Origin of the sequence: Cupriavidus oxalaticus (genome assembly GCF_016894385.1) — a bacterium.
Taxonomy (GTDB): Bacteria; Pseudomonadota; Gammaproteobacteria; order Burkholderiales; family Burkholderiaceae; genus Cupriavidus; species Cupriavidus oxalaticus.
Genome location: NZ_CP069812.1, coordinates 1,969,946 through 2,026,357 on the forward strand (window position 1 = coordinate 1,969,946; position 56,412 = coordinate 2,026,357).

Below are 56,412 nucleotides of genomic sequence, written 5' to 3' on the forward strand. Positions count from 1 at the left end.
TCCGGCGCTTTCTGGGCCCTGAGCGACTTCATATTCTTTCCGTTCGCCCTGCTCGATGCCTTCGCCCGTTGGCTCGTGCTGGCTACCTGCAGCGACCCCGTGTGGCCGCCCGAAATCGAAGCCGCTTGCAAGCCCACCCCTTACGATCCGTATGCGCGTCCCTACGCTGATGACTACATCGGCGTGCCAAGTGGGCCTGATGCGAAGCCATCGCGCGAAGATCTGAAAAGGATGTGGGAGCAGGAGCCGCGGCGCAGGCGCGAAGGCGCATTGATCCGCGCCGAGGCAGAGGCCCTATTACATCAGGACAGCATTGGAGCTTAATATGACTGTCAAGAACGCTCGCTTTCGAAGCAGGCTGCGCGGTACGTCATCGCAAAGACCTGATTCGGCAGCAAACGGAGGCTACGGTATGACGACCATACTGACGCCGCCTCGCCTTTATTGCGTGCGTCTCACGGACCGGTTGCCCAACGGCAAGTGAAGTGCGCGCCTACCGGCGATGCAATGGGAAGGTGAAATCATGCAGACGGGCTACCTTTCACCGCTCGATGCCATGCTGCACTCGTCGCGGCGCGGCAAAGCGTCGTCAAGCACGCACATGCATGTTCCCCTCGACCAGCTTGCCCCCGGGTTGGCTTAGGCTAGCCGCGCGGATGGTTTTGCTCGTGTCAAGGTCATCTGCGGCTTCTGCGCGAAAGATGAACATCTGGTTATGGGGCCGCACTGCCAGATCCGCTTATTCGACACCGGAATAAGGTGCAGCGTTTTCATAACCAAAACGCTTATGATAGGAAATGGGCCTTATCTTGGCAGACCCCATCAAGGCGGGATCACGCACGAATGCGGCCTGCACCCCGAACGGGGGATGTGCAGCCGCTGCCAGGCAATTAGGATAAATACCGAGCGGTCCTCTAGCGGATCCTCAGGCCTTTGCGGCCCGCGTCCGCGCGGGCCTTTTTCTATTTGGGCCGGCAGCCGCACGCGGCGCAGGTAAGAAGCGCCCGCGGTTGTAAATCTGCCTGCCAGGCTGCCTGCCGCCGGCACTCAGCGAGCGTGGCGGCGCCAATGCCACAGCGCGAGGCCCGCCAGCCCGGCCGCCACCGCCACGCCGGCAATCCGAAACTGACGCATCCGTTCCGGCGAAGTCCAGCCGCCCTGGACATCCATGTGCCCCAGCGAGGCATGGAACAGGTTGCCGTCGGAGACCGGTATCTCGTGCGCACCGCTGAAATGCCGATGCAGGATACGGCCGTACGCCTGCTGCAGCAGGCCCGGCGCCAGCAGGTTGGCAATCCGCGCCAGCCTTGCGACAACGCCTACCGTCACGGCCTGCGAGGTGGGCGCCGCCACCGCACGCAGCACCGCACGCGCGACCGCGCCGGCATCGACCAGCGGCCGCGGCGGGCGCAGTGCCTTGCCGGTGTAGTTGGCACTGTGGCGCATCCCAGGCGTGTCGGCGGTGGCCGGGAAGATGTCGCAGATGCGGATCTGCGGATAGTCGACCAGCTCGGCACGCAACGCCTCCGAAAAGCCGCGCAGCCCGAACTTGCTCGCCGTATACGACACGCCATATGGCGACGGCGCCCATGCGCCCAGCGACACGATATTGACCAGCACGCCCTTGCGCGCCGCCTTGAAGAACGGCAGCACCGCGTGCGCGCCGTGCAGGTAGCCCAGCAGGTTGATGCGGACCACCTGCTCGTGCGCGGCCACCGGCGTTTCGTCGAACAGGCCCACGGCGCCGACACCGGCATTGTTGACCCAGACATCGATGCCACCATCGCCGAACTCCGCCGCACGCTCGGCCAGCCGGTGCATGGCCGCCGGCTGCGTGACGTCGCCCGGCACGGCCAGTGCCCGCGCGCCCAGCTCGCGGCACGCCGCGGCGGCGCGCGCCAGCGGTGCCTCGCCGCGCGCGCACAGCACCACGCGCGCCCGGGCGCGTGCGAAGGCCAGCGCGGTGGCCAGTCCGATGCCGCTCGAAGCGCCGGTGATGACAACGGTAAGCGGTCGGGTCGGGGGCATGGTGGACCTCTTGCAGTGTTAACGGCTTATTCCTGACGGGCCAGCAGGTTCCGTTCCAGCGCCGCGCCGCTGGAATGCAACTTGCCTGTCTGCCATCCAGACGGACCGTGCGGCCGGCATGCCGCCCCGCCCTGCCTGGAACCTGCACAAGGAGCCCTGCCATGACCTCGACTGAACAGGAAATCCTGGTGTGCGGCCCGGAAAACGGCCGCTGGCACCTCGAAATGCGCATCGGTAACGGCGCACCGGAGCGGCTCGCCGGCGAGTTCGATTCGCCCGACATGGCCATCGCGGGCGCCCAACAGGTCTATCCGTCGATTCCGGTACACGTGACCGATATCTCCGGCGCGCCGGCACCCTCGGCCCCCGCGCATGAAGGATCGCTGACCGACTACCACTACGGCGGCCACAGCGTGACCCGGGACGAGAAGCTGACCGGCCGCGCGCATCCGTCGAGCGACACCTCGCAGCCTCCGCCGGGCCCGCATCCCTACCAGGCCACCGATCTCGGCAACCTGCCGGCGGGCACGCCGCGCCACGGCATGTACGGGGTCGCTTCCACCCCGGCCGAGGCCGCCAAGGCCGATGAGGCCGACCGCAAGGACGAGGCGGCGCGGCGCCATACCGGTTCGCGCGACGCGGAAGACTAGGCGCGGCGGCGCCACGGCAGGCGGCAGCACGTACAATCCTGGTTTTCCCTTCGCCCCGCCGCCTTGCCGCCATGACCACCCTCGGAACGCCCCTTTCCCCTTCTGCCACCAAAGTGATGCTGCTCGGCTCCGGCGAGCTGGGCAAGGAAGTGCTGATCGCACTGCAGCGCCTGGGCGTCGAGACCATCGCCGTCGACCGCTATGACAATGCGCCGGGCCAGCAGGTGGCCCACCACGCGCGCACCATTGCCATGAGCGACCCGGACCAGCTCAGGGCGCTGATCGAGGCCGAGAAGCCTCACCTGGTGGTGCCCGAGATCGAAGCCATCGCCACCCCCATGCTGGAAACGCTGGAAGCCGCCGGCACCGTGCGCGTGATCCCCACCGCCCGCGCCGCGCGCCTGACCATGGACCGCGAAGGCATCCGCCGCCTGGCGGCGGAATCGCTGGGCGTGCCGACCAGCCCGTACAAGTTCTGCGATTCGCTGGCAGAACTGCAGGCCGCCATCGATGGCGGCATCGGCTATCCGTGCGTGGTCAAGCCGGTGATGAGCAGTTCCGGCAAGGGCCAGAGCAAGATCGACGGCCCCGAAGGCGTCCAGGCCGCCTGGGACTACGCCATGGCCGGCGGCCGCGTCAGCCACGGCCGCGTGATCGTGGAAGGCTTTATCGATTTCGACTATGAAATCACGCTGCTGACCGTGCGCGCCATCGGCGCCAGCGGCCAGGTCGAGACGCAGTTCTGCGCACCGATCGGCCACGTGCAGGTCAGCGGCGACTATGTCGAAAGCTGGCAGCCGCAGCCGATGCACCCGGCCGCGCTGCAGAAGGCCCAGCAGATTGCGCAGGCGGTCACCGCCGACCTGGGCGGCACGGGCCTCTTCGGCGTGGAACTGTTCGTCAAGGGCGAGCAGGTCTGGTTCAGCGAAGTCAGCCCGCGCCCGCACGACACCGGCATGGTGACCATGGCCACGCAGCACCAGAACGAGTTCGAGCTGCATGCGCGCGCCATCCTCGGGCTGCCGGTCGACACCTCGCTGCGCAGCCCCGGCGCCAGCGCGGTGATCTACGGCGGCGTGGACGCGCAGGGCGTGGTGTTCGACGGTGTCGAACAGGCGCTGGGCGTGCCGCAGACCGAGGTGCGGCTGTTCGGCAAGCCCGAGAGCTTCGTCAAGCGCCGCATGGGCGTGGCGCTCGCCTATGCGGACGATATCGACACCGCACGCACCCGCGCCAAGGAAGCCGCCAGCCGCGTGCGTCCGCGCGCGGTGGGCTGATAGCTGAAGGAGCGGCAGGCCTCAGAGCACGTGGCTGCCCGCCGCGGCGTGGCCGTGCGGGTGTGGCGCGGCAACCTGTGCCGCAGCCTGCGCCGCGGCCAGCACCGGCGCCATGCGCACGCCGCTCAGGTCGGCGCCGGACGGGGCCTGGTACAGCCGCAGGCCCAGTTCGGGCAGGATCGCCAGCAGGTGGTCGAATACATCGCCCTGGATGCGCTCGTAGTCCATCCACGCCGTCAGCGCGGTGAAGCAATAGATCTCCACCGGGATGCCCTGCGAATCGGGCTCCATCATGCGCACGTTCAGCAGCAGGTCGTGGTGGATCTCGGGATGCGCCTTCAGGTAGGCAATGCCATAGGCGCGGAAGGTGCCGATATTGGTCAGCCGGCGGCGGTTCACCGGGTCATTGCCCGCGGCGATCAGCATCCGGTTGGCCTCGTCGACCTTGGCCTGCTTCTCCGCCAGATAATCGTGCAGCAGCTGGAAGCGCATCAGCGCATGCACCTCGTCGTCTTCGAGGAAGCGCACGCTGCTCGCATCGAGGCGCAGCGTCCGCTTGATGCGGCGCGCGCCTGATTCGAACATCTGCCGGTAGTTGCGGTAGCTCTCCGAGAACAGCTTGTAGGTCGGCACCGTGGTCACGGTGTTGTCCCAGTTCTGCACCTTGACCGTATGCAGCGCGATGTCCTTGACATAGCCATCGGCGTTGCATTGCGGCATCTCGATCCAGTCGCCGATGCGCAGCATGTCGTTCGAGGTCAGCTGTGTGCTGGCCACCAGCGACAGCAGCGTGTCCTTGAACACCAGCAGCAGCACCGCCGACAACGCGCCCAGGCCGGACAGCATCCACAGCGGCGAGCGGTCGATCAGGATCGACAGCACCAGCACCGCGCACACCAGCCCCAGCCCGAGCCGCCCCACCTGGATATAGCCCTTGATCGAGCGGGTCTGCGCGCGCCGGCTGCTGGCATAAACGTCCTGCCACGCGCCCAGCACGCCGCCCAGCATCAGGAAGAAGCAGACCCACAGGCTGGAATGGGCCAGGCGCTCCACCAGCAGGGCGTAGCGGCCCATGTGCGGCACCTCGCCGATGCCGACGGTGATCACCGCGAAGCCCACCGCGTAGCCGAAACGCCGGTATGCGCGATGGCGCGTGAGCGCCTTGCTCCAGGGCGCCTTGCCCCAGACCGTCAGCACGCGATGGGCAATGCGCGACATCACATGGCCGAACAGCCATTGCGCGAGCACCGCGATCAGCACCAGCACCACCAGGTACAGCGTGATCTGCGCCCAGGGATGGGCCGGAATACGTTGCTGGAACAGCTCCAGCAGGGCATCGAAACTCATAAGGGGGCGACGTCAAGCCAGTGATTCGGCCAGATAGTGTACAAAAGGTGCGCGCTCCCTTCGTAAATTTGCGGCCTTTGCCTCGCATGCTGCCGCAAGGCCGCACTGAGCAGGAAGATGCTCGCCAGTGCGGCCCCGATCCCCAGCACCGTCGGCCCCGGCGAAGCTCAGCGCATCGCCGTGGTTGAAGCCGGCACCGCCACTATGAAGCATTTGTATTCGTGTACATCGCCATCAACTGCTCATCCGTGTAGCCCCAGTCAGCGGCATTCTCAAATGCCACCACCGTTTCCTCGCTGTGCCGCAGGTCAACCAGCTCGGTCGGCAACGGTTTCGACTGCGACACCGAAAAGAACACCATCACCAGCGGCCGCAGCGGATCGGCGTCGTTTTGCCCGCAGACCACTGCCAGCCGGTTCGAACGCAGCCGCAGCACGGTGCCGAGCGGATAGATGCCAACCGTTCCGGTGAAAGCCTTGAACACACGCCGGTCGAACAGCGTGTCGACGCGTACGGCCATGTACTCCATGGCGCGGGCGGGAGACCATTGCTGGTGGCCGGGACGCGCCGAGGTCAGCGAATCATAGGCATCGCAGATCGCCGCAATCCTGGCGTGGATGCTGAGCTCGCGGCCGACCAGGCCGAAGGGATAGCCGCGCCCGTCCACGCGCTCGTGGTGGTGAACGCAGACATCGAGCGGGATGTTGGAAACCAGCCGCGCCTCGTTGAGGATGCGGTAGCCCGCCGACGGATGGCGGCGGTAGCTTTCCTCTTCTTCGGGGGTGCGCGCGGTGGCCTTGTGCTGCACGGACTCGGGCAGCGTCAGCTTGCCGATGTCGTGCACCAGGCCGGCGAGGCCGAGTTCGCGCACCTCGTCGTCCGGCAGGCCCAGCGTGCGCCCGACCGCGATCATCAGCGCGCAGACGGCGAAGGCATGCAGGTAGTTGTAGTCGTCACGCGCCTTGAGCCGCGCCAGCGCCAGCAGCGCCTGCCCGTGGCGGGACAGGGAGCGCGAGGCGGCGTCGACCAGCGGCAGCGCGCGCTCGACCTCCAGCGCGCGGCCCATGCGGATGTCGGCGAACATGGAACCGACCACGGCCTTGCCGGACTGGAGCAACTCGCGAGCGCGGCCGAGCTCGGCTTCGAGCGACGCGACCGGCTGCGAGCCCGCAGGCTCATGCGGCTGTGGCGCGGGCTCCGCCACGGGCGCCGGCGGCGCCTCGGGCACGCCTGCTGGCGGCAGGTTGCGGCCCTTGAGAATATCGATCCAGACTTCGCGGACGCCCGCGGACTGGATCTGCCGGATCTGGTCTTCGTGGCTGACCAGAAACTTTGCCCGCCAGAACGGGTGGCTGATCCACGGCCCGCCCAGCCTGGCGACAAACATCCCGACCTGCAATTGTTCCGACCCGATTCGTCTCAGCATGAGATGTCCCCCGGACGTTGGTTTTCTTCTTGCCGGAATGACTATCGGCAAGCCGGCGCCAGACTTGAGGGCTGGTTTTGCCTGCCGGAGCCGCGCCGGCCGCCCTTGTCAAGGGGCGGCCAAATGCCCGGACGGCGTCGTCAGGCATTCCGGGCGGGCCCGGCGGCGGCGCTACAATGGCGCGCCCAGTGCTTACCAGACGCCAGCCAGTCGCACCCGTTCAACCATGTCCGGAACGTACACGCTAGTCGGCATCGCCCGTGCCAAGTCCCATCGCCGCGAGGCGCTGGTGTCCCAGCTCACCACCCTGCAAACGCGCGGGCTGAAGGAGCCCGGCTGCCTGGACTACCACGTCGGGCAGGATGCCGAGGATGCGCGGGTCTTCGTGATCTACATGGTCTGGGACTCGAAAGGCGCGCTGGAATCGCACCTGAACCGGCCGTACATGCGCGATTTCCATGCGTCGCGGCAGGAATTCGTCGAGGGCGATTTCAGTTTCCGCTGGCTGAACGCCGCCTGACGGCGCCTCATACCCCCTGTCGCGTCTTGCGCCCAGGGCGCCAGGCGTCAGGCACGCCACTTCCACGCGGCCCGTGCGGCCACCTCCCCCGCTTGTCATTCCCGCTGCCCCGGTCTATCAATCAGATTGACCCTCATCCAGGGCCGCGGCCCGGCAGGAGTGCATCATGGAAGTCAGGGACGGATTTGCCGGCACCATTGGCCACACCCCGCTGATCCGGCTGGCGGGGCTGAGCGCCGAGACCGGCTGCGATATCTACGGCAAGGCTGAATTCCTGAACCCGGGCGGCTCGGTCAAGGACCGCGCCGCGCTCTACATCATCCGCGACGCCGAGCGCCGCGGGCTGCTGAAGCCCGGCGGGACCGTGATCGAAGGCACTGCGGGCAACACCGGCATTGGCCTGGCCCACCTGTGCGCGGCGCGCGGCTACCGCTGCATCGTGGTGATCCCGGATACGCAGTCGCCGGAGAAGATGGAACGGCTGCGCATGCTGGGCGCGGAGGTGCGCCCCGTTCCCGCCAAGCCCTATGCCGATCCCGGCAACTACCAGAAGATCGCCGGCCGCCTGGCCGAGGAAACCGACAATGCAATCTGGGCCAACCAGTTCGACAACCTCGCCAACCGGCAGGCCCACTACGAAACCACCGGCCCGGAGATCTGGCACGCCACGGCGGGCCGCATCGATGCCTTCACCTGCGCCACCGGCACCGGCGGGTCGCTGGCGGGCATCGCGCGCTGCCTGAAGGAGCACAAGCCGGCCGTGCGCATCGTGCTGGCCGATCCGCACGGCAGCGGGCTGTACCACTACGTGAAGCACCGCGAGGTGAAGGCCGAGGGCAGCTCGATCACCGAGGGCATCGGCTCGAGCCGCGTCACCGCCAACCTGCAGGACACGCCGATCGACGATGCGGTGCGGATCGACGACCAGACCTGCGTCGACATGGTCTACCGGATGCTGCGCGAAGAAGGGCTGTTCCTGGGCGGCTCGTCAGGCATCAATGTCGGCGCCGCCGTGGCGCTGGCCCGCGAGATGGGGCCGGGCCATACCATCGTGACACTGCTGTGCGATCGCGGCGACCTGTACATGGGCCGGCTGTTCAACGAGGCGTGGCTCGCCGGCAAGGGCTTGCAGCCGATTCCGTTCCGGCGCGTCGGGCCGGGGGTATAGGAACGACCAGCGGGCACGGCCGGCGGCTACGCCGCCTTCAGCCGCCGCCACAGCGTGGTCGGGCTGATGCCCAGCACATGGCACGCGGCGGTCCGGTCGCCGCCGCATTCGGCCAGCACGCGGCGGATATGCTCGACTTCGCTCGATTGCTTGACGCGCGCCAGCGAGTGGCCGGGCTTGCCCGCCTGCGCGGTGCGTGCGGCGGCTGCGGCGGCGGGTTGAGCCGGCGCCTGCGCCATGGCCATCGCACCGTCGCTAGCGAACAGCTCCGGCACGGCAGCCTGCAGCTCGCGCAGCAGCGCATCGGCCTCCAGCTTGCGGCCGGCCACCAGCACCGCGATGCGCTCGGTGACATTCTCCAGCTCGCGGATATTGCCCGGCCACGCATAGCGCGCCAGCCGCGAGCGCGCCGCTGCCGGCAGCCGCTGCGGGCGCTCGGTGCCCAGGCGTTCCTGCGCGCGGCGGTACAGCAGCTCGGCGAGTTCGGACAGGTCTTCGGCGCGCTCGCGCAGCGGCGGCATTTCAATGCGCAGGATATTGAGGCGGTAGTACAGGTCCTGGCGGAAGGAGCCGTCGCGCACCATCGCGGGCAGGTCGCGGTGGGTGGCGGCGATCACGCGCACGTTGACGGGCACGGCGTCGAGGCCGCCGATCGGCAGCACCTGTTTTTCCTGCAGCACGCGCAGCAGGCGGGTCTGCAGCGTCGGCGGCATGTCGCCCACCTCGTCAAGGAACAGCGTGCCGTTGTGCGCCGACTCGAACAGGCCGGCCTTGCCGCCGCGGCGCGCGCCGGTGAAGGCGCCCTCTTCGTAGCCAAACAGCTCGCTTTCCAGCAGCGCTTCCGGAAACGCGGCGCAGTTGACCGCCACGAACGGGAAGGCGCGGCGCGGGCTGGCGTCGTGCATGCCCTGTGCCAGCACTTCCTTGCCGGTGCCGCTCTCGCCGCCGATCAGCACGGTGGAATCGACCACGGCGTAGCGCCGCGCCAGCGTGCGCAGTTCGGTCATCACCGCGGAGGTGCCGGCCAGGTCGTCGAGGCTGTAGCGCACGCCCGCGGGCCGGGCGCGGCTGCGCGAGCGCAGGTTGCGGTCGACGCGCTGGATCGCGCTGGCGTCCTGGATGGTCAGCACCGCGCCGGTGGTGCCCGCGTCGCTGGCGATCGGGATGCGGTTGACCACCACCATCTTGTCGCCGAGCTTGTGGATCGCCTCCAGTTCCTTGTCGCCGCTCTGCATCACGCCTTCGAGCGACAGGTTGGGCGCCAGCGTCTGCAGCTTGCGGCCCACCGCGGCCGCGGCGGAGGTGCCGAGGAAACGCTCCATGGCAGGGTTGAACGACTGGATCCGCCCTTCCGCGTCGACGGCCGCCACGCCCTCGTTCAGGTGCGCCAGGATGGCGTTGACATAGTCGCGCCGGGTGGATTCGATGCGGCGCAGCCGTGCGGCCTCGATCGCGTCTTCCAGCGCCATGCGCACCGAATTGCCCGAATACAGGAACACGCCGGTCAAACCGTAGCGATCGGCCAGGTCCGTGACCAGCCCGGGGCCGACCACGACCTGGATGCCCTCCTGCTTGAGCGCCTTGACCCGCGCCACGGCATCGTCCTCGGTCAGGTAGGTATAGGCCGGGACCGCCAGCGAGAATGCCCGCACGAATTCATCGACCTCGGCATACGTGGAGGCATGCGTGACCAGCGCAACCTTGGGCGAGATGCGGCGCGCGGTGGCGAGCGCGCTCATGACGTCGAAGCCCGTCACCTTGACCAGCACGACCGGCACGTCGACGTGCTGCCGCAGGTAGGCGCCGTTGGAGCCGCCGGCGACCACCACGTCGAGCCGGCCTTCGCGCACTTCACGCGATACGGCGCTGGCGGCCGCTTCGAAGCCCTTGCCGACGATACGGAATTCCGCGCGTGCGGCATAGGACGGAATCAGGTCGGCAAAGGCACGCGCCAGGCGGCTGATACCGATGGCCCAGATGCGCGGGCGCGCGGGCGTGGAGGCGGGAGGACTCATGGTGCGGTGCGGTGTGGGGAACGGGTGAAACCCCGCCGGAACAGGCGTACAGTGCTGGCACATTGTCCGTCATGCCAGCCCCGATTTCAACTTTGAATTCACGATTTGCGAAGGTGAAATTCAAATGTGCTGAAATGATGACATCTGGCATCGGGGAAAATTTACCCTGGTGCCCGCCAGCCCAGCTATGACAAGGCTTTCCGGGTTTTTGCCGACGCCCGCACAAGGGCTGGCACGGCCCTTGCGCTTATGGCTCCGTCTTGTTCACCTCAACGCAAACGCCAAGCAAACGCCATGACCTACTCCGCTTCCGACCTCGCGCGCTCCGCAGGCGCCCGTTTCCGCCAGGCGCTTGCCGAAGAGCATCCGCTTCAGGTGGTCGGCGCCATCAACGCCAACCACGCCCTGCTGGCCAAGCGCGCCGGCTACCGGGCCATCTACTTGTCCGGCGGCGGTGTCGCGGCCGGCTCGCTGGGCCTGCCCGACCTGGGCATCTCCAACCTGGACGACGTCCTGACCGATGTCCGCCGCATCACCGACGTGTGCGACACGCCGCTGCTGGTGGACGTCGACACCGGCTTCGGCGCCTCGGCCTTCAACGTGGCCCGCACCACCAAGTCGCTGATCAAGTTCGGCGCCGCGGCCATGCATATCGAGGACCAGGTCGGCGCCAAGCGCTGCGGCCATCGTCCCAACAAGGAAATCGTCACCCAGGGTGAAATGGTCGACCGCATCAAGGCCGCCGTCGACGCCCGCACCGACGAGAACTTCGTCATCATGGCCCGCACCGACGCGCTGGCCGTGGAAGGCCTGGACAGCGCCATCGAGCGCGCCGTGGCCTGCGTGGAAGCCGGCGCCGACGCCATCTTCCCGGAAGCCATGACCGACCTGGCCATGTATCGCAAGTTCGTCGACGCGGTGAAGGTGCCGGTGCTGGCCAACATCACCGAATTCGGCGCCACGCCGCTGTTCACCACGGAAGAACTGGGCAGCGCCGGCGTATCGATGGTGCTGTACCCGCTGTCCGCCTTCCGCGCCATGAACAAGGCCGCGGAGAATGTCTACGCAGCCATCCGCCGCGACGGCACGCAGAAGAACGTGGTCGATACCATGCAGACCCGCTCGGAGCTCTACGAGAGCATCGGCTACCATGACTTCGAGCAGAAGCTCGACGCCCTGTTCGCACAAGGCAAGGGCAAGTAAGACACCATAGAGGCAGGCGCGGCCGGGCCGGGTATATTCCCTCCCGGCCGTTCGCCTGACAAAGACAGGCAACACCAGGCATCACACCAAGGAGACCCAGATGTCCGAAGCGCAACCGCTCGTCACTCCCAAGCCCAAGAAATCCGTCGCGCTGTCCGGCGTCACCGCCGGCAATACCGCACTGTGCACCGTCGGCCGTACCGGCAACGACCTGCACTACCGCGGCTATGACATCCTCGATATCGCCGAGACCTGCGAGTTCGAAGAAATCGCCCACCTGCTGGTGCACGGCAAGCTGCCGACCAAGTCCGAACTGGCCGCCTACAAGGCCAAGCTGAAGTCGCTGCGCGGCCTGCCCGCCAACGTCAAGGCCGCGCTGGAATGGGTCCCCGCCAGCGCCCACCCGATGGACGTGATGCGCACCGGCGTATCGGTGCTGGGCACCGTGCTGCCGGAAAAGGACGACCACAACACCCCGGGCGCGCGCGACATTGCCGACCGCCTGATGGCCAGCCTGGGTTCGATGCTGCTGTACTGGTACCACTACAGCCACAATGGCAAGCGTATCGAGGTGGAAACCGACGATGACTCCATCGGCGGCCACTTCCTGCACCTGCTGCACGGCGAGAAGCCGTCGGCACTGTGGGAAAGCGCCATGAACACGTCGCTCAACCTGTACGCCGAGCACGAGTTCAACGCCTCGACCTTCACCGCCCGCGTGATCGCCGGCACGGGTTCGGACATGTACTCGTCGATCGCCGGCGCGATCGGTGCGCTGCGCGGCCCGAAGCACGGCGGTGCCAACGAAGTCGCGTTCGAGATCCAGAAGCGCTACGACAACGCGGACGAGGCCCAGGCCGACATCACCCGCCGCGTCGAGAACAAGGAAGTCGTGATCGGCTTTGGCCACCCGGTGTACACCATCAGCGACCCGCGCAACCAGGTGATCAAGGAAGTGGCGAAGAAGCTGTCGAAGGATGCCGGCTCGATGAAGATGTTCGACATCGCCGAGCGCCTGGAAACCGTGATGTGGGACATCAAGAAGATGTTCCCGAACCTGGACTGGTTCAGCGCGGTGAGCTACCACATGATGGGTGTGCCGACGGCGATGTTCACGCCGCTGTTCGTGATCGCGCGCACTTCCGGCTGGGCCGCGCACATCATCGAGCAACGCATCGACAACAAGATCATCCGCCCGAGCGCCAACTACACCGGCCCGGAGAACCTGGAGTTCGTGCCGATCAAGGATCGCAAGTAAGACCGGCTGCCGGTTTGCCCTGGGTCGGGATGCATTGATCCGGGCCTGAGGGCAAAGGGGGTAGTTGGTCGCCATCATCGAACGATGGGGGACCACTACCCCTTTTTCATACCTATATAGATTTCCCTACACCATGAATTCTGCAAACCGCAAACCGCTACCGGGCACCAAGCTGGATTACTTCGACGCGCGCGCCGCGGTTGAGGCCATCCAGCCGGGTGCCTACGACAAGCTGCCGTACACGTCGCGCGTGCTGGCAGAAAACCTGGTGCGCCGCTGCGAGCCCGCCACGCTGGCGGATTCGCTCAAGCAGCTGATCGAGCGCAAGCGCGATCTCGATTTCCCGTGGTTCCCCGCGCGCGTGGTCTGCCACGACATCCTGGGCCAGACCGCGCTGGTGGACCTGGCCGGCCTGCGCGACGCCATTGCCGACCAGGGCGGTGACCCCGCCAAGGTCAACCCGGTGGTGCCCGTGCAGTTGATCGTCGACCACTCGCTGGCGGTGGAATGCGGTGGTTTCGACCCGCAGGCGTTCGAGAAGAACCGCGCCATCGAAGACCGCCGCAACGAAGACCGTTTCCATTTCATCGACTGGACCAAGAAGGCGTTCAAGAACGTCGACGTGATCCCGCCGGGCAACGGCATCATGCACCAGATCAACCTGGAGAAGATGTCGCCGGTGATCCACGCTGACAATGGCGTGGCCTACCCCGATACCTGCGTCGGCACCGACAGCCACACCCCGCACGTGGATGCGCTGGGCGTGATCGCCATCGGCGTGGGCGGCCTGGAAGCCGAGAACGTGATGCTCGGCCGCGCCTCGTGGATGCGCCTGCCGGACATCGTCGGCGTCGAGCTGACCGGCAAGCGCCAGCCCGGCATCACCGCCACCGACATCGTGCTGGCCCTGACCGAATTCCTGCGCAAGGAAAAAGTGGTCGGCGCCTACCTGGAGTTCCGCGGCGAAGGTGCGTCGAGCCTGACGCTCGGCGACCGCGCCACCATCTCCAACATGGCACCGGAATACGGCGCCACCGCGGCGATGTTCTTTATCGACGAGCAGACCATCGAATACCTGCGCCTGACCGGCCGCACGGATGAGCAGCTCAAGCTGGTCGAGACCTATGCCAAGGCCGCTGGCCTGTGGGCAGACTCGCTGCAGAATGCCGAATACGAGCGCGTGCTGAAGTTCGATCTGTCGAGCGTGGTGCGCAACATGGCCGGCCCGTCCAACCCGCACAAGCGCCTGCCAACCTCCGCGCTGGCCGAGCGCGGCATCGCCGTGGACCTGGACAAGGCCCGCGCGCAGGAAGCCGAAGGCCTGATGCCCGATGGCGCCGTGATCATCGCCGCCATCACCAGCTGCACCAACACCAGCAACCCGCGCAACGTGATCGCCGCCGCGCTGCTGGCACGCAACGCCAACGCGCGCGGCCTGACGCGCAAGCCGTGGGTCAAGTCGTCGCTGGCGCCTGGCTCCAAGGCGGTCGAGCTGTACCTGGAAGAAGCCAACCTGCTGCCTGACCTGGAGAAGCTCGGCTTCGGCATCGTCGCCTTTGCCTGCACCACCTGCAACGGCATGTCCGGCGCGCTCGACCCGAAGATCCAGCAGGAAATCATCGACCGCGACCTGTATGCCACCGCGGTGCTGTCCGGCAACCGCAACTTCGACGGCCGCATCCACCCGTACGCCAAGCAGGCCTTCCTGGCCTCGCCGCCGCTGGTGGTCGCCTACGCCATCGCCGGCACCATCCGCTTCGATATCGAGAAGGATGTGCTGGGCACCGACCCCGACGGCAAGCCGGTCTACCTGAAGGACATCTGGCCGACCGACGAAGAGATCGACGCGATCGTCAGGCAGAGCGTGAAGCCGGAGCAGTTCCGCAAGGTCTACGAGCCGATGTTCGCGCTGACCGCGGAAACCGGCGAAAGCGCGGAGCCGCTGTACGACTGGCGCCCGCAGAGCACCTATATCCGCCGCCCGCCATACTGGGAAGGCGCGCTGGCCGGCGAGCGCACGCTGCAGGGCCTGCGTCCGCTGGCGGTGCTGGGCGACAATATCACCACCGACCACCTGTCGCCGTCCAACGCGATCCTGCTGAACAGCGCGGCTGGCGAGTACCTGGCCAAGATGGGCCTGCCGGAAGAGGACTTCAACTCGTACGCCACCCACCGCGGCGACCACCTGACCGCGCAGCGCGCCACCTTCGCCAACCCGACGCTGATCAATGAGATGGCCGTGGTCGATGGCCAGGTCAAGAAGGGTTCGCTGGCGCGCATCGAGCCGGAAGGCAAGGTCGTGCGCATGTGGGAAGCGATCGAGACCTACATGGACCGCAAGCAGCCGCTGATCATCGTCGCCGGCGCGGACTATGGCCAGGGCTCGTCGCGCGACTGGGCCGCCAAGGGTGTGCGCCTGGCCGGCGTGGAAGTGATCGTTGCCGAGGGCTTCGAGCGCATCCACCGCACCAACCTGATCGGCATGGGCGTGCTGCCGCTGGAGTTCAAGCCGGGCGTGAACCGCCTGACGCTGGGGCTGGACGGCACCGAGACCTATGACGTGATCGGCGAGCGCCAGCCGCGTGCGACGCTGACGCTGGTGGTGCATCGCAAGAATGGCGAGCGCGTGGAAGTGCCGGTGACTTGCCGTCTCGACAGCGACGAGGAAGTGTCGATCTACGAGGCCGGCGGCGTGCTGCAGCGGTTTGCGCAGGACTTTCTGGAGTCGAACAAGGCGGCGGCTTAGGACCGCAGCGTAACTGGTTGCCGAGTGTTTGCTCCCCTCTCCCGCGCGCGGGAGAGGGGCCGGGGGTGAGGGGCAGCGCGTGCAGTACCCAGGCGCATCACTTCGTGGGGGCTCCCACCCTCACCCCCACCCCTCTCCCACTTCGCGGGAGAGGGGAGCCTCCGCCAAGGGTGTCGGCTCAATCGGCTTCTTTCGCATACCTAACCACGACATTCATTCCCATGGCCCACGTACCCCAGATCAAGATCCCCGCCACCTACATCCGTGGCGGCACCAGCAAGGGCGTGTTCTTCCGCCTGCAAGACCTGCCCGAGACCGCCCAAGTCCCCGGCCCCGCCCGCGACGCGCTGCTGATGCGCGTGATCGGCAGCCCCGACCCGTACGGCAAGCAGATCGACGGCATGGGCGGCGCCACCTCCAGCACCAGCAAGACCGTGATCGTGTCCAAGAGCACGCGCCCGGACCACGACGTCGACTACCTGTTCGGCCAGGTCTCGATCGACCAGTCCTTTGTCGACTGGAGCGGCAACTGCGGCAACCTGTCCGCCGCGGTCGGCCCGTTCGCCATCAGCGCCGGCCTGGTCGACCCGAGCCGCGTGCCGCAGAACGGCGTCGCCATCGTGCGCATCTGGCAGGCCAATATCGGCAAGACCATCATCGGCCACGTGCCCGTCACCAACGGTGAAGTGCAGGAAACCGGTGACTTCGAGCTCGACGGCGTGACCTTCCCCGCCGCCGAGGTGCAGCTCGAGTTCATGGACCCGGCCGCCGAGGAAGAAGGCGCCGGCGGCGCGATGTTCCCGACCGGCAATGTGGTCGACGATCTGGAAGTGCCGGGCGTCGGCACGCTCAAGGCGACCATGATCAACGCCGGCATCCCGACCATCTTCGTCAATGCGGACAGCATCGGCTATACCGGCACCGAGCTGCAGGACGCCATCAACAGCGACACCAAGGCGCTGGCGATGTTCGAGACCATCCGTGCCTATGGCGCGCTGCGCATGGGGCTGATCAAGGACGTGGACGAGGCCGCCAAGCGCCAGCACACGCCCAAGGTTGCATTCGTGGCCAGCCCGGTGGACTACACCGCCTCCAGCGGCAAGAAGGTAGCCGCGGCCGACGTAGACCTGCTGGTGCGCGCGCTTTCCATGGGCAAGCTGCACCACGCGATGATGGGCACGGCAGCCGTTGCCATCGGCACCGCGGCGGCCATCCCCGGCACGCTGGTCAACCTGGCTGCCGGTGGCGGCGAGCGCAACGCGGTGCGTTTCGGGCACCCGTCCGGCACGCTGCGCGTGGGCGCCGAAGCTGCGCTGGTCGACGGCGAATGGGTGGTCAGGAAGGCCATCATGAGCCGCAGCGCGCGTGTGCTGATGGAAGGCTGGGTGCGCGTGCCGGGCGACGCGTTCTGAGCTGAGCCCCTCCCGCGAGGCCGTTCATGTCCACCGACACGCCGTCCGCGCAACGCCCCGATCCGGATCAGGTGCTGGTCGACATCGCCGACTATGTCACCCGCTACGAGATCAAGAGCGGCCTCGCCTACGATACTGCCCGCAACTGCCTGATCGATACGCTCGGTTGCGGGCTCGAAGCCCTGTCCTACCCGGCCTGCACCAAGCTGCTCGGCCCCATCGTCCCGGGCACGATCGTGCCCAACGGCGCGCGCGTGCCGGGCACCCAGTTCCAGCTCGACCCGGTCCAGGCCGCGTTCAACCTCGGCACGATGATCCGCTGGCTGGATTTCAACGACACCTGGCTGGCGGCCGAATGGGGCCATCCGTCCGACAACCTCGGCGGCATCCTGGCCACCGCCGACTGGATCTCGCGCAATCACCTCGCCGCCGGCCGCAAGCCGCTGACGATGAAGGCCGTGCTCACGGCCATGATCAAGGCGCATGAGATCCAGGGCTGCATCGCGCTGGAGAACTCGTTCAACAAGGTGGGCCTGGACCACGTGGTGCTGGTCAAGGTGGCCTCCACTGCCGTGGTCGCGCAGATGCTGGGGCTGGCGCGCGACGAGATCATCAATGCGGTCTCGCTGGCCTGGGTCGATGGCCAGAGCCTGCGCACCTATCGCCATGCGCCCAATACCGGCAGCCGCAAGAGCTGGGCCGCGGGCGATGCCACCAGCCGCGCGGTGCGTCTGGCGCTGATCGCGCGCACCGGCGAAATGGGCTACCCGTCGGCGCTGACGGCAAAGACCTGGGGCTTCTATGACGTGCTGTTCAAGGGCCAGCCGTTCAGGTTCCAGCGGCCCTACGGCTCGTACGTGATGGAGAACGTGCTGTTCAAGATCTCCTTCCCCGCCGAGTTTCATGCACAGACGGCGGTGGAAGCGGCCATGCAGCTGCACGGGGCGCTCGCGCGCGCAGGGCGCTCGGCGGCGGATATTGCAGCCATCACCATCCGCACCCATGAGGCGTGCCTGCGCATCATCGACAAGAAGGGCCCGCTCAGCAATCCCGCCGACCGCGACCATTGCATCCAGTACATGGTGGCGGTGCCATTGCTGTTCGGCCGCCTGACCGCCGCGGACTATGAGGATGACGTCGCGGCCGATCCGCGCATCGACGCGCTGCGCGGCAGGATCGCCTGCCTGGAAGACCCCGCGCTGACGCACGACTACCACGACCCGGACAAGCGCTCGATCGCCAATGCACTGACCGTCACGCTGAACGACGGCACCGTGCTGGACGAAGTGCTGGTCGAATATCCCCTCGGGCACAAGCGCCGGCGCGCCGAAGGCATCCCGCTGCTGGTGGAGAAATTCCGCACCAACCTGGCGCGGCGTTTTCCGCCGAAACAGCAGCAGGCGATCCTGTCGGTATCGCTGGACCAGGCTCGCCTGGAGGCGATCGCCGTTAACGACTACCTCGATATGTATGCGATTTAGGTTATCGGGTGCGGATTTTCATGCCGAATCGGCATAACCCCTGAAGATTCTCCTAACGTATAGTCTCAGCCGCTGCCCGGCCGGCGCCCTCGCGCGCGCGGCGGCAAGCCGTTGAAGGAAGACGGACCGCATCGCACCACCCACAAGGTCTGCCGTGCCGTTCCGATCGTGCCTGTACGTGCCTACACGTCCGTATAACATCCGAGGAGAACCATGAAGAACTTTGCCCGCGCCACTACGCTGGTCGCCGCCCTGCTTTCCGCCAGCCTGATCAGCGCCACTGCCCACGCACAGCCGGCAACGGTCGCCCCGCCCGCCGCTGCGCCCGCCGCGCCGGCCACGGCCCAGCCCGAAGCCCGCAAGGCCAATATCGTCATCATCGGCACCGGCGGCACCATTGCCGGCGCCGGCGCATCGGCCATCAATACCGCGGCCTACCAGTCCGCCGTGGTGCCGGTCGACAAGATCATCGCCTCGGTCCCGGAAATCTCCAAGGTCGCCAACGTCAAGGGCGAGCAGATCTTCCAGATCGGCTCGGAGAGCTTCAACAACGAACGCCTGCTGAAGCTGGCCAAGCGCGTGTCGGAACTGCTCAAGCAGCCGGATGTCGACGGCATCGTCATCACCCACGGCACCGACACCATCGAGGAAACCGCGTACTTCCTCAACCTGACGCTGAAGAGCGACAAGCCGGTGGTGGTGGTCGGCTCGATGCGCCCGGGCACGGCGCTTGGCGCGGACGGCGCGCTCAACCTCTATGACGCGGTGCTGGTGGCCTCCAATCCCGCATCGAAGGGCAAGGGCACGCTGGTGGTGCTGAACGACGAGATCCACACCGGCCGCGACGTGACCAAGAGCAATACCTTCAAGACCGAGACCTTCCGTTCGCCGTTCGGCCCGCTGGGCTACGTGGTGGAAGGCCGCTCGCTGTATTACCGCCTGCCGGCGCGCCCGCACACGCTGCAGACCGAGTGGGACATCGACAAGATCGACAAGCTGCCTGAAGTGGCCGTGGTCTACGCCTACGGCAACGTCAACCCGGCCAGCATCGACGCGGCGGTAAGGAACGGCGCCAAGGCCATCGTCTACGCCGCCACCGGCAACGGCAGCGTCGGCGACTACATGGTCGAGCCGCTCAAGGCCGCGCGCGCCAAGGGCGTGCAGATCGTGCGTGCCTCGCGCACGGGCAGCGGCGTGGTGATCCGCAATGCGGAGCAGCCGGACGACAAGTACGACTGGATCGTCACCGACGACCAGCTGCCGCAGAAGGCGCGCATCCTGATGGCGCTGGCGCTGACCAGGACCAACGACCCGAAGGCGCTGCAGCAGGTTTTCTGGAAATATTGATGGCGGCGTGAGGCGGGCGGTCTTGCCGCTAGACGCTCCCGCCCTCTCCCCCGACCCCTCTCCCGTGCGCGGGAGAGGGGAGCAAACCGGCGGTTTTCCCAACCGGCGATGGCTGCCCGGCCTGCGCCGCTTCTCTCTCCGCCTCTTTCTCCGCTTCTCCCCCACCTTCCGCCCGCTCAAGCCATTGCCGCGGCGACTCTCCCAGCCGCGCCGAGAATGCGCGGGACAGCGCCGATGCATTGGCATAGCCCAGTTCCACCGCCACAGATTTCACCGGACGGCCCAGCCTGAGTTGCGCCTGCGCCAGCGACAGCCGCCAGTCGGTCAGGTAGTCGGCCGGCGGCTGGCCCACGATGCGCCGGAACGCGGCGGCAAACGCGCTGCGCGACATGCCCGCGCGCTCCGCCATGCGCGGCAGGTCCCACGCCGCGCCGGGATCCTCGTGCAGCGCCACCAGCGCGCGCGCCAGGCGCGGGTCAGACAGCCCGGCGATCAGTCCGGCCTGGATGCCGGCCTGCTGGTGATGGTCGATCAGCCAGCGCAGCAGCTGGATCAGCACGACTTCGAACAGCCGGTCCGCCAGCAGCCGGTGGCCGCAGCGCACCTGCCCGGCCTCGGCGAACAGCAGCGCCAGGGCCTGTTCCAGCCCGGCTACGCGCGCCAGCGGCAGGGCAATCAGCGGCGGCAACGCGCGCACTACCGGGTTGCGCGCGCCGCCGTCGAAATCCAGCGCCGCGCAGGTGAAATCCGATCCTTCCACTGGCGGGTTGTGGAACATGTGGTGAATCGGGCGCGGATAGAACAGCAGCGTCGGTTCCTCGAAGCGCAATGTCGGCGGCAGCCCGGCGCCCGGCGGATGCCGCAGTTCCAGGTCGCCCCGCCGCAGCACATGCAGGAAGCCGCGGCCGGGCTGCGCCGCGAATTGCGTCAGCCCGCACAGCGGACCCTGGTGGAACAGGTGGGCGCGGGCGCGGAAACGCTCCAGCAGCGCGGACAGGCGGTCGACCGGGGCATTCATGGCAAGCGTGGACGAATTGGTATGCATGAAGGACGTTGCGTATCTCATAGTACGCGATGGCCGACCATAATGGGTTCCAGGGCGATCGCAACGCCTGTTCTCTCAAACCAGTACCAAGGAGTCCGTCATGTCCCGCGTTCCTCTCGTCACCGCCGCAACCGCGTCCGGCGACGCCAAGGCCCTCCTGAACGAAATCCACGGTGCCTTTGGCGCCACGCCTAACATGTTCCGCGCCGTTGCCAACTCCCCGGCTGCGCTGCGCAGCATGTGGGGCGCGTTTGGCGCGCTGGGCAGCGGCGCCCTGGGCGCTGCGCTCGGCGAAAAGATCGCCGTCGCCGTTGCTGACCGCAACCAGTGCGAATACTGCCTGGCAGCCCACACCGCACTTGGCCGCAAGGCCGGCGCGACCGCGCAGGAAATGTCCGAAGCGCAGGCCGGACGCGCGCAGGACCCGCAGACCGCCGCCGCGCTGTCGTTCGCGCTCAAGCTGGTCAACGACCGCGGCCAGGTCACGGATGCCGATATTGCGCAACTTCGCGAAGCCGGCTTCAACGATGAACAGATTGTCGAGATCCTGGCCCACGTGGCGCTGAACCTGTTCACCAACTACGTGAACGTCGCCTTCGCCGTGCCGGTGGATTTCCCGAAGATCAGCCTGCGCGCCGCCGCGTGAACGGGCTCAGTCCTCGCGCGCCGGCATGCCCAACGCCGGGTCGCGCGGGGCGCCCGTCATCGGACGGGCTTTGCTGAAGGTCCGGCCCGACCGCCCTTCCCTTGGAAGCAGATCCGCGCCAGTTCACTGGCGCGCAATAGTGTGGGGGAAATATTTTCGGCGGTTAATTGCATTTTTAAGCAACCAGCGCGTCTACGCTGGTCCATGCGACTCAGAACATGGCGCTGCTCATCAGCGCTTTTGCCACCAGCACGCCTTCGTTGGCAGTCTCGGCATAGACAGACACCTCGGTGGCCACCTGCCGCCGGCCCCGCCGCACCACTGCCGCGACGGCGCGCAATGCCGCGCCCTGCGCGGGCGCCAGGTACTGGATCGACAGCGAACTGGTCGCCCCGCCCTTCACTTCGTCGGCATTGGCGCCCGACGCTGCCGCCGCGGCGCCGGCAATATCGATCAGCGTGGCAATGACCCCGCCATGCACGGTGCTGCCATGGGTCACATTGGTCGGCAGGAACGGCATTTCGAGTTCGATGTGTTCGGGCGCCAGGCCGGCCAGCCGCACGCCCAGCGCCCGCGCGACCGGCGAGCCCAGCAGGATGTTGTCGATCATCGCGTGCATGCGGGGGTCGACGGCGGCATCGCGGCGCGATGGGACGAGGCTGGCAATGGCTTGCGGCATGGTGCGGCTCCTACAGGTTGTCAGGTATCGAGGCTCTGCCAGGCAGCGTAGTGGCATGCCGCGAGCGGCTCAATTACGTCGGACATAGTTGAGCGGCAATTGCGCCGGCCGTGCGCGGCATGGCTCATATCGAGCACATCGCCGGCAGGGAGGTCCGGGCATTTCCGCTTGCCCGCCGGGCCGCCAACGCTGCGGCGGTGAATTCACCTACACGGGGACAGGCCCCTATTCCCTTGCCAGGGCACGAATGCTATCGTGCAGCGGCTTGCCGGTGCCACCGCACCCCGCCTGCCGGCAAGGCATCTACAGGATTGCGTACCACCGCTATGTCGAGACAGATTCCCCCACTCAACCCGCTCAGGGCGTTCGAAGTGGCTGCCCGGCATCTGAGCTTCACGCGCGCCGCCGAGGAACTGTTCGTCACGCCCTCGGCGGTCAGCCACCAGATCAAGGCGCTGGAAGAAAGCCTTGGCGTGCAGCTGTTTATCCGCGAGGCCAAGGCCCTGGTGCTGACACCGGCCGGCAACGCCTACCTGCCCAGCGTGCAACTGGCCTTCAAGCAGCTCGCCGATGCCACGCACCGCCTGCACAGCAAGGACCGCCCGGCGCTGAAGGTCAACATGCCGCCCACGTTCGCGGTCAAATGGCTGATCCCGCGCATGGACCGCTTCATGAAGGCGCACCCGGATATCGACCTGAAGGTGTCGACCTCGAACCATCGCATCGACTTCGAGCGCGACGATTTCGACATGGCGATCCGCTATGGCCGCGGCGATTACCCCGGCCTGCACTGCGAGCTGTGCATGGCGGTCGAGGTCATTCCCGTGTGCAGTCCGGCGCTGCTGCAAGGTCCGCAGCCGCTCGAGACACCGTCCGACCTGAAGCACCATACGCTGCTGCACGACGACAGCACCTATACGGATGTGAGCAACCCCGACTGGGCGATGTGGCTGGAGCACGCCGGCGTGACCGATGTCGACGCCAGCCGCGGGCCGTCGTTCTGGCCGAGCCACCTGGTCATCAACGCCGCGCTCAATGGCCTGGGCGTGGCGCTGGTGAAGAAGAACTGGATCGAACAGGACCTGGCCGAAGGCCGGCTGGTGCGGCTGTTCGAATCGATCCGGCTGCCGGTCGAATTCTCTTACTTCGTGGTGTTCCCGAAGGAACGGCTGGAGGATCGCCGCATCCGCTGCTTCACTGACTGGATCCGCGCGGAAGTGTTGGAGGACCAGCAGCAGCCGGCCCCCGTCTGAGCGCAGCTTCAGGCCGCGGCGGGCATCGATGCCGTCTTCTTCTGCACGCGTGCGCGCAAGCGCTCGACATCGACCACGAAGCGGCGATGCGTGCCGCTGCAAACCCGCTCGACCGCATCGTCGGCAGTCACGCTGAACGTGACACTGCGGCCATCGATGGCCGTGACCTCGGCGTGTATGCGCACCTCGCCGCCCAGCGGCGTGGCCCCGGTGTGCTGCACCGAGACCTCCGCACCCACCGAGCTTTCGCCGTCATCCAGAAAGCCTTGCAGGAAGTCGAGGCAGGTCTGTTCGATATCGCGTACCAGCTCGGGCGTGGCGTAGATGCGCAGGCTTTCGCCGAGAAAATCGATGGTGCGCTGGCGGTCGACCGTCAGCGTGCGCGCGCAGTTCGCGCCGAGTTGCAATCCGTTCTTCATCAGGGGTTCCTTTCAGGTCTGGGGACGAAGCCGCCCGGCCCGCCACGGCGCGAGCCGGGCGGGTGGCGGATCCTTGTGTTGCCTTGCGCTGCGTTGCTACAGGCGATAGAAGCGCACGGCGTTGTCGTGCCACAGCGCGCGCTGCTGTGCGGGCGAATAGATCGCGATGGCGGCGCGGAAACCCGCCACGATGGTGCCATAGCTGGCCACCAGGCTGTCCACCGGGTAGTTGCTGGCGAACATGCAGCGCTCCGTGCCGAAGATGGTGATGGCGTCGCGGATCACGGGCACATTGTCGGCCTGCGTCCATGGCTTGCCCGGCAATCCCAGGCCCGAGATCTTCACGGCGACATTGGGCTGCCCGGCCAGCCCGGCCATCGCGGCACGCCAGCCGGCCAGGCCGGCTTCACTGCGATCGGCCGGCAGCCCGGTATGGTTCAGGATCAGCTGCGTGCCCGGAAAATCCCGCGCCAGCGCAGCCGCCTGGTCCAGGTTCCACCACGGTGCCTGCAGGTCGAAGGACATGCCGTGCCGGGCCAGCAACGCATAGCCACGCCGCCAGCGCTCGTCGTCCATCGAGCCCGGCACGCCGCGCCGCGCATCCTCGCGCCGCGCCGCGGTCACCGGCTTGTTGCGGATGCCGCGCATCATCGCGCAGGCGGCATGGCCTGCCAGCACTTCCCCAACATCGCCGCGGTCAAGCTGGGCATGGCCGACGATCACCGTTGGCCGTCCCGTCTGCGCGGCGAGCTGCGTCAGCCAGTCGGTCTCGTCGACGGGATTGGCGCGCGCCCATTCGGCTTCGACATGCACCGTCTTCACCGGCGCGCAGCCAGCCGTATCGCGAGCGAGATCCTCGGGAAGATAGCTCCTGCGCAGCGCCGAATAGTCGCCATAGCGGAAGTTGGGCACCGTTTCGCCCTGCAGCCAGGGGTACGGGTTGATCGCCAGGTTCCAGAAATGCTGGTGCGCGTCGATAAAGGGCTCGACGGACGCCGCGCCCTCCGCGGGTGTGTCGCGCATGGCTACTCCTTGACGCTGATGCGGCTGGCGAGCTGCTTGAACTGCGCCGACTCCTTCACCATGGCCGCCTGCAGCGTCACGTCATCGGCATAGGTATCGGTGCTGAAGTGCAGCTTCTCCAGCGTCTGGCGCATCACCGGCTCATGCACGGATTTCGCAATCGCGGTCTTCAGTACCGCGATCACCTCGGGCGGCGTGCCCTTCGGTGCCGAGATGCCGCGCCAGATCCCCATCGACAGGTCGATATTGCGCTCCTTCAGCGTTGGCACGTTCTCGAAGCCGCTGACCCGCTTGTCGGCCATCACCGCCAGTACCTTGAGCTTGCCCGCGGCCACATGCGTGAAGACCTCCGCCGTACTGACCGTGACCGCGTCGATATGCCCGCCCAGCAGCGCGAGCGTGGCGGGAGCGCCGCCGGCATAGGGAATATGGTTGAACTTCGCGCCGGTCTTGTCAGCCAGCGCGGCGGCTGCCATGTGCCACGCTGAGCCCTGCCCGGCATTACCCACGCGGATATTGGCGTCCGGCTTGCGCGCATCGGCGACAAACTGCTCGATCGTGCTCCACGGCGCATCGGCCCGGACCGCCACGGCGGCCGGGTCCGCGTTCAGGCGGGCGATGGGGATCAGGTCCTGGTAGGTAAACTTGGCCAGCCCGAGGTAGTTCAGGAAGGTCAGCTCGCTGGACGACAGCACCAGCTTGTAGCCGTCCGGCTTCGCGTGGACCACTTCGCCCAGGCCGACCGCACCGGTGGCACCCGGCTTGTTGATCACCACGATCGGCTGCGGCAGGTGTCTGGCTGCCGCGGCGGACAGCGCGCGCGCCACCACGTCGGCCCCGCCGCCTGCCTGCCACGGCACGATCAGTTCGATGCGCCGGCTCGGGTAGGTTTCCGCACTTGCCGTGGCCGTACCACCCAGCAGCCCCAGCACCACGGCCGCCGGCATCGCCCAGCGCCGCATCAGCGAACGTGACATCGTCATGGTTGTCTCCTGTCTTTTTGTCGGTATAGATAATCGGTATAGATGATGGCCGCGGTGCGCTCAGGCGGCGCCGCGTTCCAGTTCCTGTGCCCGGGCCGGTGCGCCGAACGCCCCCTGCGCACGCAGCCGCGTGACGGTGGCCGCGTCCAGGCCGAACTCGCCCAGCACCTCATCGGTATGCTGGCCCAGCAACGGCGCCGGATAGCGCACCCGCTGCGGCGTGCCGCTCAGCTTGACCGGAAAGCCCAGCGCCTTGACCCGCCCTTCGACCGGGTGATCGATCTCCAGCACCATGTCCCGCGCCACCGCCTGTTCGCTGGCCAGCGCCTCGTCGTAGGTGAAGATCGGCGCCGCCGGCACACCGGCCGCCAGCAGCGCATCGACCCACTCCGCCGCCGGCTTGCGCGCGAATTCTGCCTCAATTTCAGGGATCAGCGCGGCGCGGTTGCGGATGCGGGCGGCGTTGTCGGTAAAGCGCGGGTCGGCAAGCAGGTCGGGCCGCTCGATCACCTCGCACAGCGCGGCCCACAGCTTGGGATTGGCCGCGCCGATGACAAAATGCCGGTCGGCGGCGCGCACCGCCTGGTACGGCGCGCTCATGCGGTTGGCGCTGCCGATCGGCACCGGCACCTCGCCGGTGCCCCAGAACTCGGCCGACTCCCATACCGACAGCCCCAGCGCCGTCTCGAACAGCGACGCATCCACGTATTGCCCCTGCCCGGTATGCTCGCGCCCCATCAGCGCGCTGAGCACGCCATAGGCGGTGAACAGCCCGGCCCCCAGGTCGGCGATCGGCACGCTGGACTTGACCGGCGGCGCGTCCGGGTGGCCCATCACGCTCATCACGCCGGACATGGCCTGCGCGATCAGGTCCAGCCCCGGGCGCCGCGACCACGGCCCGGTCTGGCCGAAGCCGGAGATGCTGGCATAGACCAGGCGCGGATTGATCTCGCGCAGCACCGCATAGTCGATCTTCAGGCGCGCGGCCACGCCCGGACGGTTGTTCTCCACCAGCACGTCGGCGCCGCGCACCAGTTCATAGAAGGCCTCGAGGCCGGCCGGGTTCTTCAGGTCGATCTCGACACTGCGCTTGTTGCGGTTCAGCGCCAGGAAGCCGCCGCTGTCGTCGCCCTTGAGCCGGAAGCCCATCGACTTGCGGGTCTGGTCGCCGGCACCCGGCGCCTCGACCTTGATGACGTCGGCGCCCATGTCGCCCAGCAGCATGCAGCAGAACGGACCCGCCATGATCTGGCTGACGTCCAGGACCTTGATTTTCGATAACGGCAAATTCATGGATACCACCTGTGGTTGGGGCGGCCGCATGGGAATGGCGGCGCCGCGGTGCTTGGAACAGAATGAGGTGCTTTCAACGGCCCACGAACTGCGGCCGGGTCTTGTCGATAAAGGCGCGGTGGCCGATGCGGAAATCCTCGGTATCGAAGCAGGCATAGGACTCGGCATGCTCTTCCGCACGCAGCGGCGTGGGATCGAGCAGCCTGCGCACGAACTGCTTGTGCCAGCGCGCCACCAGCGGCGCGCCGGCGGCGATGCGCCGTGCCGCCGCATAGGCTTCGTCGGGCACGGCCTCGTCCGCCACCACGCGGTTGACCAGGCGCTTGTGCAGGGCCTCGTCCGCATCGAACACGCGGCCTTCCAGGACGATCTCGAGCGCGGTCGCCGGCCCCGCCAGCGCCACCAGCCCACCCAGTTCGCCATACGACATCACCAGCCCGAGCCGGTTGACCGGCACGCCGAAGCGGCTCGACCTGCCGCAGATGCGCAGGTCGCACATCGAGGCGATCTCCAGCCCGCCGCCGACGCAGGCGCCCTGGATCAGCGCGATGGTCGGGTGCCGGCATTCGGCGATGGCGCGCATGGTGGCATTGGTGATCTCGCCGTATTGCTGCGCCTGCGCGGCGTTGGCGCGCATGGTGTCGAACTCGGCGATGTCGGCGCCGGCGGCGAAGGCCTTGTCCCCGGCGCCGCGCAACACCACGCAGCGCAGCGTGTCGTCGGCCGACAGGTCCTGGATGGCTTCGGTCAGGCCCTGCCACATGGACAGGTCCATGGCATTGAGCTTGTCCGGGTTGTTCAGCGTGATGGTGGCGACCTGTGCGTCGCGCTCGATCAGGATCGGTTGTCTCATGGTTGTCGTTGGTGTGGAGGAGGCCCGGCTGGTGCGGGCGGTGGTCCGGAGTCCGGCTGGTCTGCGCCAGTCTAGGGCCCGCGCCGCGCGCCGCAAAACGAGAAAATCTCAGCGCCGCTTCAAGAAAAACTAGGCGTCCGGTGCTGTGAGTTTTTCTTGGGCAGCCTTCAAGTAATTCCACGTTGTGACCCGCGGGCCTTGTTCCTAGACTTCGTCACCAATGCAGCCGGCCCGCCCCACGGCGCCCTGCTCACCCCACACAGCATGGAGACAAGATGGCTCTCATTAATTACATCACCCAGATCCAGATCGACTTCGGCGCGATCGGACTGCTGGCCCAGGAATGCGAACGCATCGGCATCACGCGCCCGCTGGTGGTCACCGACGCCGGCGTCAAGGCCGCCGGCATCGTGCAGCGCGTGCTGGAGCAGCTGCGCCCGGGCTGCGAGGCGGTGATCTACGACGGCACGCCGTCCAACCCGACCGAAGCCGCCATGCGCGAGGCCATGCGCCTCTATGGCGAGTACCGTTGCGACGGCATCATCGCGGTGGGCGGCGGCTCGCCGATCGACCTGGCCAAGGGGGTCGCGGTCTGCGCCACGCACGACGGCCCGCTGCGCCAGTTCGCCGCGATCGAGGGCGGCGTGGCGCGGATTACGGCGGCCACCGCACCGGTGATCGCGATCCCCACCACGGCGGGGACCGGCAGCGAAGTCGGCCGCGGCGCCGTGCTGATCCTCGACGACGGCCGCAAGGTCGGCGTGCTGTCGCCCTACCTGGTGCCGCGCGTGGCGATCTGCGATCCGGAGCTGACGCTGGGCCTGCCGCCGATGCTGACGGCGGCTACCGGTATGGACGCCATCGCGCATTGCCTGGAAACCTTCATGACCCCGGCCTTCAACCCGCCCGCCGACGGCATCGCGCTCGATGGCCTGCGCCGCGCCTGGCTGCATATCGAGCGCGCGCGCCGCGATCCGCAGGACCGTGCCGCGCGCCTGGCCATGATGAGCGCATCGATGCAGGGCGCGCTCGCTTTCCAGAAGGGGCTGGGCTGCGTGCACAGCCTGAGCCATGCGCTGGGCGGGCTGATGCCGACCCTGCACCACGGCACCCTGAACGCCGTGCTGCTGCCGGCGGTGATCCGCTTCAACGCGGACGCGCCGTCGATGCAGGCCGACGACAAGCTGGCCCGCATCGCGCAGGCCATGGGACTGCCGGATTCCGGCGCCGTCGGCCCGGCCATCACCGACATGAACCGGCGCCTGGGCCTGCCCGCGGGCCTGCGCGAGATGGGCGTCGATCCGGCCCTGTTCCCGCGCGTCATCGACTACGCGCTGGCCGACCACTGCCACAAGACCAACCCGCGCGAGGCCAGCGCCCAGGACTACCTGGCGCTGCTGCAGGCTTCGCTGTAAGGCCACCCCTTCCCTACACCAACAACAACATCAGGAGACAACACATGCGACGTCGCACATTCCTGTGCGCGGGCGCGGCCGCCTTGGCCACGCCGCTGGCAGCCTGGTCCCAGGCACTGCCGACCGGCCCGATCCGCATCATCGTGGGATTCCCGCCCGGCGGCGGCACCGACGTGATGGCGCGCGTGATCGCGCAGCAGCTCTCGGCGCTGTGGCGGGTGTCGGTCATCGTCGAGAACCGGCCTGGCGCCGCCGGCGTGGTCGCCGCCGAGTACACCGCGCGCCAGGCGCCGGACGGTGCCACGCTGCTGATGACCAATATCAGCAACCACGCCATCGCGCCCAGCCTGTACCCGAAGCTGGGCTACTCGGTGGAAAAGGACTTCACGCCGGTCATGCTGGTCGGTGTCACGCCCAACCTGCTGATCTGCCACACCGGCGGGCGCGCGCGCTCGGTGGCCGACGTGGTCGCGCTGTGCCGCAGCCAGCCGGGCAAGATCACCTTCGGCTCGTCCGGCGCCGGCGCGGCGCAGCACCTGGCGCTGGAGATGTTCAAGCTGCGTGCCGGCGTGGAGGCGCTGCACGTGCCGTATCGCGGCTCGGCGCCGATGCTGACCGACCTGATCGGCGGCCAGATCGACTTCAGCTTCGAGACCATGACCTCCGCCACGCCGCAGATCCAGGGCGGCAAGGTGGTGGCGATCGCGCAGACGCGCCCGCGCCGCGCGGCCAGTTATCCCAATGTGCCGACGCTGGCCGAATCCGGCTTTCCGGGCTTCGATGCCGGCACCTGGTACGGGCTGGTCGGCCCCGCCGGGCTGCCCGCGCCCATGGTCCAGCGCATGAACGCGGACCTGAACAAGGTGCTGGCGCTGCCAGACGTGGCGGGCAAGCTCGCCGGCTTCGGTGCCGAGGACGGCGGCGGCAGCGCGGCGCGCTTCGCGCAGTTCATCGCCACGGAGCGCGCCAAGTGGGCGCGCGTGGTCAAGGACGCCAACGTCAAGGTGTGACATGACACGACGCATCTCGGTTGAGGAAACCCTGCCGCGCGACGCGGATCGCGCCTTGCTGGTGGGACGCGCATGGCTGCCCGGCCCGCATGGCGGCCCCGTGACGGTGGTGGTGCGCGGCGCGGAACTGTTCGATATCACGGCCACCGCGCCAACCATTGCCGGCCTGCTGGCGCTGCCTGACTGCGCCGAGCGCGTGCGGCAGGCCACCGGGCCTTCGCTGGGGCCGCTGCAGGACTGGCTCGACGCGACCTGCGCGCACGGGCCGGATTCGGAGCATCGCCACCTGCTGGCGCCGAACGACCTGCAGGTGGTCAAGGCCGCCGGCGTGACCTTTGCCGCCAGCCTGGTCGAGCGCGTGATCGAGGAACGCGCGCGCGGCGACGCGGCCAGCGCCGCCGCGGTGCGCGAGAGCGTCGGCGCCATCGTCGGCACGGGCTTTGCGTCCATCCGCCCGGGTTCGCCCGAAGCCATGCGCATCAAGGATGTGCTGGTCGCGCAGGGGTTGTGGTCGCAGTACCTGGAAGTCGGCATCGGCCCGGACGCGGAGATCTTCACCAAGGCCGCGCCGCTGTCATCGGTGGGCACCGGCGTGGATGTCGGCCTGCATCCGGCATCGACCTGGAACAACCCCGAGCCGGAAGTAGTGCTGGCGGTATCGCCGCGCGGCCAGATCGTCGGCGCGGCGCTGGGCAACGACGTCAACCTGCGCGACTTCGAAGGCCGCAGCGCGCTGCTGCTGGGCAAGGCCAAGGACAACAACGCGTCCTGCGGCATCGGCCCGTGGATCCGGCTGTGCGATGCGCATTTCGGCATCGACGAGATCGCGCGTACCGAGATCGGCCTGACCATCGAAGGCGAGGACGGCTTCGTGCTGCATGGCGCCAGCGCGATGACGCAGATCAGCCGTTCGCCGCAGGAACTGGTGGCGCATGCGATGGGCGCGCACCACCAATACCCCGACGGCATGATGCTGTTCTGCGGCACGCTGTTCGCACCGGTGCAGGACCGCGACGCGCCCGGCGCCGGCTTTACTCATCACCTCGGCGACCGCGTCAGCATCTGCGCGCCGCGCCTCGGCGGCCTGGTGAACTGGGTCGGCACCAGCGACGCGCTGCCGCCGTGGACCTTCGGCATCGGCGCGCTGATGGCCAGCCTGGCCCGGCGCGGCCTGCTCGATCCGCCGCCCTGACCGTATGCGCCCCGCACGGGGCACCCCGAGCCCGGCACACATCGACCGGGCCGCATCACAAACCCAGGAGACACCATGAAACACGTTATCCCGCATATCGTGCTGGCAGCGCTATTGTCCGTTGCCGGCGTGGCACAGGCACAGGCACAGGCTCCGGTGAAGCTGCGCTTCGCCCATACCGTTCCGGAATCCGATTCGCAGCACCTGGCCGCGCTCGCCTTCAGCAAGAAGGTCAAGGAGCGCACCCAGGGCGGCGTCGAGATCCAGGTTTTCGCCAACAGCCAGCTCGGCAACGACACCACGCTGGTCACCGGCGTGCGCAGCGGCACCATCGATATCGGCGCCACCGGCAATCCCTTTGTCACGGGCCTGGCGCCACGCCTGAACGTGCTCGACCTGCCCTACCAGTTCGAGGACGGCCCGTCGGCGTACAAGGTGCTGGACGGCGCGATCGGCCGCTCGCTGCTCGACGAGCTGGGCGCGCACCGCATCAAGGGCCTGGCCTTCTGGGAGATCGGCTTCCGCAGCCTGGGCAACAACAAGCGCCCGGTCAACAAGGCCGAGGACATCCGCGGCCTGAAGATCCGCACCACGCCCAACCCTTCGCATATCAAGGCCTTCCAGCTGCTGGGCGCGAGCCCGCAGCCGATGCCGTTCGCCGAGGTCTTCGGCGCGCTGGAATCCGGCGCGGTCGACGGCCAGGAGAATCCGCCCACGCTGATGGTGTCGGCCAAGATGTACGAGGTGCAGAAGTACGTGTCGATGACGCGGCACGCCTATACCGCGCTGGTGGTGCTGATGAACAAGGCGAAGTTCGACGCGCTCAAGCCCGAATACCAGAAGGTGCTGCTGGATGAGGCCGCTGCCGCCGCCACCTACCAGCGCAAGCTCAATGCCGACAACGAGGCCGCGGCGATCGCCACGCTGCGCGCCCGGGGCGTACAGGTCAACGAGCATCCCGACAACGCCGGCATCCGCAAGGTGGTGCGCGAGGAGACGCGCCAGCTGTTCGTGCAGAAGAACGGCGACGCCGTGCTGCGCGCCATGGATGCCCAGCGCTAGGAGCACGCGATGCCTGCCATGCCCGCCGCCATCGTCGATGCCCACCACCACCTGTGGCGGCTCGGCTGCGCGCGCCATCCCTGGCTGCAGGAAGGGTACGACCCTGCCGCCTTCTTCCTCGGCGACTATGCCGCGCTGCGGCAGGACTTCGATCCCGCCGACTACCTGCGCCAGTGGGACGGCCTGCCGCTCGCCGCCAGCGTCCACGTGGAAGCCGAACGGCATGCCGACGAGTCGGTGGCCGAGACCGCGTGGCTGCATCAGGTCCACGCGCGCCACGGCTTTCCCAACGCGGTGGTGGCGCATGCCGACTTCAACAGCGACACGCTGGCGGCACAGTTGCGCGCACACCAGGCCTTCCCGCTGGTGCGGGGCGTGCGGTGCAAGCCGCGCACCAGCCGGACGGCGGATGGCAGCGTGCGTGGCCAGCCCGGCACGCTGCAGGACCCGCGCTGGCTGTCCGGGCTGCGGCAGCTGGCCGAGCATGGCCTGGCGTGGGACCTGCGGGTGCCGTGGTGGCATCTGGAGGAAGCCGCCGAGGCGATCGCGGCGGTGCCCGGCCTGGCCGTGGTGGTGGAACACACCGGCCTGCCGTGGGATCGCACGGAAGCGGGCTTGTCCGGCTGGCGCCGCGGGGTGGCGGCGCTGGCCAGCCTGCCGGGCGTGCACCTGAAGCTGTCCGAGTTCGGCTTGCCGGGTGCGGCATGGGATCGCGCCGGCAATGTCGCCGTCATCCGCCAGGCCCTGGAGATCTTCGGCTGGCAGCGCTGCCTGTTCGCCAGCAACCTGCCCGTGTCGGGGCTGCGCGCATCGCTGCATGAAATCGTCAATACCGTCGCCGCCGCGCTCGAAGGCCTGCCCGACGCCGCCGCGCAGGCGGTGTGGCACGACAACGCCATGCGCATTTACCGGATCGGGGCCGCCGCGCCACGCCTGCGCTGATCCCCGATCCCTCCAGGAGTTCCGAATCATGAACCGAATTACGCTGCGCCTGGTCCAGGGCGCGATGGTCGCCATGATGGCCGCCATGATCGTGCTGGTCTTTGGCAACGTGGTCCTGCGCTACGTCTTCAATTCCGGCATTGCCTTCTCCGAGGAAGCCTCGCGCTTCATCTTCATGTGGCTGACGCTGACCGGCGCCCTGCTGGTGATGCATGACAAGGCCCACCTTGGGATGTCCACCGTGGTATCGCGCCTCGGCGAGAACGGGCAGCGTGCCTGCCGCCTGCTCGCCGACGCGGGCGCGCTGGGCTGCTGCCTGCTGCTGGCCCATGGCGCCTGGCAGCTGGTGGCGATCGGCATGGACGACCGCGCCCCCGTCACCGGCGTGCCGCTGGGCGTGGTCTATGCCTGCCTGCTGGTTTGCAGCGTCGGCATGGCGGCGATGCTGCTGCACGGGCTGTGGCGCCTCGCCAGCGGCCGCATGGCGCAGCATGAACTGGTGCCGCAGTCCGGCGCCTCCGGCGAATAAGCGCAAGGAGCCTGTCATGACCATCTTTGTCTTTGTCGGCTCGCTGCTGGGCGCGATGTCGCTCGGCATGCCCATCGCCTTTGCGCTGCTGGCGTCCGGGGTCGCGCTGATGCTGCACCTGGGCAACTTCGATACGCAGATCCTCGCGCAGAACATGCTCGAGGGCGTCAACAACTATCCGCTGATGGCGGTGCCGTTCTTCATGCTGGCGGGCGAGCTGATGAACGCCGGCGGGCTGTCGCGGCGCATCGTGCGCGTCGCCGGCGCGGCGGTCGGGCACGTCCGCGGCGGGCTGGGCTACGTGGCGATCATCGCGGCGACGGTGGTGGCCAGCATCTCCGGCTCGGCCGTGGCCGATACCGCCGCGGTCGCCGCGCTGCTGATCCCGATGATGCGCAACGCCGGCTACAACGTGCCGCGCGCGGCGGGACTGATCGCGGCGGGCGGCATCATCGCGCCGGTGATCCCGCCGTCGATCGCCATCGTGGTGTTTGGCGTGGTCGCGCAGGTGTCGATCACTAAGCTGTTCCTCGCCGGCATCGCGCCCGGCGCGATGATGGCGCTGACGCTCGCCGTCACCTGGCACTTCTGCGCGCGCAAGGAAAAGCTGGCGCCCACCGAACCCTTCGATGCCCGCCGCCTGGCCAAGGCGGCCCTCGACGGCATCTGGGCCCTGGTGCTGCCGGTGGTGATCATCGGCGGCATGAAGATCGGCGCGTTCACGCCGACCGAGGCGGCGGTAGTGGCGGTGGTCTACGCCATGGTGGTCGGCCGCTTCGTCTACGGCGAACTGAAGCTGCGCGCGCTGCCGGAACTGATCGTCAGCGCGGCCAAGACCTCCAGCACGGTGCTGTTCCTGGTGGCCTGCGCGCTGGTATCGGCATGGCTGATCACCATCGCCAATATCCCGGCGCAGGTGACCGACCTGCTCGAGCCGTTCATCGACAACAAGATCCTGCTGATGTTCGTCATCATGATCCTGGTGATCGCGGTGGGCACCGCGCTCGACCTGATGCCGACCGTGCTGATCATGACCCCGATCCTGATGCCGGTGATCACCAAGGCGGGCATCGACCCGGTGTACTTCGGCGTGATGTTCGTGCTCAACAACGCCATCGGCCTGCTGACGCCGCCGGTGGGCACGGTGCTCAACGTGGTGGCCGGCACTTCGCGCTGCAGCCTGGACAGCGTGATCGGCGGCGTCTGGCCGTTCCTGCTGAGCCTGACTGCGCTGATGTTCCTGTTCGTGCTGTTCCCGCAGCTGATTCTCGTGCCGGCCGCATGGCTGCATTGAGCCCGCCATCGTTCCGCTTCTTCTCCTTGCAGGACACAAGATGTCATCCCTCAGCGATATCAACGAGATCGAGGACCTGCGCCGGCTCGCCCGGCGTCGGGTGCCGCGCATGTTCTATGAGTACGCCGACTCCGGTTCGTGGACCGAATCCACGTACCGCGCCAACCAGCGCGAGTTCGGCCACATCCTGCTGCGCCAGCGCGTGGCCGTGGATATCGGCGAGCGCCGCATCGCCACCCGGATGCTGGGCCAGGACGTGGCCATGCCGGTGGCGATTGCCCCGACCGGGCTGGCCGGCATGCAGCACGCCGACGGCGAGATCCTGGCCGCCCGCGCCGCGCGCGATTTCGGCGTGCCGTTCACGCTGTCCACGGTCAGCATCTGTTCGATCGAAGACGTGGCCGAGGCCACCGGCGGGCATCCGTTCTGGTTCCAGCTCTATGTGATGCGCGACCGCGCCTTCGTCGAACGCCTGATGGACCGCGCCCGCGCCGCGGGCTGCCCGGCGCTGGTGCTGACGCTGGACCTGCCGGTCAGCGCGCAGCGCCACAAGGACCTGCGCAACGGCCTGTCGGCGCCGCCGCGCCTGACGCCGTGGAACCTGCTCAACATGATGGGCAAGCCGCGCTGGTGCCTGGGCATGCTGGGCACGCGCCGCCGCACCTTCGGCAACATCATCGGCCATGTGCATGGCGTCGACGACATGACCTCGCTGGCCGACTGGTCGAGCCGCCAGTACGACCCGACGCTGGACTGGGACGACGTGGCGTGGATCCGCCGCCGCTGGCCCGGCAAGCTGGTGCTCAAGGGCATCCAGGATGTCGAGGATGCGCGGCTCGCGTGCCAGTCGGGCGCGGACGCGCTGATCGTGTCAAACCACGGCGGCCGGCAGCTCGACGGCGCGCCGGCATCGATCCGCGCCCTGCCCGCCATCGCGCAAGCCGTGGGCGAGCGCATCGAAGTCCATATGGACGGCGGCATCCGCTCCGGGCAGGACGTGCTGAAGGCGGTCGCGCTCGGCGCCCGGGGCGTCTATATCGGCCGGCCGATGCTGTATGGGCTGGGCGCCATGGGACAGGCCGGCGTGACGCGGGCGCTTGAGATCATCCGCAAGGAACTCGACCTGACCATGGCCTTCTGCGGCCACACCGACATCCGCGCGGTCGGCCGGGACATCCTGCTGCCGCCGCATCCGGCCGCCACGTAGCCCGCTTTCTTCCCGCAAACCCAACCACCAACAACCCATCAGGAGACAACCGATGACCCTTCGCACAACTTTCCGCGCCCGTCTGGCGTTCGCCATGCTGGCAGCCGGCGCGACCTTCGCCACCGTCGTGCCCGCGTCCGCCACGGCCCAGCCTGCCCCTTCGGCGGAATGCAAGGCAGCGCTCGATGCCCGTGCCCAGAACCCCAACTACCCGCGCGACAGCGTGCCGCGCTACATCAAGACCCCCACCGGCTACCTGCTGGTGCTGCGCATGGGCGACAACGTGTTCGAGCAGATCGAGGCCTTTGCCATCTGCGAGAAGGTGCCGAGCGCAAGCCTGTCCGCGATCGGCTTCGCCAACGTCACGTTCGGCTTCTGGGATGCCGGGAAGAAGCAGTTCAACCCGCGCACCTTCCGCAACGTGGAGATGGCCAGCATCGTCGGCAGCCTGGCGTGGAAGGAAGGCAAGCCGTCGATCCATGCGCATGGCGTGGCCGGCGACAGCAGTTTCGACACGTACGGCGGCCATATCCTGTCGATGGAGGTCGGCACCGGATCGCTGGAAGTGACTGTTACCGCATATCCGCAACAACTGGAACGCGGCATCGACCCGAAGATCGGCGCTAACGTGCTGGGACTGCGCGACAGCCACTGACGGGCCGGCGGATCGGGCGGTGGGACCGGTGGCGGCCGGTCCCACCCCGTATAATGTCCCCCCGTTTGAGCCCAACCCGCCCGTTAACATGCCGCAGTCTCCCGAATCCGCCCCGTTCCGCCCGCAACCGGACCGCGGCACCACGGATTCCACCCTGTCCGACCGCCCGGACAGCCCCTGCATCGGCATCTGCTCCACGCTGTTCGACGAGATCTGCCAAGGCTGCGGGCGCACCGCGGCCGAGGTCAGCAACTGGGTGTTCTTCAGCGATGAGGAAAAGCAGGCGGTGTGGGAGCGCATCACGCGCGAAGGCACGGCCCGCCGCTTCCGGCAGGGCTGAAACGCCTCCCCTGCCGGAAATGCCGTTCAGTCAAGGTATCAACCACTACTGTCATTCCCGCGAAGGCGGGAATCCAGCGTCTTTTGAAGTCACTGGGTTCCCGCCTTCGCGGGAACGACGGTCATTAGCTGGACGGCATTGCTCCCCTGGCGTCGCGCTCAGCCGCCCGCAGACGCCGCTCCATGTCTTCGACTGCGCGCCGCACCAGGCGTCCCCGTGCTCAGAGCCCCGCCTGCTCCAGCCAGCGGCCAAACATGCGTTCCCCTGCCGCCGCCACGCCCGCGCCGACTTCCGCCGTGCGCGCACGGATAGCGCGCGGGTCGATGCCTGCCTTGCCGAGTTCGACGGTATGGCCGATCAGCCAGGCCTCGATGTCGCCCGGCATCACCTCGGGATGAAATTGCAGCGCCAGCACCTGGTTGCCGATCGCGTACGCCTGGTTCGTGACCGCCGCCGTGGACGCCAGCAGTTCGGCGCCGGGCGGCAGGTCGAAGGTATCGCCGTGCCAGTGCAGCACTTCCCAGCTGGCCGCGGCGAGTTCGCCAAGCGCCGAATCCCGTCCGGCCGGCGTCGGCTCGATCGGCGCCCAGCCGATTTCACGCGTGCCGGGATACACGCGCGCACCGGCGGCACGCGCGATCAGCTGCGCGCCCAGGCAAACCCCGATCATCTTGCCGCCGGCCGCCAGCCGCTGGCGGATCAGCGCGATTTCGCCTTCCAGCCACGGATAGGCATCGGTTTCGTAGACCCCGATCGGGCCGCCCAGGATCAGCAGCAGGTCGGCCGGCTCGTCAGCGATGGGACGCAGGTCGTCGACGCCCGCCTGGAATACCCGCAGCGCATGGCCTCGCGCACGCAGCGCGTTGCCGATCACGCCCGCATGCTCGAATGCGAGGTGCTGGATCACATGGGTGGTGCGTGTGGCCATGGGCGGCTCCTGCCGATCGGAAAGGGCCCTCATGGTAGCGCCAATGGCTGCGCCGCGAGAAAACCACGCCAGGATATCGGCTGTTGCGGCGGCGCGCCGCCACGGTGCGCTATCTTGCCGCAGCCGGAACCAGCGTCAGGGCTTCGGCCTGCGCGGGAGCCGGGGGCATGGTCACGTACTCCACCGCCGCCCATTTTCCGGTCCAGTCGCGATAGCGCGGCAGCAACGCGTTGCCGGACTGCCCCGTCGAATCCATGAAGCGCGATCCCGGCAGGTCGGCCAGGTCGTACAGCGCCCGCACGCTGGCGGCATGGGTATTCTCGAACGGCGCCTTCTCGTCGCGCAGGTTGTGGCGGCCGACGTTGACGGTATACGTGTCGCCGCCGGTCGGCACGCGCAGGTTGAACAGCGGCGACAGGTACGCGACCTTGCCGAACGGCTTGTGCTCGGAGCGGGCCGTATGCGCCTCGCCCCAGCGCCAGCGTGTCGGATCGTCGCCATAGCGGCGCGACAGGTCGGCCATCGCCTGGGTCCAGGCATCGGCGATCGCGTCGTTGCAGCTTTCCGCGGGGCGCGTATGCGGGCGGTCGCACCAGAATGCCCCGAGCTTGCCGGGATCGCGCAGGATATTCAGCATCGGCTGCTGCACGTTGCGCTGGTCCCACAGCCGCACAAAGATCGGCTCGCCGACCTTTTCCTCGAATAGCCGCCGCGACAGCTCGCGCAGCCAGGCGGTGACCACCAGCGGCTCGGCGCGCTCGGCGTCCATGGTGCCATCCCACTTGCGCAGCGCATCGAGCAGTGCGCGCTCGCGCTGCGGCCGTGCGGCATCGCTGCCGACCGGTGCGGCCAGCAGCAGCGGCAAGGCGTCGCGCACGGCCAGCGACAGCACGTCTTTCTGGATCGCGGCGAAGGTGTCGAGCGTGTGCTTCGGCGTAGCCGACAGCAGGGCCTGGATGCGGTCATGGCGGTACGGCACCGTCCATTCGCTGGTGATGAAGTACGGGTAGTCCGGCGGCACGATGCGCTGGTTGGCGGTCACGATCACGCCTTCCGCCGGGTTGTAGCGCTGCGGCAGCGCCTCGAACGGGATAAAGCCGGCCCAGTCGTAGCGCGCATCCCAACCCGGCGCGGGCGCCAGGCCCTTGAGGTCGTTGTCGGCGCGGCGCAGCGGCACCCGGCCCGGCGCGAAGAAGCCGATATTGCCGTCGACATCGGCGTAGACGATGTTCTGCTGCGGCGAGTGGAAGTCGCGCAGCGCGGCGGTGAAGCTGGCCCAGTCGCGCGCCTCGTTCATCTTCATGCCGGCCTGGAAGGTGCGGTCGTCCGGCCGCAGCGCGGTCCACTGGAACGCGACCACGTATTGCGCGCCAAGCGGCCCGGCCGCGGCGGACAGCGGCTCGGCCACGTCCGAGACCACCGGCCCGTGGCGCGTGCTGCGGACCTTCAGCGTCACGTCGGGCGCGCCCTTGACGCGGATGGTCTCGGTGCGGGTCTCGAAGGAGACCCAGCCGTCCGGGGTCTGGTACTGGGTTTCGCTGCCGGGCCGCAGCCGTTCGATGAACAGGTCCTGCACGTCCGGCGCGGTATTGGTCAGGCCCCATGCGATGCGGTCGTTGTGCCCGAGCACCACCACCGGTATGCCGGGCAGCGTGGCGCCGGCCACGTCGAGCCCCGGCGCCGTCATGCGCGCGAAGTACCACAGCGCCGGTGCCTGCAAACCCAGGTGCGGGTCGTTGGCCAGCATCGGCTTGCCCGATTGCGTGTGCGCGCCCGACACCACCCAGTTGTTCGAGCCCATGCCCTCGACATAGCCCGGCGGCGCCTTGTCGGCGACGCTGGCCATGGCATTCGCCAGCGGCGCCAGCTGCTTGTACAAGTGGCCGTAATCCATGGTGCGCAGCGGCTGCTCGCCCGGGTACGGCGCCAGCAGTTCGCTGATGCGCGCCACCGGCAGCACCTGCGCCAGGCGCATGCGCAGCGTTTCCTGGTTCCAGTTGCCGCCCAGGTCCCAGGCCATCATGGTCTGCCAGCCCAGCGTATCGGCCGGCTCCCAGTGCTCCGGCTGGGTGCGCAGCAGCAGGAATTCAGGCGGCAGCGGTCCCTGCCGGTGGTCGATCCACGCATTGACGCCGTCGGCATATGCCTGCAATGCGGCCCGCGTCTGCGGCGAGGCCTGCGCCAGGATCGCTTCGGCGTTGCGCCGCACGCCCAGCGTGCGCAGGAATTTGTCGGTATCGAGCGCGGAGGGGCCCAGGATCTCGGCGAGCCGTCCGGCCACCACGCGCTTGTTCATCTGCATCTGCCAGAGCCGGTCCTGCGCGTGGACATAACCCAGCGCGAACCATGCGTCGGCCTTGCTGGCGGCACGGATCTGCGGCACGCCGTTGCCGTCGCGCACGATGGTGACCTGGCCGAGCAGGCCTGGCAGCGCGACAGTGCCGGATGCGGGCGGCTGCGCCGCGTGGCGATACCAGATAAAGGCCCCCGCCGTGCCGGCTATCGCCAGCACCAGCAGCCATCCCGCAAGCCTGGCCAGACGACCGAACCAGCGCATCGTTGCTCCCCTCTTATCGTTATCGTTGCGTGACCCCGGCGGCAATGCAAAAAATGCCCGGACCGGCCGGGCATTTTCCCATGTCGCGCAGGCCTCAGGCCGGCTTCCTCAACTGCAGGGCCTTGTATTCGAGGAATTCCTCCAGCCCGTACTTGCCGGCCTCGCGCCCGTTGCCGGACTGCTTGTAGCCGCCGAACGGCGCGGCCATGTTGAACGGCCCGCCGTTGATGTCGACCTGGCCGGTGCGGATGCGCCGCGCCACGCGGATCGCACGCGCCTCGTCGCCGGACCAGACGCCGCCGCCCAGCCCGTAGATGCTGTCATTGGCGATGCGCACCGCATCTTCCTCGGTGTCATAGCAGATGATCGACAGCACCGGCCCGAAGATCTCCTCCTGCGCCACGGTGGCGCGCGGCTCGACATTGCCGAGCACGGTCGGCCTGACGAAGAAGCCCTGGTCCAGCCCTTCCGGCGCCTCGGGGCCGCCGGCCACCAGTTCCGCGCCCTCTTCCAGCCCGCGGCGGATATAGCCGGTGACGCGCTCCTTCTGCACGGCGGAGATCAGCGGTCCGAGCCTGGTGGTTTCCTGCAGCGGATCGCCCACGGTAAAGCCGGCCACCACCTTCTGCGCAATCGCCTTCACTTCGTCGTAGCGGGCACGCGGCACCAGCATGCGGGTATGCGCCGAGCAGGTCTGGCCCGAATTCAGGAAGCAGGCGCTGATGGTGCCCTTGACCGCCGCCGGCAGGTCGGCATCGTCCAGGACCACCGAGGCGGACTTGCCGCCCAGCTCGAGCGCCACGCGCTTGACCGTCTGCGAGGCCAGCTCGGACACGCGCTTGCCGGCGCGGGTCGAACCGGTGAACGACACCATGTCGACCTCCGGATGGCTCGCCAGCACCTCGCCCACCACCGGGCCAAAGCCGGTCACCAGGTTGAACACGCCCGGCGGCAGGCCGGCGGCCTCGATCACCTCGGCCAGCACGAACGCGTTCAGCGGCGCCACTTCCGACGGCTTGAGCACCACGGTGCAACCCGCGGCCAGCGCCGGCGCGACCTTCAGCGTGATCTGGTTGAGCGGGTAGTTCCACGGCGTGATCGCCGCCACCACCCCCACCGGCTCGCGCACCACCAGCGAATTGCCCACTTCTTCCTCGAAGTGGAAGGTATCGAGCAGCTTCGCGGCCTGTCCCCAGTTGTAGACCGGGCCGCCCACCTGGATCGCGCGCGCCAGCTTGATCGGCATGCCGACTTCGCCGGCGATCAGCTGGGCCAGTTCTTCGCTGCGCGCCTTCAGCCCTTCGGCGATTTTGGCGATATAGCCGGCGCGTACCGACGCGGGCGTCGCCGCCCAGCCGTCAAAGGCAGCGCGTGCGGCCTGGATGGCGTCTTCCGCGTCGCGCGGCGAGCCTTCGGGAATGGTCCCCATCACCGCTTCGGTGCTGGAATGGATGACGTCGATGGTGCCGGTACCGTGAGGCGCGACCCACTTGCCGTTGATAAACAGTTTGTCTCGTTGTTGCATGGCCACAGTTCTCGGTTGGTGCTGAGTTTGACGGATGGGCAACCGCAATTTTTTGTTACTTTTATGGTGCACGCACATTGTAGAGCGGTTTGGAGACTATGTTTCCAGCCCTGGCAGCCCCCGCGCCGGCCGCTTCTCATCAAATGGCGATAATCGGCCGCACCCGCAAAACGGGATGCTCGCACGGACGGCCGGCATAACAAGGGAGCGAGACACATGGTCGATCCGGTCTACCGCAAGACAGATGCGGGACATGACGAGATCAGGACGCGCGCGCGCAAGCTGGACCACAAGCTGCGCGCGCTGCTGCTGATGGTCAATGGCGAGCGCCGCGGGCAAGACCTGCTGGCGCAGGTGGCAGGCATGGGCATGGGACCCGGCGCCATGGACATGCTGGTCGCCCAGGGGCTGGTCGAATCCGTGCCGGAGACGGCAGCGTCGGTTGCCGTTCCGGAAGCTCCGGCACGCCCTTCGGCAACCTCAGCGGATACCAACCTGTTCTCGGTGTATGCCATGCGGCACGCACCGGCAGACGGGCCGACGGCAATCCCTGGCCCGACGACGCCAACGCAGCCGACGCACTCCGCCGCCGAGATCGACGCCTTCCAGCGCCTGTATCACTTCTACACCGAGGTCATCGGCCAGCACCTGGGCCTGCGCGGCTACATGCTGCAGGTCAAGGTGGAAAAGGCGCAGGACCTGCCCGCGCTGCTGGCCCTGCGCGAGCCGCTGCATGCGGCACTGCTCAAGGCCAAGGGCGAAATCACGGCGCATGCGATCCTGCGTGAACTGGACACGATCGCACAGCACGTCCCGGTGGCAGCCGGCTGACCGGCCACTGGCACATCAGACAACAAAAAGGCCGCCTCGGAAGGCGGCCTTTTCCATGGGCACAAGTCAGCTCAGCCGTCGATACCCTGCGACTGCAGGTACTCGTCATACGTGCCGAGGTAATCGGTCAGCGTGCCGTCGGTGCGCACTTCGATCACGCGCGTGGCCAGCCCGCTGACGAACTCGCGGTCGTGCGACACGAAGATCAGCGTGCCCTGGAACTTGTCCAGCGCGATCTGCATCGACTCGATCGATTCCATGTCCATATGGTTGGTCGGCTCGTCCAGTGCCAGCACGTTATGGCGGCCCAGCATCAGCTTGCCCCAGATCATGCGGCCCTTTTCGCCACCGGACAGCACCTTGACGTTCTTCTTGATATCGTCGGCCGAGAACAGCAGCCGGCCCAGCGTGCCGCGCAGCGACGTTTCGTCATCGCCGGCCTGCGTCCACTGGCTCATCCAGTCCATCACGTCGCGGTCTGCCGGGAATTCCTCGTACGTGTCCTGCGGCATGTAGCCGACGTTGGCGTTCTCGGCCCACTTGACCGCGCCGCGGTCGACTTCCACGCCGCGCTGCACGCCGGTCTGCACCGCGCCGTTCAGCAGGCTGCGCAGCAGCGTGGTCTTGCCAGCGCCGTTCTCGCCGATGATGGCGACACGCTCGCCGGCCTGGATCGCCATCGACAGGTTATTGATGATCTTGCGGTCGTAGGTCTTGGTGACGCTTTCCACCTCGACCGCGAGGTTGTGCAGCTTTTTCTCGAATTCGAAGCGGATGAACGGGTTCTGGCGCGACGACGGCTTGATGTCCTCGACCTTGATCTTCTCGATCTGCTTGGCGCGCGAGGTGGCCTGGCGGGCCTTGGACTTGTTGGCCGAGAAGCGGCGCACGAAGTCCTGCAGTTCGCTGATGCGCTCCTTGGCGCGCGCGTTGGCGGCCATCTGGCGCTCGCGGGCCTGCATCGACGCTTCCATGTAGTCGTCGTAGTTGCCCGGGTAGACCTTGAGCGTGCCGTAGTCCATGTCGGCCATGTGCGTGCACACGGAGTTCAGGAAGTGGCGATCGTGGGAGATGATGATCATGGTGGAGTTGCGCTCGTTGAGCACGGTCTCCAGCCAGCGGATCGTGTTGATGTCCAGGTTGTTGGTCGGCTCGTCCAGCAGCAGCACGTCCGGGTTGGAGAACAGTGCCTGCGCCAGCAGCACGCGCAGCTTCCAGCCCGGCGCGACGTCGCTCATCGGACCCTGGTGCTGGCTGGTGGGAATGCCCACGCCCAGCAGCAGCTCGCCGGCGCGCGCCTCGGCGGTGTAGCCGTCGTACTCCGCATACCTGGCCTCCAGCTCGGCGGCCTTCATGTAGTCTTCGTCGGTCGCTTCCGGATTGGCGTAGATGGCGTCGCGCTCCTGCGCGGCGGCCCACATCTCGGTGTGGCCCATCATCACCACGTCCAGCACGCGCATGTCTTCATAGGCGAACTGGTCCTGGCGCAGCTTGCCCAGGCGGATGCCCGGCTCCAGCATGACGTTGCCCGACGACGGCTCGAGGTCGCCGCCCAGGATCTTCATGAAGGTGGACTTGCCGCAGCCGTTCGCGCCGATCAGGCCGTAGCGGTTGCCCTCGCCGAACTTGACCGAGATATTCTCGAACAACGGCTTGGGGCCGAACTGCATGGTGATGTTTGCGGTAGAAAGCACGTCTGGAACCTTGTCTGGAGAATGTGGCCCCGCGGCACTGGCCGCGTTGCGCAGGTTGTTGCACCGGGGTGCACCCCATGCCGTTCGGGGGGCCGGCCTTGCCGGGAGGCATCGCGCCGGCCGGAGCGCTCCGGAGCCATGGCTGGCGATGCGGCAGAGGCCGCGCCCGGTTCTTGCGAGAACCCGGCAGGAAGTCAGGAAATAACCGCAAATTGTACCATCCGGATGCATTCCTTGCATCCGGATGGCGGCTTGATGGCCAGCGCGTGGCGGCCGCCCTGCGCGCGCCGCGCTCAGGCCACCGGCGGCAGCACCGGATAGCCGGAAAACGCCATCGAGAACCCGTCGGCACGTGCAGCCAGCCGCACCTGCGCGCCCACCGGCAGCGTCAGCTTGCGCGCGCAGTGGCCGAACGGCAGGCCGGTCAGCACCGGCACTGGCAACGCGTCGCGCAGGTAGGCCACCACGGCCTCCATGTCGTAGCCGTTGTCGTAGTCGGTGACGCGGTAGTTGGAGAAATCGCCCAGCACGATGGCGCGCTGCGTGCCCAGCACGCCGGCCTGCTGCAACTGGATCAGCATGCGCTCGACCCGGTACGGCGGCTCGTTGATGTCTTCCAGGAACAGCACCCCGCCCTCGACCCGCGGCATGAAGGGCGTGCCGAGCAGGCTGCACAGCATCGCCAGGTTGCCGCCCCACAGCGTGCCGGCCACCGCGCCGCTGAACGGCTGGCCACCGGACTGGGGCGCCGCCACGTCGATCCGGTAGGCCGGATCGCGCAGGATGCCCTCGAAGTGCTCCCACATATACGGATCGACGCGGTCCGCGCCAAAGTCCGCCAGCAGCATCGGTCCCGAGAAAGTGATGCCGCCGGTCGCTGCCAGGTAAGCGAGCTGGAAGGCCGTGAAGTCGCTGTGGCCGACGATGGGCGTGGCGCTGGCAGCCGCCTGTTCGGCGATGCGGGCAAAGTCGACTTGCGCCAGCAGCCGCGCAATGCCGTAACCACCACGCACGGCCAGCGTCAGCTCATGCGGCACGCCGGTGCCGATGGCATGCAGGTCGGCCAGCCGCTCCGCGTCGGTGCCGCCGAAGCGCAGGTAGCGCCGGGCCAGCACGTCGGGGTTGGTGGTGTGGTAGCCGTGCTGCTTGAGCCAGGCAACGCCGCGCGCGGCAACGGCGACGTCGTGCGGGTAGCCGGACGAGGCGATCAGTCGGACTTCGGTATGCGGCGGCCTGCTGTTCGGCGTATTCATGCGTCGTTGGCGTCGGTGGCGTCGGTGGCGTTGCTCTGGTCCGGAGGGGTTGCGCAGCTGCACCCCGGTGCAGTGCCGGCAGCATCGCGCGCGGCCTTTTGCGCGCGCCGGCGCGCACCGAAGAAATCCTTCAGCATCTGCCCGCAGGTGTCGGCCAGCACCCCGCCGGTGATGGTGGTCTGGTGGTTGAGCTGCGCGTGCTCGAACAGGTTGAGCACGCTGCCCGCGGCACCGGTCTTGGGGTCGGTGGCGCCGAACACCACGTGGCGCAGCCGCGCGTGCAGGATTGCGCCACTGCACATGGCGCACGGTTCCAGCGTCACATACAGCTCGCACTCGGGCATGCGGTAGTTGCCGATCACCTGCGCGGCGGCGCGCAGCGCCTGCATTTCGGCATGGGCGGAGGGATCGACCGAGCGGATCGGCAGGTTGTGGCCGCGCGCGATGATGGTGTCGTTCCAGACCACCACCGCGCCGACCGGCACTTCGCCGGCGGCCTCGGCCAGGCGTGCTTCTTCCAGCGCGACGCGCATGTAGCGGGCATCGCGCGCGGCGGCCTCGGCCGGATCCTCCGGCAGCGCGCGCGGGGCCCTCAGTGGCATCGGCGGCATCGGCGGCATCGGCGGCATCGGCGGCAGCGGCGGCGTCTCTGGCATCGCCTGGGCTCAGTCTTGCGCCGGCAGCACTGCCGGGGCGCTGACTTCGGCCCAGCAATTGGGGGTTTCGAACAGCACCAGCCGGGTCAGCTGCAGGTGGTGGCCGAAACAGTCCTTGAACACCGGCGCCAGGATATCGAAGGCGACCTGGGCCAGGTTCTCGACGGTGGGGATGGCATCCAGCACCACGGTCTTGTGCCCTTCCATCGACTGCAGGAAGTTCAGCAGCGCGGTGTCGCCGCGGTAGATCAGGAAGGCATGATCCCACTTGTTGACCAGGTGCTCGTTGGCGAGCGCCTTGATATCGCCGAAGTCCAGGATCATGCCGTCATCCGAGGCACCTTCGCGATGCAGCACCTCGCCCGACAGCGTCAGGTCCAGCCGATAGCGGTGGCCATGGATGTTGCGGCACTGGCCACAGTGGTTCGGGATGCGGTGGCCGGAGTCGAACTCCAGCCGGCGGGTAATGGAAACTTGTTTGCTCATGTGTAGCGGCGCCCTTTCCGTGGTCAAGGCTGCCTGCGTTGGACGGGCACCGCGCGTGCGCCCGAAGCCTCTATTGTGTACGTTTGCCCCGGGTTGGGCAAAACCCCGCGGACCCGTGCTCAGCGGATGCCCAGCAGCTTGTGGGTCTGCAGCGACAGCCGCCAGCGCGGATGGCGCTGGCAGAAGTCCACCGCGGCGGCCGTATTCTCGCGCTGCAGCGGGCCGTCCATGGGCTGCACCAGCAAATGCCGGAAATCAAGCTGCTCGTATGCGGCAAAGTCCTGGCCCGCCTGCGGGATCACCACCTTGAGCTCATCGCCGCGCCTGACCACCAGCTCGGAACCCATCTTGGGACTCACGCAAACCCAGTCGATGCCGGGCGGCACGGCGATGGTGCCGTTGGTCTCGATGGCGATCTCGAAGCCCTGCGCGTGCAGCGCATCGATCAGCGGCGCGTCGAGCTGCAGCAGCGGCTCGCCCCCGGTGCACACCACCAGCGGCTTGCCCAGCGGCTTGCCACCCGCGCCCTGCGGCCATTCCGAGGCGACCACCGCGGCCAGTTCCCCGGCGGTACGGTACTTGCCGCCGCGGGTGCCATCGGTGCCGACGAAATCCGTGTCGCAAAACTGGCAAACCGCGCTGGCGCGATCCTCTTCACGGCCGCTCCACAGGTTGCAGCCGGCGAAGCGGCAGAACACCGCGGCGCGGCCGGCATTGGCGCCCTCGCCCTGCAGCGTATAGAAGATTTCCTTGACGGCGTATGTCATGCGTGGGGTCTCTCTGGGACCGTAAACGGATTAACGGCAGCGGATTATCGGCAGCCTTCGGGCCGGCCGGGTGTCTTGGTATGGTTGGGCAAGGCCAGGGGCCAGTCATGGCGGATCGATCGGCGAAACCGATGCCGCCCCAGGCGGCGCACGATCGGCAATCGCTGGCGGCGCGGGCGGGGCGCACCGGGTTTCCCGTGCAGGGCTCCGGACACTGCCGGAGTATCCGCCCTGTGGCCTGTCGCAGGCTGCGTCCAACCGCTCCGGACGCGGTTCGGACAACGGATAAGTATACCAGAGGGCTAAGGGTTTTCGCTTAGGGCCGGCGTGGAGCCAGGGCGACGCGCGCGTCGCCCGCCGGCGGGCAACCTGATTTAACATATCCGGCCATCGCCCCGGAATCCGGCGGAGCCACCGCCGCGCCCCCATGAACGCGCCGTTCCCCCTTCGCACGGAGTGCCCGCCCGGCGCCTGCATCTGCGGGCGCGAGGCGCTGTTGAGTGATCCCGACGCCGACCTGCGCGTGCTGCGGCTCACCCGCGCCGAGGAGAAGCGCCTGGTCGAACGGCTCGAGAACCTGGCCAGCCTGGCCGAACTGCGCCGCATGGAGGGCCTGATGCAGGCCCAGCTGAACATCGTGCTGACCATCACGCCCAGCGCGCGCGGGGTCAAGACCGTGCGCGGCATCAATATCCAGGTGCAGGAACAACCGGGCCTGTGCCGCAAGATCCGCCAGTCCATTCCCGCCGCCATCCGGCGCAGCATGGAGCAGCATCCGGAAATCGCCTATGCGATCGTCGATGAGCACGACCTGCTGGGCGGGATCTGACGCCTGCGGATAGCGGGCACGGAAGTCCGCCTCCTGCACCAATCATCCGGTTGCCCCTGCACTCAAGTCAGTGTCGACAGCAATATGTTCTGCGCTGCCTCGCCGTCATGCACAAGCTGACGCTGATAGTTTCCGCCAGGCGTCATCACCCAGCTGTCGCGCCGGTCGGAAAGGTAGGGCTTCAGGCCTTCGGAAACGACCCGTTCCTTCAGCCGGGGATCCAGGATGGGAAAACAGATCTCGATCCGCCGGGACAGGCTTCGCTCCATCCACTCCCCGCTGGACAGCATGACCTTCTCTGCCCCGCCGTCGTGAAAATAGAAGACGCGCGCGTGTTCAAGAAATCGGCCCATGACCGATTTCACTGCGATGTGCTCCGACAGGCCAGCGACGCCTGGTCGCAACGCACAAGCGCCTCTTACGACCAGGTCAATACGCACGCCTTCCCGCGAGGCGTCGTATAGCGCCTGGATCAGCTCCGGCTCCAGCAGCGCATTCATCTTGGCGATGATCCGTCCCTTGCGCCCGGCCCTGGCGTGCTCGGCTTCGCATCGGATCGCGGCCAGCAACTGCTTCTTCAAGGTAAACGGCGATTGCCAGATATGGGTCATGCGCTGCGTCTGCCCGCGGCCGGTCAGCTGGCTGAAGACCTGTGCCACGTCCTGCGTCAGCGATTCATCGCATGTCAGCAATCCAAAATCCGTATAGGTGCGCGATGTCTCGTGGTGATAGTTCCCCGTGCCGAGATGGACATAGCGCCTGAGCTTTCCGCCCTCTCGCCGCAACACCATGACCATCTTGGCATGTGCCTTGAAACCGACGACTCCGTAGACGACATGCGCGCCAACTGCCTCCAGTTGCCCCGCCCAGCCGATGTTCGCCTCCTCATCGAAGCGGGCCAGCAATTCCACCACGGCGGTGACCTCCTTGCCGTTGCGCGCAGCCTCGATGAGTGCCGACAACAGGACCGAGTCGTGTCCGGCTCGATACACGGTCTGGCTGATTGCCACGACATCGGGATCCTTTGCCGCCTGCCTGACAAAATCGACGACCGGTGCAAATGACTGGAATGGATGGTGCAGCAGGATGTCGCCATCGCGCATGGCACGAAAGACATCGGACTGTTCCTGCAAGCTCTTCGGCAAGCCCGGCCGGAAAGGCATGTATTTCAGCTCCGGCCTGTTAACCTGATCCGGCACCTGCATCAGGCGAACCAGGTTGACCGGCCCGTTGACCGAAAACACTTCGCCTGGCGCCAGCCCGAACTGTTGCTGCAGGAATGTCGTCATCGCCAGCGTGCAGTTGTCCGCGACTTCCAGCCGGACCGCGTCGCCAAGATGGCGGTGCGGCAGTTCGCCTTGCAGCGCCTCGCGCAGGTTCTTGACCTCCTCCTCGTCCACGAACAGTTCACTGTTCCGGGTCACACGGAACTGATAGCAGCCCCGTACCGACATGCCGCTGAACAGTTCGCCGACATGGGCATGAAGGATGGACGAGAGGAAGACAAAGCCATGCTCGCATCCCGAGACGTCCGCGGGCAGTGCGATGACACGTGGCAGCGCGCGTGGCGCTTGCACGATTGCATTGCCGGAGTTGCGGCCGAACGCATCCTTGCCCTCGAGCTCGACCGCGAAGTTCAGGCTCTTGTTGAGAATGCGCGGGAACGGATGCGCGGGATCCAGCCCGATGGGTGTCAGGACGGGCATCAGTTCGGCGAAGAAGAATTCGCGAATCCAGGCCTTCTGCTCGGCGTTCCACGAGGGCCGCCGCAAGAAGCAGATCTGCTGTTCCGCCATGGCTGGAATCAGCACATCATTGAACAGGCGATACTGCTGATCGACCAGTTCACGCACCCGCTGGTTGACCGCGGCATAGACGACCTGCGGCGTGAGCCCGTCCGGGCCGACCACCGGCGCCTGAAGCGCGCACTGTTCCTTCAGGCCCGCCACGCGAATTTCGTAGAACTCGTCCAGGTTGCTGCTGAAGGTGCACAGGGCACGCAGGCGCTCGAGCAGCGGAATGGCGGGATCGACTGCCTGCTGCAGGACGCGGCCGAAGAACTCCAGCTGGCTGAGTTCGCGGTTGATGTAGAACTCGTTGCCATTGGGCAAGCTCTCCTCGTCCGCCAGGGCGCCCAAGCGTCCCGCCCCCCGGGCACCCGACGACCCGTTCCGCATGGAGCCAGATTCATGTTTCATGATTCCCTGCCAAGGAGAGACCTTTTCAGATTCTAGCTGGCGTATCGCGCATATCGACACGATTCCTGGCCCCGGCGTTCGCGAAAGACGCACTACCGCGAAATATCGGCGACCTAGAATGATCCCACTTGCCCAAATGGAGTCGCCCATGACACCGGAACTGCCATATGCCAGCGAGACCACTCCCGAGGGCCTGGCGCGATTGATCGAGCACATCAGGCACGCCGCGGGACAAGGTGATCTTGACCCCGTCTTTGTCCGCAAACTGGCCAAGCGCATCGGCAAGGAATTTCAGGAGATGAAGGCCGCAAGGCCGGGAGACGCCGGGCTTGCAGGTCTCGAATCAGGCATCGAAGCACTGCTGCTGGCCGCGGACAGCGGACATGGCGCCAGGTTGACCAAATCCCTGCAAAGGCTGCGGGAGAATGAGGGCGCCAGCGGCGGCGCGAGCCCGGCTTCTCATTAGTGGCCGACACGACGCCAATTGACAGGGGCGCTTCATTAGCCGGCCAGGTCGCCCGCGCTTCAGTTCACCGCCGGAACCACAGCAGCGACAGCCCGCACGCCGCCACCAGCAGCAGGACCGAGGCCGCCGCCAGCAAGGCGCTGATCTCGATTTCCCTGCGCTCGAGCGCGAAACGGGCGCTCAGCCGGCGATACACCTGCGTCAGATCCGCGGCCGAGCCAGCCTGGAAGTACTCGCCGTCAGTGAGCGCCGCGACCGCGCGCAAGGTGGGTTCATCCAGCTGCATGTAGAAAGACAGGCTCGACACTGCCGCACCCGCGTCCTGCGTCGCACCGAAGCCCACGGTATAGACGCGCACGCCGCGCTGGGCGGCCATGCGCGCGGCGTCCAGAGGGTCCGGGCCGGTGGTGCGGCGACCGTCGCTGAGCAGGATCACCGCCCCGTGCTGGTAAGAGCCGGGCTGCACCGCCGGCTGCTCCTGATCGCGCTTGCGGACGGCGTCAGCGGCGGCGGCCTCGGTCAGCGACCTGCCACCCGGCCCGGGCGCGAGCGACTCGCCACTGAAGAGGATCGCTTCCAGGTCGATGCCATCGTCGGGGAACAGCACCGCCAGCGCCTGGATCAATCCGCTGCCTGTCGCCGTGCCGCGCTGGAGCTGGAAGCGATCGATCGCGTCGAGCATGTCCTGCCGGTTGTCGGTGGGGGGCAGCACCACGGTCGCCGTGGCGGCAAAAGAGACAATGCCCAGGCGCACGCTGGCCGGCAGCCCGACGATGAGATCCCGCGCAGCCTGCTGGGCCGCGCTGATCCGGGTGGGCGCGACGTCGGTCGCCTCCATGCTGCGGGAGGTATCCATGGCCAGTACCAGGGTGATGGCGTCGGACGGCAGCGTGACGGTCGCCGTAGGACGGGCACAGGCCAGCAGGGACGCGCCCAGCGCGAGCAGGAAGAGCAGCGGCGGGATGTGACGCCGCAGCCGTTGGTTGCGACCCAGCGCGGCGCGCGGCAGCGCAAGACTGGCATACAACAGGGCGATTTTCTTGCGCCGCACAATCAGGTACAGGTAAGCGGCTGCCAGCAGGGGGAGCAAGAGCAGCAGCCAGAGCATTTGCGGCCAGAGAAACTGCATGCCCTGCTCCTTGGCGCGTGGGTAGGACGATGGTACTACTGTACTTTCCCTGGCGGACGCTAGTCGAGGCGCTGGCGCTGGTCCTGGCTGAAATAGGCAAGCCGGTATAGCCGCCATGGTGCCTGCGCACTGTCGCGGCAATAGCCATAGCGGAAGATGTCTTCCACCGCGGGCAAGTCATAACGCAGGTCGGTGAACCAGACGCAGGCGGCCGCTTCGCCCGGCGGCAGCGGGGTTGCCGGCATCGCCATGATGGCGGAAAGGGCCGGATAGACGGCGAACCGCCTGAAATCGGCAAAGTCCGGCCGCACCCAGAGCTGCCATGCGAGCGCCCGCCCAGCCCGCGCCTGGGACAGCTGCGGCAGCTGTGGCCGCCGTGTCCAGGCCATGCGCGCGGGCGGCACATAAGCCCGGGCCATGGCGGGCAGGCGCCCCAGCACCTGCCATGGCGGCACCCAGGCAGGATGCCCGGCCAGGTTGACGTGGGCGACATGGTAGTCCGTCCCTGCGCGGGCGATCAGCTTCCAGTTGAACGGAGAAAACGGCTGGGGGAGCGCGTCCACGCCCTGCGCCTGGATGCCGGCGGCATGCAGGGATTCATTGCCCAGTTCCAGCGCCCGTTGCCTGAGCACACCCTGGACGCCGACATAGGCGCACAGCAGCACCATGCCCGCCAGCGCTGCCCGTGCGCGCCGCTGCAGTGGCAGGCACAATGCCAGGCCCAGGCCGGACACAACGATACCGCTCAGCAGCGGATCGACCAGGAAGGTGGTGCCAAGGCTGAAGCGCCGTTCGGAGCCGGGATAGAAGATGCGGGTGCCATAGACGGTGATCAGGTCCAGCGCGATGTGGCTGGCCACGCCGAGGCAACTGACGGCGAGTGCTTCGCGCCAGGCCTGGCGCCGGCGCGCCACCAGGCAGAACAGCCCGGCGAGCAATGCGCCCCAGGCGGGAAGCAGCAGCAGCGAATGCGTCGGCCCCTGATGCCAGTGGGCCAGGAAACGCAGCGGATGGACCAGGAAGCCCAGGAAATCGATATCCGGAAAGGCTCCGGCGGCGGCGCCAAGCAGCAGCCGTTCGCCGGTGCCGAGGCGCCGGCCTGGAGCCTCGTCCATGCGGACGGCCAGCGCAACCTGCGCGCCCATCAAGGCGTGGGTGATCGTGTCCATCCGGGCGGGGCTCCGGTGTCGCCAGGCCGGCGCCAGGCCAGGCGCTCGGCGCAGCGCAGTTGCCGATCGAGCCAGGCCCGCGTGCGGCCGGCATCCGGTGAACCGTCGCGCAGCCAGCAGCCGACGGTGGAGAGGAAGATGCCGGTCAGCACGACCTCACCCGCTTCGCGGCGCCAGCCGGATTCCGGCAGGCGGGCAGCTTCCCGCAGCCACTGCACGGTGCGGCTGATATGCAGCAGGCCCTGCACCTGCAGATGCACGTGCTCCGGCTGCAGCTTGTAGCGCAGCATCTGGGCAGTGAGTTGCCGGTGCGGGGCCAGCGCCTCCAGCCAGGCGAGAATGGCCTGCTCCAGCCGCTCGCGGTGGGACAGGGCACCCCAGCCTTCCCGCGCCGACACGCGCACCAGCGCAAGGTCCGCGCGCTCGAACCAGGCTTCGGCCACATCGTCCTTGTGCCGGTAATGCCGCTGGATTTCGTCCAGGCCGATGCCCATGTCGTCGGCGACGTCATGCAGATGCAGGGCGTCCCAGCCGCTGCGCTCGCCGAGCCTCAGAGCGGCCTCCAGGATCCGGCCGGCCGGAGCGGCATTGTCGTTCATGGCGTTCATGGCTTTGCCATCCTCCGGGAATACGTCTCCACGCTGCTTTCCAGCATAGAAAAGCAGCGCGCACGCGGGCGCCGATTTCTGGCCGGTCTTCGTACGCGGGCCCGCTGCAGACCGCGCTGGACGTGCCGGACGTGCCGGACATGCCGGACATGCCGCCGGAGCATATCGCCCTGGCGCCGCCGCCCGGCATCCTGAAGACGTCGGCCGGCAGGATCCGGCGTGCTGCCTCCTTTGCGGCGTGATGCGCCGCGGTTAGCATAGTGGCAACGTGCATCGCCCCGGATGCCGTGCCCACGGGCCCTTCCATGACCGATTTCCAAGCAGCCGTATGGGTACGCCGGAGTCTTCTGGTGTGCCTGCTCGGCGGGCTGCTCGCCCTGTCCTTTGTCATCGTGCGGCCGTTCCTTGTGCCACTTGCCTGGGCCGGAATCCTCACCTATGTCACCTGGCCGCTCAACGCGTGGCTACGCCGCGTGCTGCGCCAGCGGCGAACCTGGGCTGCGCTGATCTCCACGCTGGTACTTGCCGCGTTGCTGGGCGTGCCGCTCATCTGGCTCACCATCCTGCTGCGCGCCGAGATGGTCGCCGCCTACCGCGAGGCGGCAGATATCCTGAACGCGGGCGCCGCACTGCCGGATTCGCTCGCACGCGTGCCCTGGGTCGGCGAATGGTTGCAGGAATGGTTATCAGTGCTGTTGGGTGACCGCGCAGCCCTGCGTGCCCAGGTCGCGGCGCTGATCGAACGGTGGGGCGGCGCCCTTGCAAGGCTGGCCGGCGGCGTGGGACTCAACGCAGGGCTCATTGGCGTGACGCTGCTTACTGCATTCTTTTTCTTCCGCGACGGCGAGAAATTGCTCGCGCAGTTGCGCCTGGTCCTGCAAGGGGTCCTCGGGCCGCGCGCGCACGGCTACGTCATTGCCGTGGGCGACACCGCGCGGGCCGTGGTATTCGGGCTCTTCCTCGCCGCGGTCGCGCAGGGGTCGTTCGCCGGCCTCGGCTACTGGGCGGCAGGCGTCAACGCGCCGGTGTTCTGGGGCATTGCCACTGCCATCTTTGCGCTGATTCCCTTTGGGGCGCTGGTGATCTGGGTCACCATCGGCGTATGGCTGCTTATCGCTGACCACACCGTGGCGGGGATCGGGCTCCTGCTGTGGGGCGCTACCGCCGTGAGCTGGGTCGATAACGTCGTTCGTCCGCTGGTCATCAGCGGCGCCACCAAGGTTCCGTTCCTGCTGGTGATGTTCGGCGTGTTGGGCGGACTCGCCGCATTTGGCCTGATCGGGCTGTTCGTCGGGCCCGTGATCCTCGCCGTGCTGCTCGCCGTATGGCGCGAATGGCTGGAAAGCCAGGCAGAGCAGCGGGTGGGGCCACCGCCGGCGTGATGCCGGCGTAATGCCGGCGTAAAGCCGGCGTTATGTCAGCCACGCCGGCACCGGCGAACGGCGTCCGGGGCGTCGTCGCCAACCTGTGCAGCCAACTACACTCGCCGCCCTGCTCATTGCTGTTGCCTACGGAACCTGCCCCGCCTATAATACTTAGGCTCCTAATAATAGGGATCAAGGCATGACGGCAACGCACAATCCAATGTTCTGGCATGA

51 protein-coding genes (2 of these 51 only partly in view) are annotated in these 56,412 nt (G+C 67.6%); 28 read left to right on the forward strand and 23 right to left on the reverse strand.

Features of this window, described 5'->3' with window-relative positions:
- A protein-coding gene (locus JTE92_RS21490; RefSeq protein ID WP_063238733.1) for a DUF6708 domain-containing protein crosses the window boundary here: on the forward strand, positions 1–324 show its final stretch. 789 nt of this gene lie to the left of the window's left edge; 324 of the gene's 1,113 nt are visible here — the last part of the coding sequence; its start codon lies beyond the left edge, outside the window; its stop codon occupies positions 322–324.
- Positions 325–1,047: 723 nt separating this feature from the next.
- Here the strand turns inward: JTE92_RS21490 and JTE92_RS21495 are convergent.
- Positions 1,048–2,028, reverse strand: a complete 981-nt coding sequence (locus JTE92_RS21495) for an SDR family oxidoreductase (RefSeq protein WP_063238732.1) — start codon at positions 2,026–2,028, stop codon at positions 1,048–1,050.
- Between the two features lie 161 nt (positions 2,029–2,189).
- Here JTE92_RS21495 and JTE92_RS21500 point away from each other — a divergent pair, with 161 nt between their 5' ends.
- A complete protein-coding gene (locus JTE92_RS21500) occupies positions 2,190–2,678 on the forward strand; it encodes a hypothetical protein (protein WP_063238731.1) in 489 nt (162 codons plus the stop codon).
- 71 nt (positions 2,679–2,749) lie between these two features.
- On the forward strand, positions 2,750–3,955 hold the full coding sequence (gene purT, locus JTE92_RS21505; RefSeq protein ID WP_084254537.1) for a formate-dependent phosphoribosylglycinamide formyltransferase: 1,206 nt from the start codon (positions 2,750–2,752) through the stop codon (positions 3,953–3,955).
- A gap of 21 nt (positions 3,956–3,976) precedes the next feature.
- Here purT and JTE92_RS21510 read toward each other — a convergent pair whose 3' ends face one another.
- Together JTE92_RS21510 and JTE92_RS21515 are read right to left on the reverse strand one after the other, a co-directional pair.
- Positions 3,977–5,302 carry a mechanosensitive ion channel family protein gene (locus JTE92_RS21510; RefSeq protein WP_063238729.1) on the reverse strand — a complete coding sequence of 442 codons (1,326 nt, stop codon included), beginning with the start codon at positions 5,300–5,302 and terminating at the stop codon, positions 3,977–3,979.
- A gap of 202 nt (positions 5,303–5,504) precedes the next feature.
- On the reverse strand, positions 5,505–6,728 hold the full coding sequence (locus JTE92_RS21515; protein ID WP_063238728.1) for an HD-GYP domain-containing protein: 1,224 nt from the start codon (positions 6,726–6,728) through the stop codon (positions 5,505–5,507).
- A 226-nt stretch (positions 6,729–6,954) separates the two neighbouring features.
- Here JTE92_RS21515 and JTE92_RS21520 point away from each other — a divergent pair, with 226 nt between their 5' ends.
- Together JTE92_RS21520 and JTE92_RS21525 are read left to right on the forward strand one after the other, a co-directional pair.
- The gene (locus JTE92_RS21520) at positions 6,955–7,248 is read left to right on the forward strand and encodes a putative quinol monooxygenase (protein ID WP_029045932.1); all 294 of its coding nucleotides are present in this window, start codon (positions 6,955–6,957) and stop codon (positions 7,246–7,248) included.
- A 166-nt stretch (positions 7,249–7,414) separates the two neighbouring features.
- Complete coding sequence (locus tag JTE92_RS21525) at positions 7,415–8,416, forward strand: cysteine synthase A (RefSeq protein ID WP_063238727.1); 1,002 nt, start codon at positions 7,415–7,417, stop codon at positions 8,414–8,416.
- 26 nt (positions 8,417–8,442) lie between these two features.
- On the opposite strand, the gene prpR is transcribed toward JTE92_RS21525, so the two are convergent.
- A complete protein-coding gene (prpR, locus tag JTE92_RS21530) occupies positions 8,443–10,431 on the reverse strand; it encodes a propionate catabolism operon regulatory protein PrpR (protein ID WP_084254536.1) in 1,989 nt (662 codons plus the stop codon).
- A gap of 294 nt (positions 10,432–10,725) precedes the next feature.
- Here prpR and prpB point away from each other — a divergent pair, with 294 nt between their 5' ends.
- From prpB to JTE92_RS21560, 6 genes are all read left to right on the forward strand, one after another.
- Positions 10,726–11,634, forward strand: a complete 909-nt coding sequence (gene prpB, locus JTE92_RS21535; protein WP_063238726.1) for a methylisocitrate lyase — start codon at positions 10,726–10,728, stop codon at positions 11,632–11,634.
- A gap of 100 nt (positions 11,635–11,734) precedes the next feature.
- Positions 11,735–12,892: a bifunctional 2-methylcitrate synthase/citrate synthase gene (prpC, locus tag JTE92_RS21540; RefSeq protein WP_116386790.1), complete on the forward strand. Its 1,158-nt coding sequence runs from the start codon at positions 11,735–11,737 to the stop codon at positions 12,890–12,892.
- A gap of 133 nt (positions 12,893–13,025) precedes the next feature.
- Positions 13,026–15,638, forward strand: coding sequence for a Fe/S-dependent 2-methylisocitrate dehydratase AcnD (gene acnD, locus JTE92_RS21545; RefSeq protein ID WP_063237795.1), 2,613 nt, complete (start codon positions 13,026–13,028; stop codon positions 15,636–15,638).
- 221 nt (positions 15,639–15,859) lie between these two features.
- Positions 15,860–17,050, forward strand: coding sequence for a 2-methylaconitate cis-trans isomerase PrpF (gene prpF / locus JTE92_RS21550; RefSeq protein WP_063237796.1), 1,191 nt, complete (start codon positions 15,860–15,862; stop codon positions 17,048–17,050).
- A 26-nt stretch (positions 17,051–17,076) separates the two neighbouring features.
- On the forward strand, positions 17,077–18,531 hold the full coding sequence (locus JTE92_RS21555) for a bifunctional 2-methylcitrate dehydratase/aconitate hydratase (RefSeq protein ID WP_063237797.1): 1,455 nt from the start codon (positions 17,077–17,079) through the stop codon (positions 18,529–18,531).
- Between the two features lie 213 nt (positions 18,532–18,744).
- Positions 18,745–19,878, forward strand: a complete 1,134-nt coding sequence (locus JTE92_RS21560) for an asparaginase (protein ID WP_063237798.1) — start codon at positions 18,745–18,747, stop codon at positions 19,876–19,878.
- Between the two features lie 28 nt (positions 19,879–19,906).
- Here JTE92_RS21560 and JTE92_RS21565 read toward each other — a convergent pair whose 3' ends face one another.
- Entirely contained in the window at positions 19,907–20,923 is a 1,017-nt protein-coding gene (locus JTE92_RS21565) for an AraC family transcriptional regulator (RefSeq protein WP_232353295.1), read from the reverse strand.
- Between the two features lie 100 nt (positions 20,924–21,023).
- Here JTE92_RS21565 and JTE92_RS21570 point away from each other — a divergent pair, with 100 nt between their 5' ends.
- Positions 21,024–21,569: a carboxymuconolactone decarboxylase family protein gene (locus JTE92_RS21570; protein WP_063237799.1), complete on the forward strand. Its 546-nt coding sequence runs from the start codon at positions 21,024–21,026 to the stop codon at positions 21,567–21,569.
- A gap of 211 nt (positions 21,570–21,780) precedes the next feature.
- On the opposite strand, the gene JTE92_RS21575 is transcribed toward JTE92_RS21570, so the two are convergent.
- Positions 21,781–22,248 (reverse strand): PaaI family thioesterase, encoded by a 468-nt coding sequence (locus tag JTE92_RS21575; protein WP_063237800.1) that lies wholly within the window; start codon positions 22,246–22,248, stop codon positions 21,781–21,783.
- A 326-nt stretch (positions 22,249–22,574) separates the two neighbouring features.
- On the opposite strand from JTE92_RS21575, the gene JTE92_RS21580 reads away from it, so the two are divergent.
- A complete protein-coding gene (locus JTE92_RS21580; RefSeq protein WP_063237801.1) occupies positions 22,575–23,501 on the forward strand; it encodes a transcriptional regulator GcvA in 927 nt (308 codons plus the stop codon).
- Positions 23,502–23,509: 8 nt separating this feature from the next.
- Here JTE92_RS21580 and JTE92_RS21585 read toward each other — a convergent pair whose 3' ends face one another.
- From JTE92_RS21585 to JTE92_RS21605, 5 genes are all read right to left on the reverse strand, one after another.
- Positions 23,510–23,920, reverse strand: a complete 411-nt coding sequence (locus JTE92_RS21585) for a thioesterase family protein (RefSeq protein ID WP_063237802.1) — start codon at positions 23,918–23,920, stop codon at positions 23,510–23,512.
- Positions 23,921–24,016: 96 nt separating this feature from the next.
- A complete protein-coding gene (locus JTE92_RS21590) occupies positions 24,017–24,943 on the reverse strand; it encodes an amidohydrolase family protein (RefSeq protein ID WP_063237803.1) in 927 nt (308 codons plus the stop codon).
- Positions 24,944–24,945: 2 nt separating this feature from the next.
- Complete coding sequence (locus JTE92_RS21595; RefSeq protein ID WP_063237804.1) at positions 24,946–25,926, reverse strand: Bug family tripartite tricarboxylate transporter substrate binding protein; 981 nt, start codon at positions 25,924–25,926, stop codon at positions 24,946–24,948.
- Positions 25,927–25,986: 60 nt separating this feature from the next.
- The gene (locus tag JTE92_RS21600) at positions 25,987–27,219 is read right to left on the reverse strand and encodes a CaiB/BaiF CoA transferase family protein (RefSeq protein ID WP_063237805.1); all 1,233 of its coding nucleotides are present in this window, start codon (positions 27,217–27,219) and stop codon (positions 25,987–25,989) included.
- Between the two features lie 73 nt (positions 27,220–27,292).
- Positions 27,293–28,072, reverse strand: a complete 780-nt coding sequence (locus tag JTE92_RS21605) for an enoyl-CoA hydratase-related protein (RefSeq protein WP_063237806.1) — start codon at positions 28,070–28,072, stop codon at positions 27,293–27,295.
- 275 nt (positions 28,073–28,347) lie between these two features.
- Between JTE92_RS21605 and gbd the strand changes: the two genes are divergently transcribed.
- The 10 genes from gbd to JTE92_RS21655 all read left to right on the forward strand — a co-directional run bounded on the left by gbd (position 28,348) and on the right by JTE92_RS21655 (position 37,718).
- Entirely contained in the window at positions 28,348–29,487 is a 1,140-nt protein-coding gene (gene gbd / locus JTE92_RS21610; RefSeq protein WP_063237807.1) for a 4-hydroxybutyrate dehydrogenase, read from the forward strand.
- Positions 29,488–29,531: 44 nt separating this feature from the next.
- The gene (locus tag JTE92_RS21615; RefSeq protein WP_063237808.1) at positions 29,532–30,497 is read left to right on the forward strand and encodes a Bug family tripartite tricarboxylate transporter substrate binding protein; all 966 of its coding nucleotides are present in this window, start codon (positions 29,532–29,534) and stop codon (positions 30,495–30,497) included.
- 1 nt (position 30,498) lies between these two features.
- Positions 30,499–31,689: a fumarylacetoacetate hydrolase family protein gene (locus JTE92_RS21620; protein ID WP_063237809.1), complete on the forward strand. Its 1,191-nt coding sequence runs from the start codon at positions 30,499–30,501 to the stop codon at positions 31,687–31,689.
- A gap of 75 nt (positions 31,690–31,764) precedes the next feature.
- The gene (locus tag JTE92_RS21625; protein ID WP_063237810.1) at positions 31,765–32,751 is read left to right on the forward strand and encodes a DctP family TRAP transporter solute-binding subunit; all 987 of its coding nucleotides are present in this window, start codon (positions 31,765–31,767) and stop codon (positions 32,749–32,751) included.
- Between the two features lie 9 nt (positions 32,752–32,760).
- Positions 32,761–33,693 carry an amidohydrolase family protein gene (locus JTE92_RS21630; RefSeq protein WP_063237811.1) on the forward strand — a complete coding sequence of 311 codons (933 nt, stop codon included), beginning with the start codon at positions 32,761–32,763 and terminating at the stop codon, positions 33,691–33,693.
- 28 nt (positions 33,694–33,721) lie between these two features.
- Positions 33,722–34,222, forward strand: coding sequence for a TRAP transporter small permease (locus JTE92_RS21635; RefSeq protein WP_063237812.1), 501 nt, complete (start codon positions 33,722–33,724; stop codon positions 34,220–34,222).
- A gap of 16 nt (positions 34,223–34,238) precedes the next feature.
- A complete protein-coding gene (locus JTE92_RS21640) occupies positions 34,239–35,516 on the forward strand; it encodes a TRAP transporter large permease (RefSeq protein ID WP_063237813.1) in 1,278 nt (425 codons plus the stop codon).
- Positions 35,517–35,556: 40 nt separating this feature from the next.
- Positions 35,557–36,723: an alpha-hydroxy acid oxidase gene (locus JTE92_RS21645; RefSeq protein WP_063237814.1), complete on the forward strand. Its 1,167-nt coding sequence runs from the start codon at positions 35,557–35,559 to the stop codon at positions 36,721–36,723.
- 52 nt (positions 36,724–36,775) lie between these two features.
- Positions 36,776–37,378, forward strand: coding sequence for a PPC domain-containing DNA-binding protein (locus JTE92_RS21650; RefSeq protein ID WP_063237815.1), 603 nt, complete (start codon positions 36,776–36,778; stop codon positions 37,376–37,378).
- A gap of 88 nt (positions 37,379–37,466) precedes the next feature.
- Complete coding sequence (locus tag JTE92_RS21655) at positions 37,467–37,718, forward strand: DUF1289 domain-containing protein (protein WP_063237816.1); 252 nt, start codon at positions 37,467–37,469, stop codon at positions 37,716–37,718.
- 220 nt (positions 37,719–37,938) lie between these two features.
- Here the strand turns inward: JTE92_RS21655 and JTE92_RS21660 are convergent, their stop codons facing one another.
- From JTE92_RS21660 to JTE92_RS21670, 3 genes are all read right to left on the reverse strand, one after another.
- Positions 37,939–38,646 (reverse strand): glutamine amidotransferase, encoded by a 708-nt coding sequence (locus tag JTE92_RS21660; protein ID WP_063237817.1) that lies wholly within the window; start codon positions 38,644–38,646, stop codon positions 37,939–37,941.
- Between the two features lie 109 nt (positions 38,647–38,755).
- Complete coding sequence (locus tag JTE92_RS21665) at positions 38,756–41,203, reverse strand: penicillin acylase family protein (protein WP_063237818.1); 2,448 nt, start codon at positions 41,201–41,203, stop codon at positions 38,756–38,758.
- A 94-nt stretch (positions 41,204–41,297) separates the two neighbouring features.
- Positions 41,298–42,728 carry an aldehyde dehydrogenase family protein gene (locus JTE92_RS21670; protein WP_063237819.1) on the reverse strand — a complete coding sequence of 477 codons (1,431 nt, stop codon included), beginning with the start codon at positions 42,726–42,728 and terminating at the stop codon, positions 41,298–41,300.
- 216 nt (positions 42,729–42,944) lie between these two features.
- Between JTE92_RS21670 and JTE92_RS21675 the strand changes: the two genes are divergently transcribed.
- Positions 42,945–43,559 (forward strand): hypothetical protein, encoded by a 615-nt coding sequence (locus JTE92_RS21675; RefSeq protein ID WP_063237820.1) that lies wholly within the window; start codon positions 42,945–42,947, stop codon positions 43,557–43,559.
- Between the two features lie 71 nt (positions 43,560–43,630).
- Here JTE92_RS21675 and JTE92_RS21680 read toward each other — a convergent pair whose 3' ends face one another.
- The 5 genes from JTE92_RS21680 to queE all read right to left on the reverse strand — a co-directional run bounded on the left by JTE92_RS21680 (position 43,631) and on the right by queE (position 48,415).
- Entirely contained in the window at positions 43,631–45,253 is a 1,623-nt protein-coding gene (locus JTE92_RS21680) for an ABC-F family ATPase (RefSeq protein WP_063237821.1), read from the reverse strand.
- Positions 45,254–45,546: 293 nt separating this feature from the next.
- Positions 45,547–46,506: a muramoyltetrapeptide carboxypeptidase gene (ldcA, locus tag JTE92_RS21685; RefSeq protein WP_063237822.1), complete on the reverse strand. Its 960-nt coding sequence runs from the start codon at positions 46,504–46,506 to the stop codon at positions 45,547–45,549.
- On the reverse strand, positions 46,503–47,126 hold the full coding sequence (gene tadA, locus JTE92_RS21690) for a tRNA adenosine(34) deaminase TadA (protein ID WP_116386851.1): 624 nt from the start codon (positions 47,124–47,126) through the stop codon (positions 46,503–46,505). The genes ldcA and tadA overlap by 4 nt, the downstream gene beginning before the upstream one ends.
- 45 nt (positions 47,127–47,171) lie before the next feature.
- Positions 47,172–47,648 (reverse strand): 6-pyruvoyl trahydropterin synthase family protein, encoded by a 477-nt coding sequence (locus JTE92_RS21695; protein ID WP_010809539.1) that lies wholly within the window; start codon positions 47,646–47,648, stop codon positions 47,172–47,174.
- A 119-nt stretch (positions 47,649–47,767) separates the two neighbouring features.
- A complete protein-coding gene (queE, locus tag JTE92_RS21700) occupies positions 47,768–48,415 on the reverse strand; it encodes a 7-carboxy-7-deazaguanine synthase (RefSeq protein ID WP_063237823.1) in 648 nt (215 codons plus the stop codon).
- A gap of 427 nt (positions 48,416–48,842) precedes the next feature.
- Between queE and JTE92_RS21705 the strand changes: the two genes are divergently transcribed.
- Entirely contained in the window at positions 48,843–49,244 is a 402-nt protein-coding gene (locus tag JTE92_RS21705; RefSeq protein WP_063237824.1) for a hypothetical protein, read from the forward strand.
- A gap of 62 nt (positions 49,245–49,306) precedes the next feature.
- Here the strand turns inward: JTE92_RS21705 and ppk1 are convergent, their stop codons facing one another.
- Positions 49,307–51,442 carry a polyphosphate kinase 1 gene (gene ppk1 / locus JTE92_RS21710; protein WP_063237825.1) on the reverse strand — a complete coding sequence of 712 codons (2,136 nt, stop codon included), beginning with the start codon at positions 51,440–51,442 and terminating at the stop codon, positions 49,307–49,309.
- 148 nt (positions 51,443–51,590) lie between these two features.
- Here ppk1 and JTE92_RS21715 point away from each other — a divergent pair, with 148 nt between their 5' ends.
- Positions 51,591–51,908 carry a hypothetical protein gene (locus JTE92_RS21715; RefSeq protein WP_063238078.1) on the forward strand — a complete coding sequence of 106 codons (318 nt, stop codon included), beginning with the start codon at positions 51,591–51,593 and terminating at the stop codon, positions 51,906–51,908.
- 64 nt (positions 51,909–51,972) lie between these two features.
- On the opposite strand, the gene JTE92_RS21720 is transcribed toward JTE92_RS21715, so the two are convergent.
- The 3 genes from JTE92_RS21720 to JTE92_RS21730 are packed head-to-tail and all read right to left on the reverse strand — an operon-like array spanning position 51,973 to position 54,814.
- Positions 51,973–53,037 (reverse strand): VWA domain-containing protein, encoded by a 1,065-nt coding sequence (locus tag JTE92_RS21720; RefSeq protein WP_063237826.1) that lies wholly within the window; start codon positions 53,035–53,037, stop codon positions 51,973–51,975.
- A gap of 59 nt (positions 53,038–53,096) precedes the next feature.
- On the reverse strand, positions 53,097–54,206 hold the full coding sequence (locus JTE92_RS21725; protein WP_063237827.1) for a metal-dependent hydrolase: 1,110 nt from the start codon (positions 54,204–54,206) through the stop codon (positions 53,097–53,099).
- On the reverse strand, positions 54,182–54,814 hold the full coding sequence (locus JTE92_RS21730) for a hypothetical protein (protein ID WP_239477813.1): 633 nt from the start codon (positions 54,812–54,814) through the stop codon (positions 54,182–54,184). Before JTE92_RS21730 ends, JTE92_RS21725 begins: the two co-directional genes overlap by 25 nt.
- Positions 54,815–55,119: 305 nt before the next feature.
- Between JTE92_RS21730 and JTE92_RS21735 the strand changes: the two genes are divergently transcribed.
- Positions 55,120–56,196: an AI-2E family transporter gene (locus tag JTE92_RS21735; protein WP_063237828.1), complete on the forward strand. Its 1,077-nt coding sequence runs from the start codon at positions 55,120–55,122 to the stop codon at positions 56,194–56,196.
- 181 nt (positions 56,197–56,377) lie between these two features.
- Positions 56,378–56,412, forward strand: partial view of a bacteriohemerythrin gene (locus JTE92_RS21740; RefSeq protein ID WP_232353297.1) — the start only. Its footprint extends 427 nt past the window's final position; 35 of the gene's 462 nt are visible here — the first part of the coding sequence; its start codon is at positions 56,378–56,380; its stop codon lies beyond the right edge, outside the window.

Excerpts from the sequence above, each read along its gene's own strand:
- JTE92_RS21495 (WP_063238732.1), bottom strand. The coding sequence starts at position 2,028 with ATGCCCCCGACCCGACCGCTTACCGTTGTCATCACCGGCGCTTCGAGC.
- JTE92_RS21500 (WP_063238731.1), top strand. The coding sequence starts at position 2,190 with ATGACCTCGACTGAACAGGAAATCCTGGTGTGCGGCCCGGAAAACGGC.
- purT (WP_084254537.1), top strand. The coding sequence starts at position 2,750 with ATGACCACCCTCGGAACGCCCCTTTCCCCTTCTGCCACCAAAGTGATG.
- JTE92_RS21510 (WP_063238729.1), bottom strand. The coding sequence starts at position 5,302 with ATGAGTTTCGATGCCCTGCTGGAGCTGTTCCAGCAACGTATTCCGGCC.
- JTE92_RS21515 (WP_063238728.1), bottom strand. The coding sequence starts at position 6,728 with ATGCTGAGACGAATCGGGTCGGAACAATTGCAGGTCGGGATGTTTGTC.
- JTE92_RS21520 (WP_029045932.1), top strand. The coding sequence starts at position 6,955 with ATGTCCGGAACGTACACGCTAGTCGGCATCGCCCGTGCCAAGTCCCAT.
- JTE92_RS21525 (WP_063238727.1), top strand. The coding sequence starts at position 7,415 with ATGGAAGTCAGGGACGGATTTGCCGGCACCATTGGCCACACCCCGCTG.
- prpR (WP_084254536.1), bottom strand. The coding sequence starts at position 10,431 with ATGAGTCCTCCCGCCTCCACGCCCGCGCGCCCGCGCATCTGGGCCATC.
- prpB (WP_063238726.1), top strand. The coding sequence starts at position 10,726 with ATGACCTACTCCGCTTCCGACCTCGCGCGCTCCGCAGGCGCCCGTTTC.
- prpC (WP_116386790.1), top strand. The coding sequence starts at position 11,735 with ATGTCCGAAGCGCAACCGCTCGTCACTCCCAAGCCCAAGAAATCCGTC.
- acnD (WP_063237795.1), top strand. The coding sequence starts at position 13,026 with ATGAATTCTGCAAACCGCAAACCGCTACCGGGCACCAAGCTGGATTAC.
- prpF (WP_063237796.1), top strand. The coding sequence starts at position 15,860 with ATGGCCCACGTACCCCAGATCAAGATCCCCGCCACCTACATCCGTGGC.
- JTE92_RS21555 (WP_063237797.1), top strand. The coding sequence starts at position 17,077 with ATGTCCACCGACACGCCGTCCGCGCAACGCCCCGATCCGGATCAGGTG.
- JTE92_RS21560 (WP_063237798.1), top strand. The coding sequence starts at position 18,745 with ATGAAGAACTTTGCCCGCGCCACTACGCTGGTCGCCGCCCTGCTTTCC.
- JTE92_RS21565 (WP_232353295.1), bottom strand. The coding sequence starts at position 20,923 with ATGCATACCAATTCGTCCACGCTTGCCATGAATGCCCCGGTCGACCGC.
- JTE92_RS21570 (WP_063237799.1), top strand. The coding sequence starts at position 21,024 with ATGTCCCGCGTTCCTCTCGTCACCGCCGCAACCGCGTCCGGCGACGCC.
- JTE92_RS21575 (WP_063237800.1), bottom strand. The coding sequence starts at position 22,248 with ATGCCGCAAGCCATTGCCAGCCTCGTCCCATCGCGCCGCGATGCCGCC.
- JTE92_RS21580 (WP_063237801.1), top strand. The coding sequence starts at position 22,575 with ATGTCGAGACAGATTCCCCCACTCAACCCGCTCAGGGCGTTCGAAGTG.
- JTE92_RS21585 (WP_063237802.1), bottom strand. The coding sequence starts at position 23,920 with ATGAAGAACGGATTGCAACTCGGCGCGAACTGCGCGCGCACGCTGACG.
- JTE92_RS21590 (WP_063237803.1), bottom strand. The coding sequence starts at position 24,943 with ATGCGCGACACACCCGCGGAGGGCGCGGCGTCCGTCGAGCCCTTTATC.
- JTE92_RS21595 (WP_063237804.1), bottom strand. The coding sequence starts at position 25,926 with ATGACGATGTCACGTTCGCTGATGCGGCGCTGGGCGATGCCGGCGGCC.
- JTE92_RS21600 (WP_063237805.1), bottom strand. The coding sequence starts at position 27,219 with ATGAATTTGCCGTTATCGAAAATCAAGGTCCTGGACGTCAGCCAGATC.
- JTE92_RS21605 (WP_063237806.1), bottom strand. The coding sequence starts at position 28,072 with ATGAGACAACCGATCCTGATCGAGCGCGACGCACAGGTCGCCACCATC.
- gbd (WP_063237807.1), top strand. The coding sequence starts at position 28,348 with ATGGCTCTCATTAATTACATCACCCAGATCCAGATCGACTTCGGCGCG.
- JTE92_RS21615 (WP_063237808.1), top strand. The coding sequence starts at position 29,532 with ATGCGACGTCGCACATTCCTGTGCGCGGGCGCGGCCGCCTTGGCCACG.
- JTE92_RS21620 (WP_063237809.1), top strand. The coding sequence starts at position 30,499 with ATGACACGACGCATCTCGGTTGAGGAAACCCTGCCGCGCGACGCGGAT.
- JTE92_RS21625 (WP_063237810.1), top strand. The coding sequence starts at position 31,765 with ATGAAACACGTTATCCCGCATATCGTGCTGGCAGCGCTATTGTCCGTT.
- JTE92_RS21630 (WP_063237811.1), top strand. The coding sequence starts at position 32,761 with ATGCCTGCCATGCCCGCCGCCATCGTCGATGCCCACCACCACCTGTGG.
- JTE92_RS21635 (WP_063237812.1), top strand. The coding sequence starts at position 33,722 with ATGAACCGAATTACGCTGCGCCTGGTCCAGGGCGCGATGGTCGCCATG.
- JTE92_RS21640 (WP_063237813.1), top strand. The coding sequence starts at position 34,239 with ATGACCATCTTTGTCTTTGTCGGCTCGCTGCTGGGCGCGATGTCGCTC.
- JTE92_RS21645 (WP_063237814.1), top strand. The coding sequence starts at position 35,557 with ATGTCATCCCTCAGCGATATCAACGAGATCGAGGACCTGCGCCGGCTC.
- JTE92_RS21650 (WP_063237815.1), top strand. The coding sequence starts at position 36,776 with ATGACCCTTCGCACAACTTTCCGCGCCCGTCTGGCGTTCGCCATGCTG.
- JTE92_RS21655 (WP_063237816.1), top strand. The coding sequence starts at position 37,467 with ATGCCGCAGTCTCCCGAATCCGCCCCGTTCCGCCCGCAACCGGACCGC.
- JTE92_RS21660 (WP_063237817.1), bottom strand. The coding sequence starts at position 38,646 with ATGGCCACACGCACCACCCATGTGATCCAGCACCTCGCATTCGAGCAT.
- JTE92_RS21665 (WP_063237818.1), bottom strand. The coding sequence starts at position 41,203 with ATGCGCTGGTTCGGTCGTCTGGCCAGGCTTGCGGGATGGCTGCTGGTG.
- JTE92_RS21670 (WP_063237819.1), bottom strand. The coding sequence starts at position 42,728 with ATGCAACAACGAGACAAACTGTTTATCAACGGCAAGTGGGTCGCGCCT.
- JTE92_RS21675 (WP_063237820.1), top strand. The coding sequence starts at position 42,945 with ATGGTCGATCCGGTCTACCGCAAGACAGATGCGGGACATGACGAGATC.
- ldcA (WP_063237822.1), bottom strand. The coding sequence starts at position 46,506 with ATGAATACGCCGAACAGCAGGCCGCCGCATACCGAAGTCCGACTGATC.
- tadA (WP_116386851.1), bottom strand. The coding sequence starts at position 47,126 with ATGCCGCCGATGCCGCCGATGCCACTGAGGGCCCCGCGCGCGCTGCCG.
- JTE92_RS21695 (WP_010809539.1), bottom strand. The coding sequence starts at position 47,648 with ATGAGCAAACAAGTTTCCATTACCCGCCGGCTGGAGTTCGACTCCGGC.
- queE (WP_063237823.1), bottom strand. The coding sequence starts at position 48,415 with ATGACATACGCCGTCAAGGAAATCTTCTATACGCTGCAGGGCGAGGGC.
- JTE92_RS21705 (WP_063237824.1), top strand. The coding sequence starts at position 48,843 with ATGAACGCGCCGTTCCCCCTTCGCACGGAGTGCCCGCCCGGCGCCTGC.
- ppk1 (WP_063237825.1), bottom strand. The coding sequence starts at position 51,442 with ATGAAACATGAATCTGGCTCCATGCGGAACGGGTCGTCGGGTGCCCGG.
- JTE92_RS21715 (WP_063238078.1), top strand. The coding sequence starts at position 51,591 with ATGACACCGGAACTGCCATATGCCAGCGAGACCACTCCCGAGGGCCTG.
- JTE92_RS21720 (WP_063237826.1), bottom strand. The coding sequence starts at position 53,037 with ATGCAGTTTCTCTGGCCGCAAATGCTCTGGCTGCTGCTCTTGCTCCCC.
- JTE92_RS21725 (WP_063237827.1), bottom strand. The coding sequence starts at position 54,206 with ATGGACACGATCACCCACGCCTTGATGGGCGCGCAGGTTGCGCTGGCC.
- JTE92_RS21730 (WP_239477813.1), bottom strand. The coding sequence starts at position 54,814 with ATGAACGCCATGAACGACAATGCCGCTCCGGCCGGCCGGATCCTGGAG.
- JTE92_RS21735 (WP_063237828.1), top strand. The coding sequence starts at position 55,120 with ATGACCGATTTCCAAGCAGCCGTATGGGTACGCCGGAGTCTTCTGGTG.